Raw genomic sequence first — 57,671 nt, 5'->3', positions numbered from 1 at the left:
ATGGGCATTTCCCTGGCCGGCTATTCCATGCCGATCTTCTGGTGGGGCCTGATCCTCATCATGTTTTTCTCGGTGACCCTGGGCTGGACCCCGGTGTCCGGGCGGATCGATCTGCTGTATGACATTCCGCCAGTGACGGGTTTCATGCTGATCGACACGCTGCTCAGCGACGAGCAAGGCGCGTTCCTCGATGCCCTGCATCACCTGATTCTTCCGGCCATCGTGCTGGGCACCATCCCGCTGGCAGTGATCGCCCGGATGACCCGCTCGTCGATGCTTGAAGTGCTGCGTGAAGACTATGTACGTACGGCCCGTGCCAAAGGCCTGTCGCCTGCTCGCGTAGTGTTCGTTCACGGCCTGCGCAACGCGCTGATTCCAGTGCTGACCGTATTCGGTCTGCAGATCGGCACACTGCTGGCCGGTGCGGTTCTGACCGAAACGATCTTCTCCTGGCCCGGCATTGGCAAGTGGCTGATCGAAGCCATTGGCGCGCGGGACTACCCGGTCGTGCAAAACGGCATTCTGCTGATCGCCTGTCTGGTGATCCTGGTCAACTTCGTGGTGGACATCCTCTACGGCTTTGCCAACCCACGCATCCGTCATCAGCGCTGAGATCATCGATATGAGCACCCCTACTCCTGCGGTAGCAGTCGATCAAAGCCTGCTTTACCCGTCCCCATACAAAGAATTCTGGCAAGCGTTCTCGAAAAACAAAGGCGCCGTTGCCGGCCTGATGTTCATGATCCTGATCGTGTTCTGCGCCCTGTTCGCCCCATGGGTTGCACCCCATGACCCGAGCGAGCAATACCGCGACTTTCTGCTGACCCCTCCGGTGTGGCTCGAAGGCGGTCAATGGCAGTTCATCCTCGGCACCGACGAGCTGGGCCGCGATCTGCTGTCGCGCCTGATCCAGGGTTCGCGTCTGTCGCTGCTGATCGGTCTGGCGTCGGTCGTCATGTCGCTGATCCCCGGCATTCTGCTGGGCCTGCTGGCCGGCTTCTTCCCGCGCGTGCTCGGTCCTTCGGTCATGCGCCTGATGGACATCATGCTGGCCCTGCCCTCACTGCTGCTGGCGGTCGCCATTGTGGCAATCCTCGGCCCTGGCCTGATCAACACCGTGATCGCCATCGCCATCGTGTCGCTGCCCTCGTATGTCCGTCTGACCCGCGCTGCGGTGATGGGCGAACTGAACCGTGACTACGTGACCGCTGCACGTCTGGCCGGTGCAACCCTGCCGCGCCTGATGTTCATCACCGTGCTGCCAAACTGCATGGCGCCGCTGATCGTGCAGGCAACATTGAGCTTCTCTTCAGCGATTCTCGACGCAGCGGCACTGGGCTTCCTGGGTCTTGGCGTACAACCGCCGACGCCTGAGTGGGGCACAATGCTCGCCTCGGCCCGCGACTACATCGAACGTGCCTGGTGGGTCGTGAGCCTGCCCGGTCTGACCATTTTGCTCAGCGTGCTGGCAATCAACCTGATGGGCGACGGTCTGCGCGATGCGCTGGACCCGAAACTCAAAAACGCCGCCTGAGGAGATTCGCATGTCACTTCTTGAAATCAAGAATCTCAACGTCCGCTTCGGCGACGCCACGGCCGTACCTGTTGTGGACGGCCTGTCCCTGAGTGTCGACAAGGGCGAAGTACTGGCCATTGTGGGCGAGTCAGGCTCCGGCAAATCGGTGACCATGATGGCGCTGATGGGGCTGATCGACTCCCCTGGCATCATCACCGCCGACGCGCTCAATTTCGACGGCAAGGACCTGCTCAAGCTCAACTCCAGGCAGCGTCGTCGCATCATTGGCAAAGACCTGGCAATGGTTTTCCAGGACCCGATGACCGCCCTGAATCCGAGCTACACCGTAGGCTTCCAGATCGAAGAAGTACTGCGTCAGCACCTGAACATGTCGGGCAAGGCCGCACGCCAGCGTGCGCTGGAGCTGCTGGAAAAGGTCGAAATCCCTGGCGCCGCTGCGCGTCTGAATGCCTACCCGCACCAGTTGTCGGGCGGCATGAGCCAGCGTGTGGCGATTGCCATGGCCATCGCCGGCGAGCCAAAGCTGTTGATCGCCGACGAGCCGACCACTGCACTGGACGTGACCATTCAGGCGCAGATCATGGAACTGCTGCTGAGCCTGCAGAAAGAGCAGGACATGGCCCTGGTGCTGATCACTCATGACCTGGCCGTGGTGGCCGAAACTGCGCAGCGCGTCTGCGTGATGTACGCCGGTCAGGCGGTCGAAGTGGCTCAGGTGCCTGGTCTGTTCAACGTGCCTGCCCATCCGTACAGCGAGGCCCTGCTGGCCGCCATTCCCGAGCACAGCATGGGCGCCGAACGCCTCGCCACGCTGCCGGGCATGGTTCCGGGCCGCTATGACCGTCCGCAGGGCTGCCTGCTGTCGCCGCGCTGCCCATACGTGCGTGACAACTGCCGGACCCAGCGTCCGGATCTGGCCCCCAAGACGCATAGCCTGGCTCGTTGTTTCTATCCCTTGAATCAGGAGGTGGCGTAATGAGCGTCGTACTGACCGCCCGCGACCTTACCCGTCACTACGAAGTCTCTCGCGGCCTGTTCAAAGGCTCTGCGCTGGTGCGCGCGCTTAACGGCGTGTCCTTTGAACTGGAAGCCGGCAAGACCCTGGCCGTGGTCGGCGAGTCCGGCTGTGGCAAGTCGACTCTGGCCCGCGCCCTGACGCTGATCGAAGAGCCTTCATCGGGCTCGCTGAAAATCGCTGGCCAGGAAGTGACCGGGGCCAGCAAGTCCGAGCGCAAGCAATTGCGCAAAGACGTGCAGATGGTTTTCCAGAGCCCTTACGCCTCGCTCAACCCGCGCCAGAAGGTCGGTGACCAACTCGGCGAGCCACTGTTGATCAATACAAAACTGTCAGCCGCCGAACGCCGCGAAAAAGTGCAGGCCATGATGGCCCAGGTCGGTTTGCGCCCTGAGCACTATCAGCGCTACCCGCACATGTTTTCCGGCGGTCAGCGTCAGCGTATCGCGCTGGCACGGGCAATGATGCTGCAGCCCAAAGTGCTGGTAGCAGACGAGCCGACTTCAGCGCTGGACGTATCGATTCAGGCGCAGGTATTGAACCTGTTCATGGACCTGCAGAAGGAATTCAACACCGCCTATGTGTTCATTTCCCACAACCTGTCGGTGGTGCGTCATGTCGCCGATACGGTGTTGGTGATGTATCTGGGCCGCCCTGCGGAAATGGGCCCCAAGGAAGAGATCTACAACCGTCCGCTGCACCCGTACACCCAGGCACTGCTGTCGGCGACCCCGACCATCCACCCGGACCCGCTCAAGCCGAAGATCAAGATCATCGGGGAGCTGCCCAACCCGCTCAACCCGCCAAGTGGCTGCGCCTTCCACAAGCGCTGCCCCTATGCGACCGAGCGTTGTGCAGCCGAAGTGCCAGAGCTGCGCCTGGTGGATAACCGCCAGGTAGCTTGTCACTATGCGGAGCAGTTTGTAGCGGCGTAGGCGCAAGCTGCGAGCTAGAAGACTATCGTGCCCACGCTCCAGCGTGGGCACGCAGTTCTGGACGCTCCGCGTCCGATCTTCCCAGCGCCCCACACATTCCCAGACAACCCGGTCAATACACGTCCCGCCGATAACGCCCTTCCTCGATCAAGTCGCTGACTGCCTGCTCCCCCAGCATCTCGTTCAACACCTGATCCACGCCCGCCGCCATCCCCAGCAAGCTTCCACAGATATAAATCGCTGCACCGTCATCGAGCCATAGACGCAGCTCGTCCGCCGCGTCGCGCAAGCGATCCTGCACGTAGACTTTTTCTGCCTGATCACGGGAAAAGGCCAGGTCCAGACGCGTCAGATGGCCAGCCTGCAGCCAGCCCTGCAGTTCAGTGCCGCAATGAAAGTCATGCGCCCTGTTACGCTCGCCGAACAACAACCAGTTGCGCACCTGCCCTTGAGCGATACGCGCCTTGAGCAGGCTACGCAAACCGGCCAGCCCCGTACCATTGCCCAGCAGGATCAATGGCACCGGCGCGGCAGGCAGATGAAAGCTGCTGTTGCGGCGTAAACGCAGGCTGACGGCGCCGCCCAGGGCACAATGTTCGGTAAGCCACCCCGAGCCCAGCCCCAGGCTGCCGTCGACATGCACTTCCTGGCGCACGATGAGCTGCAGGCAGCCGTCCTGCGGAATGGAAGCAATCGAGTATTCGCGTATGGAGACCGGCACCAGCGCATCGATCAACGCTTGCGCATGCAGCCCCACCAGATGCGAACGGTTCTGCGGTAACTGGCGGCTTTCCAGCGCCTGCGCGAGCGGCTCCTGCAAGCCATCCACGCTGACCGATGCGCCCGGATCGACACCCAGCCCGGCGAGAAACGGCTCGATGACCTTCAGCGCGTGGCGCGGCATCACCTCGACCAGATCCCCCGCCTGCCAGTGCCCGGATGTCGGCGAGGTCAGGTCCAGCAGATAGACCTTCGAACCACTGCTGCCAGCGTTCAATAGCACGCGCCGGGCCAGCGTCCAGTTCTCGAAAACCGGTGCCTGCCAGTGCGCTGCCGGCACGCAACCGGTCAACTGCCCCAATTGCTGTTGCCAGTGTTGCAGGGCTGCGGGATCGGCGCTGTCCACTTCAACGGGCGGGAACACGCTGCGCCCGCCCTGCTCGGTCAGCCAGTCACGCAGGCGATAAGCGAAACCGCAAAAGTGCTGGTACTGCCGGTCGCCCAGCGCCAGAACGGCATAATCGAGCTGGCCCAGTGAAAGCGGGCGACCCAGCAGCTTGCGCTCGAAACGTCGGGCACTGTCTGGCGCCTCGCCTTCGCCAAAGGTACTGACGACGAACAAGGCATTGCGGCTTCGGCATAGCTCCTCTTCGCTCAGATCGCCGAGCCGCTTCACGCGCACCGACAATCCTGACGCCTGCAACTGGCCAGCGGTCTGCCAGGCCAATTGCTCGGCAAAACCACTTTGACTGGCGAAGCAGACAAGCCAGGACGCGCCATCGTTGCAGTCATCCCGCTGGACCTCGCCGCGTGCACGCTCGATATCACGCTTTTTGCGACGTCGATCCAGGTACAGCAACCAGCCAGTAACGAAGAACAGCGGCATCAGCACCGATGCACCAGTCATGATGATTCGACCGACCAGCCCGAAGTAGCTGCCGACGTGCAGCGCGTAATTGCTGGCCAGCAATTGCGCACCGAAACTGCGTTCGGCATAGCGTACGACCGAGCTGACCTGACCATTGGCCGGATCAAGGGTAATGGTGTTCAGCGCACGTGGGTGCGGAGAATCCTCGAGCAGATAAAACACGGTGGCAGGCTGACCGCCCGCAGCAGGCAGGCGCAGGTTATAAGCCCGCAAGTCCGGTCCTGCGGTCTTCTGGATACTGTCCCAAACCGCTACGTAATCGACCACCAGCGGCGATCGTTCAGCAGCCTTGGCTGGCGCAGCGATGCCTTCATCGAGCGGCGCGTCCCCGATGAGTTTATTCAGGCCGTTGCTCACCCAGTCATACGACCAAGTGAGCCCAGTGATGGCGAACAACAGGTAGAACAACAAGCACCAGGTGCCGAAGATCGAATGCAGGTCCCAGTTGAAACTGCGGCCTTTCTTCGCCCAGTCAACAGTCAACCACACTCGCCAGTTCCGCGCTGCGCGAGGCCAGCGAAGATAGAGCCCGGACAGGCAAAAGAACACCAGAATCAGCGTACAGGCCGCCGTCACCTGCTTGCCCGCCTCGCCCATGGCCAGATAACGGTGCAGCTTCAGGACAAAGTCGAAAAACCCTTCCCCCAGCGCATTGCCTTTCAGCTCACCGGTGTAGGGGTCGAAATTGCGTTTGGGGCCTCGCCGCTCACCCGCTTTGGGCGTAAAAAATACCTGGGCGACACGATTGCCGGTAGTTTCGACACGCAGAATAGCGACCGTCAGGCCAGTCGAGGCCTCCAGCCTGCGCACCAGTTCAACGGGAGGCAGCGCGGCGCCCCGCGACTCGACCAACAGCACATTCGGATTCAGCGCATCGAGAATTTCGTCCTCGAACGAATACAGCGCTCCGGTGATGCCCATCAGGGCCAGCACCAGACCTGCCGTGATTCCGAAGAACCAGTGCAGTTGAAACAAGACTTTCTTCAACACGCTCGCTACTCTCACTCATATTGCGCGGCGCAATTAATGCACTGACGGCCATATCGTGTCCATCTGTAACGTGTCTTTTGCCTTGACCGAAACCCCGCCTGTCATGACAGACGGGGCGCTGCCGGCGTATCAATTGCGCCAGTTGCTTCGCAGATCCACCAGATAGTTATTCAGTGCATCCGCGTGCAGTCTGAAATGCTCGACACGCTTTTCGATCACTTCGGTGGCAGGCAGGCGACTGTTGACCTCAACATGCTTCAAAGCCTCGAGCAATTTACCCATCTCGCGAACATAGTCTTTCTTGCAGACCTCAGCAGGGGCGAGGGCCGAGAGCTGGTCGCGCTTGCCCACTTCGACTTTCAGCGCTGTACGCGTCTCGTCAACCGTTGCTTGCAGGCCGGTCAACTGCGTTTGCTGCATTTCCCTCAGACCTATCAGTTGCTCATAGTCAACGGCAGCGTCTACCAGATTCAGAATGTTGGACACCCCCGTGATACCCGCCTTGATAGAACCGATCAACGGATTTTTGGGATCGACTTCTGCCAAAACCTGCAGCGATGCGACCAGAGGCTTCAGCTTGTCGAAAAGGCTGAGGCTCTCGATATCTTTAACCAACGCGTTGACCGTAGCGATCTGTTGTGAAAGCTCATTCAGGCGCTCCTGCTCAATCACAAGCCTGGCCTCCAGCGCCACGACGTTCTGGTCAAGGTCAGGTATCAGATGATCCGCAGTGTCGACCTTTATCGCATCCAGATTGATAAGCGCTTTACTCAGCATCTTGGCCTGATTGCTCAAAGAGGCCATTCGTGCGTCCAGCAGCGTGCTGATTTCTTCATTGAAGTCTGCGATGGCAGCGCTGCTTTTAGCATTGTCAGGCTGGCTCCTGAGGTTCTTGACGGCCTCAAGAAAAGGCAGCATTTCCTCGGTGCTTAACATATGCGGAACAAGCGTCAGGGTGTCGAGGACTTGCTTGTCGACATTACCGACTTCGCTGACCATGCTGCGCAGGGTTTCTTTGATGACGGGTAAATAAATATCACCTAATGTATCCGCCGTTTGCTTCAGTTTTTCACGACTGGTAGCAATGATGGCGATATCAGGTTTAGGCAGTTGAAAAGGGGTATCAAGTACATGAACATTCATAACGGCATTCTCTTTAAATATAAGTTAATCAACACTCAAGCAACCGGTTCATTCAGTGCTTCATTGAAAGCGGTCAGCAGATCAAAGGCCTGACTCTGAATCGATTTCCAGTTATCCATCAGTGTTTGAAAGCGCGAAACAAAACTGACCAGGTACACGGCATTATTGGTATTTTTAATGCGATCGTAAGACGAGTCGACCAACTCCTCCAACAGCACCCACAGGCTTTCTATATTACTGACGCCGCTGGCAGCGCCATCCACTCTGGCCTTCAGGTCCTGAAGACTGGTTTCGAACGCCAACAGGTCGCTCAACAGCCTATTGAATTGCTTTATCTTCTGCTCGATCTGACTCTTTTTTTCAATCAGGCTATCTTTTTCACTGAGCGCACTTGACGCTTTGGGCCCGTAAATAGAATAGGAAATCGCCCCACCGAGAGGTCCCCACCAGAAACCGATCCACTTGTAATCGGAATACTCTTCATACTCGGCCAGTTTCTGATTGATGCGCTCGTTAAGCTGGTCGACTTCAGCGGTAAGCCGCGTCACTTCTTCGTCACCGTCTTTCGAACTGGCCAGCCTTATTTTCAGCGCCACGTCAGGGGCGATGTCATCTTTGAGACGACGCTTGAACTCAGTCACCCCGACCCGGGTGCTTGTGGTACTGGCGCTGTGTTCCTTGATGTATACCTTGAGGTCATCGACCAGCGCCAATAGCCCGGGCAGCTTCTTGCTGTCTTGATCCATTATCGCGACCGGGGGCAATTGCTCAATCTGCGCAGGGGTCAAGTCCCCTACTTTCAGCGTCTGGTAAGAGTCGAGGCTCTTGATGAACTCCACAACATTAGTGGCGATGCTAATCAGATTGCCCGAGAACACATGCAGGTCACTGCCGACCTTCTGCATAGTGGTTTCAAGCGCCGACCAGCTTCTCGCATGGGCCTGGATGCCCACGTACAGATCGCAGATTGCCTCTGGCTCGAGGCCGGGAATACCGTTGTCCACGCCGCCCACTAAATGGGTAACTTCTTCCAGTTTTGTTGGCAGTGACAAGCCCGTGTTGACATAGCGCCTGATGCGGCGAACATCTTCATTGGTAATCAGCAAGCCGGGGGCACGCGCAACGTCCGCCGCCTGACTGGTAAGGGCATCCATTAAATCCTTACTGACACGACTGACGTCTTCGACCGTGTGTTCTTTGCCATCTGTTAATTGCGATTCAACAGCAGTAGACATGATTAATTTCCTTATTAATTTAGATCCTTTTTTTGCGGCAGTCATAAACTGACGCTTCAAGGCCACTAAAAATTAACAGAGGGCTTCAACTTTAAACAGCGAACAGAGCAGACCTTCCCTGTAGGAATAAGCAACAAAGCAGGCTGGAACTTATTAGGCTTCGACAATAAAAAATACTGCTGCACTTAGCGCACTTACCAGCCCCTGAAGACTTATATAATTATTTTTTTACGGACGAAAAAAAGCCCACTTCCGTGGGCTTTTTCCTGACGCGGAGAAGTTACAGGTAGAACGACTTCAGCGGCGGGAAGCCATTGAACTCCACTGCGCTGTAGCTGGTGGTGTAGGCACCGGTCGACAACCAGTACATGCGGTCGCCGATGGCCAGATTGAGCGGCAGGCCGTACTTGTAGTTCTCGTACATGATGTCGGCGCTGTCACAGGTTGGACCCGCGATGACTACTTCTTCCATCTCGCCCTTCTTCTCGGTCCAGATCGGAAACTTGATGGCTTCGTCCATGGTTTCGATCAGGCCGGAGAATTTGCCCACATCGGTGTACACCCAACGCTCGACCGCAGTACGCGACTTGCGCGCGACCAACACCACTTCACTGACCAGAATGCCGGCGTTGGAGATCAGCGAACGGCCTGGCTCCAGAATGATTTCCGGCAGGTCATCACCGAAGTCTTCTTTCAGGAAGCGGATGATCTCTTCAGCATAGGTTTCCAGGCTGTTGGTGCGGGTGATGTAGTTGGCCGGGAAGCCGCCACCCATGTTGATCAGCTTGAGAACAATGCCGTCTTCTTCTTTCAGGCGCTCGAAGATCACTTTGACCTTGGCGATGGCGGCATCCCAGACGCTGATGTCGCGCTGCTGCGAGCCGACGTGGAACGAGATGCCGTAAGGCACCAGACCCAGATCGCGAGCGAGAATCAGCAAGTCCATGGCCATGTCGGTCTGGCAGCCGAATTTGCGCGACAGAGGCCAGTCAGCCGTAGTCGAGCCTTCGGTCAGGATGCGCACGTAGACTTTGGAGCCTGGCGCTGCCTTGGCAATGTTGCGCAGGTCAGCTTCGGAGTCGGTGGCGAACAGACGCACGCCCTTCTCGTAGAAGTAACGAATGTCCTTGGATTTCTTGATGGTGTTGCCGTAGCTCATGCGCTCTGGACCGACACCACAGCTCAAGACCTTGTCCAGCTCGTAGATCGACGCGATGTCGAAGCTAGAACCCTTGTCCTTGAGCAGATTGATGACTTCAACGGCAGGGTTGGCTTTGACTGCGTAGTAAACCTTGGCGAAATCGAAGCCCGCACGCAGGTCGTCATAGGCCTTGCTGATGATGGCGGTATCAATGACCACGAACGGAGTTTCTTGCTTGTCAGCGAACGCCTTCATTTTCTTGAAGGTTTCGGCTGAGTAGTAGTCTTCGACATTGATCGGCATGCTGCTGGAACTCCTGATGGCAAACGGTATTGGTCAATGGGTGCAAATGAACGCCCTCCGTATCCCCACTTTGGTTCGCCTACTTCCCAAGGCATGTCGCCGAAAGCAAAAAGGCCCTGAAGGGCTGCCTTCCTGGCCTTGCTGTCTCGTCGTCAGTACTTGAGCCGGATGGATCGTTTCCAGCATGGACGTTCGGCGCGAACTTTAGGACCTGAAGGGCCGGATATCAACAAAAAATGTCGCGTTTTTGCACAAGGCACTTGAGTTGCCTTTCCAAGGACCTGTTTAACCGACCCGCATGACAGGCAGATGTTCCCTACCGCCGCCACCAACGCATTTCGCAGCGCTGACGAGCATCACGCAATCAGCGGTTGCGCAAAGCAAATCAGCCTGTCAGTTCTGTCAGTAGACGGATTCCAAGGTAGCGCGCTCAATAACTGTTCAGACCACCTTTCAGGTAACGATCATGGATGACCGACTCACTCAAGGAGCGAACTCCGTTGCGCCCAATGCCGTTCAAGCAGAAACCCGGTGGCAAGCCTACGGCTTCGGCTCTGCCGAAAGTCATCGCCAACGGCAGGCCCGGGCCAGAGGACACACCGACTACCAGCCTACTAACATTTATGTAACGAAAGGCGATCGGATGGAAATAACAGCAACCAGTCTGTACATGAATTTAGTGTCTGCAGTGATCGGGGTACCGGAACTCGATACGCCGACCTCGTACCCCCTGAAACGTGGACTGAACGTCCTTATTGCGACCAACACAGGCCTGCTGGGCTTTACCAATCTGGACCCGCTCGGTCACGTGACTCTGGACATAACAGGGCAGTACAGCCATGTGCCTTTTTTCAGACTGGATATGACCAACCTGGAATGGGAACAGCAAATGGCGCAATACAGCGATGCGCCTGTCGTGCTGCTCACTAGTCCCAGAGCCATCGTCGTCGTGCGCTATCAGAGCGCACGGCTCTACCTGACCGATCCTGTAAAGCTGATGGCCAATTTCGATGATGCCATCAGCGCGCAGGATGGTATTTCAGGCGTGATGAATTACGGCTCGATGGAGTGGGCGGTCGATCCCAATAAACTTTTCTACGTGGAAGCGGACCGGCTTTACATGTTTGCTGAAGACGGCCATCTGGGGTTTCACGGGGCGACTGCCCTGTCGCGATTGCTGTCAACTCGCCCTGAAGACGGTTGGGGCCCGTGGCACGAAAGCGGCCATCAACGACAACTCAGCCCCATGACATGGGGCACCGGCACCGGAATGACAGAGGTCACGGTCAATCTCTACTCGATGGCCGCCCAGGAGGTTTTCCTTGACCGTGCTACAGGCGCTGACTCCAGTTACGCCCCCATGAAAGAGTACCTGGCCAGTAGCCTGCGAGAGTACGACAACATCAAGGAGGCCGGGCACAAGCTTGTCATGCTCTGGCAATTGCGCCTTAGCTTTGGTACTTCGTTCTACCCGCAATTGCACCAGCGCTATCGGCTCATGCACAACCCGCCCACCGTCAGCGACGATAAAGCGCAGCGCTTCATCGTCGAAACCTCGCTGCTGAGCCACCTCAACCTGGCGGAATTCTTCGATCGCTGGGGGTTGTACTCAAACCCTGAAACCCTCAACCAGATCGCCGACCTGCCCGCATTGACAAAGGCCATTTGGGAAAATGACGCTGATACGACGATTGAAATCGATCTGCCGTTGCTCACTTATATCCCGGAGCTTGCCCATATCCTGTCCAGCGTACACGCGACCTTTCAAGACCGGATAAAGTTTACCGTTGCCGAGCAATGGTACACACCATACCGTTACGAAATAACGCTCAACGGAACGTTAGTGGCATCGGTCGACAATGGTGAATGCGTGGGTTGTGAAGCCCGTATCGAAGAAGGCATCGCCTACGTTGAAGCCAGCACACCCATCTCCGAAGGGGATGAGGCGTCGGTCAAGGTGTTTGTTGGAGGCAAGCTACACGCCGCGGCCAGTACGGCATCACGTCCCATCCTGCTGTTTAATATCAAGGCATTGTTTACCGATGACCGTTGCGCGGAACTAAGCCCTGCCACTACCCAGCCAAGGCTTGACGTTCTTTTCTTCAGTCTGGATGAAGAAAAGACCGATGAACTGCACGGCCGACTATTGAACCGTGCACAACGTTTACTCCTGCAAAAAACGATAAGAAGCATGATCGTCAGCGCAGGAGGTGTCCAGGTGACGTTCGAGGATGAGGACTTCAAGAGTCACGATTACACGATCATGTTTGGAGCCCCTCCTTATGCCACGCTTGAAAAGGGCAACCCCAGCGGATCCGAACTCATCGACAACACCTGGATATGCCCCGGCGGCGTCGGCAATCAAGAGGTGACCATAACGGCAGCCGGAGGCATCGGGAACACCTATACCTTGTTCTCCGGCAACGTCGAGCAGGCCCAAATCGCCCTGCCTATCCGCCAGCTCTTCACCGACTATACGATGACCCAACTGGTAGCAGGTGTCGATCAGGCAAGCGTTGATGCCCTTTATATGACCGTCAATGGCAACCCGCTTATCAGCGTGACAAACCGGGCGGCGTACCGTTCTTATCTGGCCATTGCCCAGAGCATGTTGTTGAAAACGACGGTCGCGAAGGTCGTTAGAACAGATGACGTGCTGGAAGTGTATTTCGAGGGAGACACGTTCAAAAATCATAACTACACGCTTTACGTCAACAACCTTTATGCCTCCGAGATCACCCAAGGCGAAGCCTACTATTCAACTCTGTCCGGCCGGATCTGGATCAGCCGCGAGAAGTTTGAGGGTAATGACCACTGTGTAGTGAACGTCGAGTATCAGGGGATCGTGACAACGTTGTATGAGAGCGATGCTGCAGACGCAATGTCTGCGTCTGCGTCTGCGTGGCAAGGAAACGACGTCACTCAATGTGACCTGGAAAAGTTCTAAATGTGAATATTGCCGCCAGTCATGATGCTGGCGGCAACGCAGCCTGTCAGGAAGACACTTGTTTTGCCAGTACGGCACGTATGCCCCATTGTATTAACCAACCTGCATGACAGCCTGATGTTCATTTTGGAAAGGATTTGCTGATGATCTGACGCTTTTTCGGTCCCCCTGTCAGCCTACGATCTGCGCTTTCCCCTGAAAAATGTTCCAGATCCTGAGCCCCTTTTCTCGTCGCAATAGTCCCCACGGCCGACCGTCGATGGATAGAAACAGTCGCTGCGCCCCCCAGGACAACCTGGCGAAACCTTGTGCAAGCGCCCGTCTAACCGTTTGCCCTAGTTAACAGCCGCTGTAGCACTCAAACGTTCTAACCCACTGTTAGTTCTGACAGTGGTCGCCCCCTCGCAGACTTATTACGCTCCTTGTGCACGACCAACACACTTACTGACTGCTGTTCTACAGGAACGAGGGCTGGAGCATGGATCGCTCAAAGACACTACTCATCACACTTTCATTATCGGCCTTATTGGCTGCGCCTTGCGTACAGGCAGGTGAAGGCACCGACGTTGCCTGGCTGATGAGCTACTACTACAACCGAACGCCGACCGATTGCGGAACCGGAAGACCGCTTGATCAGTGCTCTGGGCTAAGGCTGCGCGGCACGGACAGCGGGCAGGCTTTCGAACCCTGGGACCCAAGCCCGAACTCTGTCAAAAGCGGTGGCGTCTCGATGTCGTTCTTGCGCAAGGACGTAAAATATAAAGATCTGGGTCTGAAAAAGACCAACGGCTTCGTTTTGAAACCGAATGATTTCATTAGCCAGAACGAAAACAAAATAAGCACGTTGTGTTTCTTTCCCCTCGACGCCTGGACGGACTATCGAACCAATGCGGGGTGCAGCGAAAACAGTAACACGACGAACTATATTGAAAAGATCTGTCAGGACGCCGGAATTAAAACAGCAGAGCAGTGGCTGGCTGATTATCGAAAGGTCAACAACGATCATCAAAAACAATGCGGGTTCGAAATCAAAGACCGCGACGATGATGCCGAATCCTTTTGGCAAGGTGTCCGTGCCAGACAAATGATCCAGAACGACAGAGATGCCATGGAAACCCAAAGCGAAATACGGGTGCCTGCATGGGGGGCAGAAGAGGACGCGCAGTTACCGGTCCTGGCCTTCATCTACACGCCCAACCCCGGGTTGCCGTCCGGGCTGGAAAAAGCCCGGGGCGACCAGAAACGGTACTTTCAGAAGACCGGCAAATGGGTTCCGGTGATCCGGGTAGACATGCCAACAGCAAACAATGTCGACGCCCGCTTCACCTACAACGAGGGTGATCAACACCGAGACGCCCCAACCCCTAAAGTCGACAACGAATGCAAGAGCTATATTGCCAGCGCCACCTGGTTACAACGAGACGACCCGTTTCTCAAAGGCCAACCCTGGTCGCTGCAAGTGACGCCCACCGAATGCGGCCGGAATATGACCAAACAGCAGCAAGCGGCAGCGTATGCCGAGCTGTTCAGCAAATATGGCAAGGACAAGCAATGGAATCCCGATAACGGCAGCATGTACCAACAGTTCGTGTGCCATCTGGAATGGAGCGGCGACGATAACGGCAAAAAGGTCTACTCCCGCGACAAACGCGTCTGGAACCTCGAACCCGTTCGCCCGGCGTCCTCATGGGATGAGGTGTTCAAGCAGGGCTGCAATCCATACTAGGAGCTGTTCCCGGCGCGAACTTATTCGCAAAGAATCAGGTAGCTGCGTAGCGATGTTGTCTGCCTGAAGTGCCGCTGTCACGAATGACTGCGTGTCCCAAGGATCGGAAATTGGCCTTGAACCCTGCGCCTTGGCGGCGCAGGGTTCGCTCACCATCAGCTCGTGGCTTCTGCCGCAGCCGTTTCAGCTGGCGAAACAATACTGGTCTTCATGCCACGCGAACGACCCGAGCTCAGATAAGCCGCAATCGACTCTTGCGTCACCTCCCCCAGGAACACATTTTCGGCATCCAGTACCGGCAGCCAGGCGCGGTTGAACTCGTACATGCGCGACAGCAGGATGCGCAAGTGCTCATCGTACGCCGCAGTGGCATTGAACTCCTGCAGGAACTGCGCACACGTACCCTGCTGACGATGCAGATCACGACGACGCACATAGCCCATTGCCTTGTTCTCGCTGTCGGTGACAACGATGTAGCGACGGTCGTTTTCGTCCATCACTTCCAGCGCATCGGCCACCGGAGTTTCCGGGCTGACGGACGGCGCGTTGTCGGCGGCGTCTTCGGCCTTGACCAGTAGCAAGCGTTTGAGGGTGCTGTCCTGACCAACGAAACTGCTGACGAAGTCGTCAGCCGGATGCGCGAGCAAGGTGTCCGGGTGGTCGATCTGCAACAGTTTGCCGCCACGGAAGATTGCGATCTTGTCGCCCAGCTTGATGGCTTCGTCGATGTCGTGGCTGACCATGATCACGGTCTTGTTCAGCGCCCGTTGCATCTCGAAGAACTCGTTCTGGATCATCTCGCGGTTGATCGGGTCGACCGCACCGAACGGTTCGTCCATCAACAGCAAAGGCGCGTCGGCGGCGAGTGCACGAATCACACCGATCCGCTGTTGCTGACCACCGGACAGTTCACGCGGGTAGCGATGCAGGTACTGCTTGGGTTCCAGCTTGATCATGCTCATCAGTTCGCGGGCACGGTCATGGCAACGCTGCTTGTCCCAGCCGAGCAGCTTGGGCACCACCACAATGTTTTCTTCGATGGTCATGTTCGGGAACAGGCCGATCTGCTGAATCACATAGCCGATGTTGCGACGCAGGGTCACTTCATCCAGATCGGTAGTGTCTTCGCCGTTGATCAGCACTTTGCCGGAGGTCGGCATGATCAGGCGATTGATCATTTTCAGCGTGGTGCTTTTGCCGCAGCCCGACGGGCCGAGGAAAACGCAGATTTCGCCTTCATTGACGGTGAGGCTGACCGAATCGACAGCCTTCACTTCTTTGCCGTTGCTCTGGAAAGTCTTGGAGAGGTTCTGGAGTTCGATCATTTCAGTAATCCTTTTGGAGTCAGCGTGCGTTGCAGCCATTGCAGAAGCAGGTCGGCGATGATGGCCAGAATGCTGACCAGAACCGCGCCGACGATCAGCATCGACATATCGCTGCGGCTGATAGAAGCGAGAATAAGTACACCCAGACCACCGGCACCGATGGTCGCGGCGATGGTCATGACACCGATGTTCATCACCACCGCGGTGCGCACACCGGCGAGGATCACAGGGACGGCGATGGGCAGCTCGACCATGCGCAGGCGCTGGCCAAACGTCATGCCGATGCCTTTGGCGGCTTCGCGAATACCCGGCTCGACGCCGGTCAGCGCCAGGTAGGTGTTACGCATGATCGGCAGCAGCGAGTAGAGAAACACTGCGGTGATCGCAGGCATCGGGCCAAGGCCCTGACCGAACTTGGAATAGAACGGCAGCAGCAGGCCGAACAGGGCAATCGACGGTACCGTCAGCAGGACGGTGGCGCTGGCTTGCAGCGGACCGGCCAATGCCGGGAAACGTGTCATCAATACGCCCAGCGGCACACCGACGACGATAGCCAGGGTCACTGCGATGCCGACCAGCGTGATGTGCTGCCAGGTCAGGTGCAGAACCTGTGCCCAGTCCAGATGGGAGAAGGCGCTCAAGAAACTCATATCGTCTCCTTCCTTAGTTCAATGGATGCTGGCGCAGAAAATCTGCGGCAACAACGGATGGGCTCTCATGGCCGACGTCGACGCGGGCGTTGAGGTCGATCATGGTCTGGGTGTCCAGCAAATCAGCCAGCGGCTTGAGCAGCGTGGCGATGTCCGGATGCGCGTCCAGATACTGCTGACGAATCACCGGCGCAGCGGTGTAGTCCGGGAAGTAATGCTTGTCGTCTGCCAGCACTTTCAGTTTGAAAGCGTTGAGACGACCGTCGGTGGTGTACACCAGACCGGCGAATACCTGACCGTTTTGCAGCGCGGTGTAGACCAGCCCGGCGTCCATCTGCCGAGTGTTCTCACGACCCAGATTCATGCCGTAGTGCTTGACCATGCCGATCAGGCCGTCAGAACGGTTGGCGAACTCGGTGTCCAGCGCTACGACGTGACCCTCTTTGGCTTCGTCTTGCAGGACTTTGGTCAGGTCGGACATGGTGTTGACCTGCGGGTACTGGTCAGCAATTTTCTGCGGCAGTGCCAACGCATAGGTGTTGTTGAACTTCGATGGGGAAAGCCAGACCAGGCCTTTCTTGGCATCGACTTCCTTCACCCGCGCATAGGTCTGTGCGCTGTCGAGCTTTTCATCGATGTGGTTGTAGGCCACCAATGAAACGCCGGTGTATTCCCACAGCAGATCGAGCTGGCCGCTTTCCTGTGCGCTGCGCGCCAGATTGCTGCCCAGACCGCCCGTGATTTGCACATCGTAATTTTTGGTGCGCAGATATTGTGCGGTCAGCTCACTGAGCATGGTCTGTTCGGTGAACACACGAGCGCCGATGCGTAACAGCGGCTTTTCCGCTGCCTGGGCCAATGCCGGAAACAGCAAGGCAAAGCCTAAAAACAAGCATATTCTTTTCATGATAATTCCTTCGCTCAGCGAGCCAGACCGCGTTCCAGCCAGAGACGGCTGGCCAGTGTCACCAGCCCGTCAAGCAGCAGCGCCAGCAGAGCGGTACACGCCGCACCCAGCACCAGTTGCGGCTGGTTGTTCAAGGCGATGCCGGGGAAAATCAGGCTGCCGAGGCTGTTCGCACCGATGAGAAACGCCAGCGGCGCGGTCCCGACATTGATCGCCAGCGCGACCCGCACGCCACCGACAATGATCGGTACAGCGTTGGGCAATTCGACACGCCACAGCACCTGGCGCGGAGTCATGCCAATACCGACGGCAGCTTCCTTGAGTGAGCCCTGAACATTTTTCAGGCCTTCATAGGTGTTGCGCACGATGGGCAACAAGGAGGCGAGGAACAGCGCGAAGATGGCGGGGCCGCTGCCGATACCGAGAATCCCGAGGGCAATGGCCAGAACGGCGAGAGGCGGAACGGTGTTACCAATGTTGAATATCTGCATGAAGCGTTCGGCGCGGCCGACCATGCTTGGTCGACTGAGGGCGATGCCTGCCGGGATACCGACCACCAAGGCCGCCAACATTGAAACCAGAACCAGAATCAGGTGAGCCTGAAGGTAAAACAGCAGGTCATCCTGGTATTGCTTGATAGTACTGATGCCGATCCAGTGGATCAGCAGGGCCAGGAGTGCGATCACAACCGCACCTCCCAATAGCCCCTTGCCATAGCGATTTGCCACAGGCGGACTCCTTATTTCAGTCGGCGAACGCGTTGATCTGGACATCCGGAAAGGATGTCGACAATAACGTTCGCGAAGAGCAGCGGGTGGGTCGCCGGTAAGGGTTTAACCTCGGCGAAAACACAAGCCATAAGCGCAGCTTCGTCAAGCCAACATGCTGATGAATCAGCCCCTTGCGTTGGCTTCGTTGCGAGCCTTGACGGGGGAGTGGACGTCTCCACGACCTGAAAGGTTCCCACACGAGACATTATCTGGCCATCGTTTATTGTCTGAACGGTTCGGTTATTGCCGCAAGTTGAGCTATAATCTGCGCCCTTTTTCGATCCCATCCCAGGCGATTTCCCATGACCCAACAGGCCGCCGAAGTCGCGAAACGCCGCACTTTCGCCATTATTTCCCACCCGGATGCGGGTAAAACCACCATCACGGAAAAACTCCTGCTGATGGGCAAGGCCATTTCCATCGCCGGTACGGTCAAGTCGCGTAAATCCGACCGTCACGCCACGTCCGACTGGATGGAAATGGAGAAACAGCGCGGTATCTCCATCACCACGTCCGTGATGCAGTTCCCGTATCGCGATCACATGATCAACCTGCTCGACACTCCGGGTCACGAAGACTTCTCCGAAGACACCTATCGCACCCTGACAGCGGTCGACTCGGCATTGATGGTCCTCGACGGTGGTAAAGGCGTCGAGCCGCGCACCATCGCCTTGATGGATGTCTGCCGCCTGCGCGACACGCCCATCGTCAGCTTCATCAACAAGCTCGACCGCGACATTCGAGACCCGATCGAACTGCTCGACGAAATCGAAGCGGTGCTCAAGATCAAGGCAGCACCGATCACCTGGCCGATTGGCTGCTACCGTGATTTCAAGGGTGTCTATCACCTGGCTGACGACTACATCATTGTCTACACCGCCGGCCACGGTCACGAACGCACCGAGACCAGAATCATCGAGAAGCTCGATTCGGATGAAGCCCGCGACCACCTGGGTGACGAATACGACCGTTTTGTCGAGCAACTGGAACTGGTTCAGGGCGCCTGCCATGAATTCAATCAGCAGGAGTTCATCGACGGTCAACTGACCCCCGTGTTCTTCGGTACGGCACTGGGCAACTTCGGCGTCGATCACGTACTTGATGCGGTGGTGAACTGGGCTCCCAAGCCGCTGGCACGCGTCGCCAACGAGCGTACCGTCGAGCCGGTCGAAGAGAAATTCGCCGGTTTCGTGTTCAAGATCCAGGCGAACATGGACCCCAAGCACCGCGACCGGATTGCGTTCATGCGCATCTGCTCGGGCCGCTACGAAAAAGGCATGAAAATGCGCCACGTGCGCCTGGGCAAGGACGTGCGGATCGGCGACGCGTTGACATTTTTCTCCTCGGAACGTGAGCAACTGGAAGAAGCCTACGCAGGCGACATCATCGGCCTGCACAACCACGGCACCATCCAGATTGGCGACACCTTCACTGAAGGCGAAGCGCTGGGCTTCACCGGTATCCCGCACTTCGCCCCGGAACTGTTCCGTCGCGTACGCCTGAAAGACCCGCTCAAGTCCAAGCAGTTGCGTCAGGGTCTGCAACAGCTGGCCGAAGAAGGCGCCACACAGGTGTTCTTCCCGCAGCGCAGCAACGACATCATTCTTGGCGCCGTCGGTGTGCTGCAGTTCGATGTGGTCGCCAGCCGTTTGAAGGAAGAATACAAGGTCGAGTGCGCCTACGAGCCGATCACCGTCTGGTCAGCCCGCTGGATCGAATGCGCCGACAAGAAGAAGCTCGAAGAGTTTGAAAACAAGGCGGTGGAAAACCTGGCAGTGGACGGCGGCGGTCACCTGACCTACCTCGCCCCTACCCGCGTGAACCTGGCCCTGATGGAAGAACGCTGGCCTGACGTGAAATTCCGCGCCACCCGCGAGCATCACTGACGATTGCGCGGGCATGAAATCCAGGTCCGCGAACTTTTCGCGGAGTTCACGGAACAGCGTGAAGCTCGTTTTTTGAAGGAGCGGACTTGTCCGCGAAGAGGGTCGTACATTCTCAGAGAATTTATCGCCCTGCACATAGCCTTCGTGGACAAGCGAAGCTTCGCCCGGTCCGCTTCTACAAAAGCCTCACTGTGCCAGGCCCTTTCGCGAACAATGCGGATCGCTCCTGCCCGTTCGCGAAGGCTCTGTTTCCGGCCGATGCATCATCAGCAGACGTACCGCGCTCTTTCTCTGGAGCGAACTTGTTCGCGAAGGCTCTATTCCGGCTGATACATTTTCAGCGGATGTACCGGCCTTTTCGCGAACAAGTTCGCTTCTACAAAGGGCCGGGCGAACACCTCGACGCCTTATGCGCTGGTCAAAAAACGTACTAAAAAGCAAACATTTCAGGCCTGACGCACCTAGCCCGCGATCAGCAGATGCAGCCCCAGCAGCCCCATCCCGATAAAGAACATGCGCTTGAACAACACCGCGCTGATCCGCTGCCGTAGCCATTGGCCGAACAGCATGCCCAGCAGCGCCGGTGCCAGTGCCAGCATGGACGCACCCAATTCCGCACCGCCCAACGCGCCGCTCCATGACAACGCGACTGCCAGCGCGAGGGTAGAAACGGTGAACGACAATCCCAACGCCTGTATCAGCTGATTGCGCTCAAGCCCGAGCGCTTGCAGGTAAGGCACGGCCGGAATCACGAAAACCCCGGACGCCGAAGCAATGACCCCGGTGACCAGACCACACAACGGCCCCAGCCAGCGCTCGGCACTCGCCGCGACCTTGAACGTCGGCAGGAACAGTCCACTCAGCGCATAAAGCAACAGCGCCCCACCCAGTACCCGCGTCATCGAATGGCTGCCGCTCATGCCCAGCCAGAAAGAACCGGCCAGCGTGCCGATACCGATCATGCTCAGCATCGGCCACAGACGCTTCAGCAGCGGTCGCAAATTCCCGCCGGCCGCCAATTGCCAGACGTTGGTCAGGGTCGAGGGAATAATCAGCAGCGCCGCAGCCTGCGCCGGCAACATGGCCAGGCCCAGCAGCCCCATCGCGACCGTCGGCAGCCCAAGGCCAATGACGCCCTTGACCATGCCCGCCAGTAGAAAAGTGCCGATCACCAGCGCTGAAAGGCCCCACCCAAGGTGTTGGTAAAAATCGAAGACTGTGCTCATGGCATCCCTGTCCGCTTGCTAGAGGCCTCGCAGCTAACCGCGCGATGCACGCTCATTCAAATAACGCGACACTTCCATCTGATTGCCCGCGAACTCAATGCGGGCCGCTTTCTGTTCGCGTTGATAGCTGTACATCGGGTCGTAGTATTCGCCGAGCAAACCTTCGATCCAGCCCCGGTGAAGTTCCACATCACCACTGCGCTGTTGCGCCTCAAGCGCCGCCTGCATGACCAACAGCAAACGCTGATGACGCTCGCCGCCCAGGCGTTTGTGGATGTTGTTCAGGCTTTGCAGCAGGCGATCAGCGAACAGGCCAAAACCAAATTCTTCGCCCTTGACGCTGATGAACTCGGCGCAAAGGTTGACCACGTAATCAGTCAGAATGCGCTCGACGCGATGTTCGAAGCTGTCTTCCAGCCAGACCATCGGGCAGCTTTGCATGGCCTGGTGCAGCTCCAGAGGTACGTTGCAGCTACCCACCAGACGGCTTTCGTCTTCAATAACGAATTGCTGGATACCGGCGGCACGTTTTTTGAGCAGGTCGATGGCCAGACGGTTCTCGAAGTCGATCTGTGCCGGTTGCCCCGTTGCACGCTTGCCGAAGCTGGAGCCGCGATGATTGGCGATGCCTTCCAGGTCCACGCTATTGCGCAGTTGCGTCAATACTTCGGTCTTGCCCGTGCCGGTCATTCCACCGAGCACGACGATCTCACACTCGGTCACCGCCTCGTGCAGGGTATCCAGCAGGAACGTGCGCATCGCCTTGTAGCCGCCAAGAACGCGCGGGTAATCGACTCCAGCGTCCTTCAGCCAGCGCTGCACGGTCTGTGAACGCAGACCGCCGCGAAAACAATACAGGTAGCCATCCGGGTTGGCCCTGGCAAATTCGACCCAGGCCTCGACCCGTTCGTCCTTGACCTGACCGCAGACCAATTGATGCCCGAGCTGGATCGCAGCGTCCTGCCCCTGTTGCTTGTAGCAGGTGCCGACCTTCTGCCGCTCGATGTCGTTCATCAGTGGCAGATTGATCACGCCCGGAAACGCGCCCTTGGAAAACTCCACCGGGGCGCGGGCATCCATCATCGGCACATCGTTGAGAAAGAGTGCGCGGTAGTCGCTGCTGTTGTCGGCCATCAGAACACCTCGACGGCGTGGGTCTGTCGCTCAAGCAAGGTGCCAATAGGGTTAAGCAGCAGGCCCAGTTCGGCAGCGACGGTGAGAAACTCCGCTTCGCCTTCAGGGCTGACCGCGACCAGCAGGCCGCCGCTGGTCTGCGGGTCGCACAACAGGTCGCGCTGGGCATCGCTCAAAGCCGCGATCCTGTCGCCATAACTGTCGAAATTGCGCAATGTGCCGCCCGGCACGCAGCCCTCGGCGATGTAGTGCTCGACGCCGGCCAGGCGCGGCACAGCGGCGTAATCCAGACGAGCGGTAAGGCCTGCGCCGTCAGCCATTTCAACCAGATGCCCGAGCAGGCCGAAACCGGTGACATCGGTCATGGCTATCACACCGGCCAGCTTGCCGAAGCGGCTGCCCGGCTTGTTCAGGGTACACATCCAGTCGCGTGCCAGACCGACGTCCTCCTCGCGCAGCTTTGCCTTCTTTTCCGCAGTTGTGAGGATGCCGATGCCCAGAGGCTTGGTCAGGTACAGCGTACAGCCGGCCTGGGCGGTGTCATTGCGTTTCATGTGCTTTTTCTGCACCACACCGGTGACGGCCAGGCCGAAGATCGGCTCCGGCGCATCAATGGAATGGCCGCCGGCCAGCGGGATACCGGCAGCGTCGCACACGGCACGACCGCCGCGAATCACTTCGCGGGCCACTTCGGGCGGCAGCAGGTTGACCGGCCAGCCGAGAATGGCGATGGCCATCAGCGGGTCGCCGCCCATTGCATAGATATCGCTGATGGCATTGGTGGCAGCAATGCGACCGAAGTCGAACGGATCATCGACGATGGGCATGAAGAAGTCAGTGGTCGACACCACGCCGCGTTCGTCGTCCAGCGCGTAAACCGCTGCGTCGTCACGCGAGGCATTGCCGACCCAGAGTTTCGGATCGAGGTTCTGCGCGCCGCTGCCGGCGAGAATCACGTCCAGCACTTTGGGAGAAATCTTGCAGCCACACCCTGCGCCGTGACTGTATTGGGTCAGGCGGATTGGCTCATTCATCGCGACACTCTCGGTAAGCGGGAAACAGGCTGCGGAGTCTAGGGGCTGTTCGCGTATCAGCGCAAACCGCGTCGCCCGCCGGTTGTGCATCAAGGCGGAAAGCCTGATGAACTGGCCTTTCTCGCCGTGCCTCTTATAATCCCCGCACACCGACACCGAACCCTGTAAAACGCTGCTGCTCACCCATGCGGCCTTTTTCCTATTTTTCCGCTATTGAACCGGAGAACTTCCATGCTCAAGCGTACCCTGGCGCTCGCCGCCGGCCTTGCCCTGTCCTTCTCCGCGCTGACCAGTCACGCCGCAGATACCCTGCGCGTCTCGGCCATTCCCGACGAAGCGCCTACCGAACTGCTGCGCAAGTTCAAACCGCTGGGGGCTTATCTGGAACAACGACTGGGCATGAAAGTCGAGTTCGTCCCGGTAGCGGATTACCCGGCCGTGGTTGAAGCGCTGGCTACCGACCGGCTCGACATGGCCTGGCTGGGCGGCTTCACCTTTGTTCAGGTCAACCTCAAGACCGGCAACGCTGTGCCGCTGGTACAGCGCGAACAGGACGCCAAATTCACCAGCAAATTCATCACCTCCGATCCGAGCGTCAAGAGCCTCGCCGACCTCAAGGGCAAGACGTTTGCCTTCGGCTCGGTGTCATCGACGTCCGGCAGCCTGATGCCGCGCTATTTCATGCTCAAGGAAAACATCAAGCCGGAGACGTTCTTCAGCCGCGTTGCCTACTCCGGCGCACATGACGCGACCGCCGCCTGGGTTCAGGCCGGCAAGGTCGATGCGGGCGTACTGAATGCCAGTGTGTGGGACAAACTGGTCGCCAGCGGCAAGGTCGACACCAACAAGGTTCACGTCTTCGAGACCACGCCGACTTATTTCGACTACAACTGGACCGTGCGCGGCAGCCTCGACCCGGCGCTGGCGGCGAAGATCAAACAGGCATTTCTTGACCTCGACCCGGCCAACCCCGAGCAGAAGGCGATTCTCGATTTGCAGGCCGCCAGCCGCTTCATCGAGACCAAGCCGGAGAACTACAAGGGCATCGAAGAAGCCGCACGCGCTGCCGACCTGCTGAAATGACCCTGCGTCTGTCCGCCATCGACCTGCGCCACAGCAATGGCACGCTGGCGCTGCGCGGGCTGGACCTGAGCATTGAGCGCGGCGAGCGGGTGGCGATTATCGGGCCTTCCGGGGCGGGCAAGACCACCTTGCTCAACCTGCTGGCCAGCGCGCTGCCGCCCAGCGCCGGGCACCTGGAAGTGCTGGGGGAAAATCCCTGGCAACTTTCCAGCAGGCAACGCCAGCGGTTGCGCAGCCGCATCGCGCTGATCCATCAAGCACCGCCGTTACCGCCGCGCCAACGCGTGGTCACGGCGGTGTTGGCGGGCAAGCTGGGGCAATGGGGGCTGGGCAAAAGCCTGCTGAACCTGCTGCATCCACTGGACGTGCCCGGCGCACGCGCGGTGCTGGCGCGTCTGGACCTGGCCGACAAACTGTTCGAGCGCTGTCAGCAGTTATCCGGCGGGCAGTTGCAACGCGTCGGCATCGCTCGCGCCTTGTATCAGGCGCCTGAACTGTTATTGGCTGACGAGCCGGTGTCGGCGATGGACCCGCGTCTGGCCGATCACACGCTCTCGCTGCTGTGTCAGCACGCCATCGAGCACCACGTGACGCTGGTCGCCAGCCTGCACGCCGTAGAGCTGGCGCTGGCGCACTTTCCGCGCATCATCGGTGTGCGTGATGGACGCATCCACTTCGACCTCCCGGCCAGCGAGGTCGAACGGCAACACCTCGACACGCTGTATGCCAATGAACAACTGAGCCCTCAAAAGCCTTCCGACGTAGCAGCAACGGCATGGGCGCCACGATGCTGAGTAGGGACCAGCGCGACCCGGCGGCTGCACCCCGCCTGTTGCTGGCGCTGCTGGCCATCGCACTGCTCTGGCCGGGCATTCGTCTGGCCGAACTGAATCCGTTTGTACTGCTGCAAGCCGATAACGCCAAAACGATGGGCAATTTTCTCGCCGGGTTCTGGCCTCCTGCGCATTCCGCAGAATTCCTCGGCCTGCTGCTGGATGCCACCCTGCAAACCCTCGCCATCGCCACTGCCGGTATTGCTCTGGCGCTGCTGCTGGCTGTACCGGCAAGCCTGCTCGCCAGCAAGGCGCTTTCGCTCTCGGCGGTTTCGCGTGGCGGGCGTCCCGGCTGGCCGGGCCAATGTTTACGCTGGCCAGTGCGCGGTATCCTGATCTTCCTGCGCAGCGTGCCGGAAATCGTCTGGGCGCTGTTGTTCGTGCGCGCGGTCGGCCTCGGCCCCACCGCCGGCGTGCTGGCCATCGCCATTACGTATGCGGGCATGCTCGGCAAGGTGTACGCCGAGATTTTCGAATCAGTGGATCAGCGTCCGGCCCACGCTCTGCTCCAGTCGGGCAGCGGACGGCTCGCGGCGCTGGCCTATGGCATCCTGCCCAATGTCGCAGCCGAGTTGACCTCTTACACCGTGTATCGCTGGGAGTGCGCAGTGCGGGCCTCTGTGGTCATGGGCTTTGTCGGCGCAGGCGGACTGGGGCAGCAGATCGATCTGTCGATGCGTATGTTCGCAGGCGATGAGGTGGCGAGCATGCTGCTGACCTTCTTGCTGCTGGTGCTGCTCGCCGACCAGCTCAGTCGCTTGCTGCGCAGGCAGTTCACATGAGGCGCGCAGGCAACGTGCTGCTGTTGCTGGCGATGGTCGCAGCGGTGGCCGGATCGTTTCTGTACCTCGGCATGGACCTGTTCACGCTGGGCAGTCACGACAACCTGACGCAAATGGGCCGTTATGCGTTGCGCTTCATGAGCCCGGATCTCAGCGGCGATCATGTGCAGGCAATCGCCAAGGGCGCGCTGGAAACCCTGGCCATGTCGGCGCTGGGAACGTTGCTGGCAGCCATCGCCGGTCTGCTGCTGGCGTTGCCCGCGGCCGGGCGGCTGGGCTGGCCGCTGCGCAGCCTGAGTCGCTTGCTGCTCAATGCGCTGCGCGCCATCCCCGAACTGGTGTGGGCGGTGCTAATGGTGCTGGCTGCCGGGCTCGGACCCAATGCGGGCACGCTGGCACTGGCGCTGCATACCACAGGCGTACTCGGCCGACTGTTTGCCGAAGCGCTGGAAAATACCTCGCCGGAGCCCGCCGCTGCGATTCGTCTGCACGGTGGCAGCGCCTGGCAGGCATTCGTCTACGGCACCCTGCCCGATCTGTGGCCGCAGTTGCTGGCCTACACGCTGTACCGCTGGGAAAACAACATTCGCATGGCCAGCGTGCTGGGCTTTGTCGGCGCAGGCGGACTGGGGCAGATGCTCTATGTCAGCCTCAGCCTGTTTCAGGAAGCGCAGGCCAGCAGCGTGATCCTGGCGATGCTGATCCTGGTGTTCGCCGTCGATGCGTTGAGCAGCTGGAGCCGCCAGCGCTGGGTGCGCAACTGACCCGGCAGCAGAAACAAAAACGCCACGCCCCTGAAGCTCAGGGCCGTGGCGTGATCAGCAGAGCAACTCAGTAACCCAGTGACAACCCGGTGTTGCGACGCGGGTCGTTGGCACCGTAGAAGCGGTTGTTACCGACCGGTTTGCCACCCAGCGAAGGCGCACCGACCAGAATCGCCGCCACATGGTTGAGCGGTTGCGGACCGGCAAACTTATGGCCCCAGCTCTGGAGAATCTTCAGCGTGTCAGGGCTGACCGCGAAGGTGTCGATGTTGGTTTCTTCAGGCTGCCACTGCTGATGGAAACGCGGCGCGTCCACCGCTTCCTGAATGTTCATGCCGTAGTCGATGACGTTGAGCATGGTCAGCAGGGTTGCCGTGATGATGCGGCTGCCGCCCGGCGTACCGACGACCATGACCGTCTTGCCGTCTTTGGTGACGATGGTCGGGCTCATCGACGACAACGGCGTCTTGCCCGGCGCGATGGCGTTGGCTTCGCCCTGCACCAGTCCGTACATGTTGGGTACGCCGACCTTGACCGTGAAGTCATCCATTTCGTCGTTGAGAATCACACCGGTCTTACTGGCCATGACGCCCGCGCCAAACCAGTTGTTCAGGGTGTAGGTCACCGAGACCGCGTTGCCCCATTTGTCGACAATCGAGTAATGCGTGGTGTTGCTGCCTTCATGGGGCGCGACGCCTGGTTTGATCTTGTTCGAATCACCGGCTTTTTGCGGCTCGATGGCTGCGCGCAATTTGGCCGCGTAGTTGACGTCCAACAGATGCTCGACCGGATTCTTGACGAAGTCGGGGTCGCCCAGATAGCTGTTGCGGTCAACGTAGGCATGACGCATTGCCTCGATCTGATAATGCATCCCCTGCGCCGAGCGGAAGCCCAGCTCTTTCATCGGATAGCCTTCCAGAATATTCAGAATCTGGCAGATGACTACACCGCCGGAACTCGGTGGCGGCGCCGATACAACGTGGTAGCCGCGATAATCGCACTCGACCGGTGCCAGCTCGCGGGTCTTGTAATGATCAAGGTCCGCCTGGGTGATAATGCCCTTGCCGGCCTGACTCGAATCGACCAGCGCCTTGGCGACCCAGCCTTTGTAGAAACCGTCGCTGCCCTTCTCGGAAACTTCCTTGAGGGTCTTGGCGAGGTCTTTCTGCACCAGTTTCTGGCCAACCTGCATCGGTTGACCCTTGTCGAGGAAGATCGAACCGGAATCCGCCATGTCCGCCTTGAACACATCGGTGGCGCTGGACAGCATGTCGACATCGCCCTGCCCCAGCACGAAACCGTCCTCGGCCAGCTTGATCGCCGGCGCGATGACTTCCTCACGCTTGCGCGTGCCGTATTTGCTCAGCGCCATTTCCATGCCGGACACGGTACCCGGTACACCGACGGCCAGATGGCCCTTGGCGCTCAGGTCCGGGATGACCTTGCCGTCCTTGTCCAGGTACATGTTGGCGGTGGCGGCCAACGGGGCCTTTTCACGGAAGTCGAGAAAGGTCTTGCGCCCGTCTGCCAGTTGAATGGTCATGAAACCACCACCGCCCAGATTACCGGCTGCGGGATAAACCACTGCCAGCGCGTAGCCGACTGCAACAGCGGCATCGACCGCATTGCCGCCATTCTTGAGCACATCGACACCCACGTGGGTGGCCAGCTGTTGGGCGGTCACGACCATGCCGTTTTCGGCAGCAACAGGGGCTTGTGACGCGGCGAATGTGGGGGAATACGCGACAATCAATGCCGTCGCGATCAGCGACCTGGCGAGGGGTTCGAACTTCATGATCGATCTCTTCTTTTTCTGAGTCAGGGACGTTTGATAAGTGCAGCGCCAGCCTCTGGACGAAGGATGCGGTGCTTCTTATCGAGGCGTACCGGGCATCCCTGCGCGGATCTGACGAGGTCCAAAGTAGCCGTTTCTTTCGCGTTTACCTAGCGTAAAAATCCCGACACCCGCCATCTGTCGCCCCTGTCAAATAATGGCTTTTCGCCGTGCGGCGACTTACCCGTCACAAATGGGATAAAATCGCGCCACTCAATGAGAATCATCCCCAGTCGTAGCGCAGGAACATGAAGATGTGCGCCTCTCCCCAGCCTCGCCCTGCTCCGCGTGTACTCGTCGTGGACGACCACCGCAAGATTCGCGATCCGCTGGCCGTCTATTTGCGCCGCCACCTGTTCGATGTGCGCACGGCAGAGGATGCGGCGGGCATGTGGCAACTGCTCAAGCAACTGCCGTTCGATGTCGTGGTGCTGGACGTGATGTTGCCGGACGGCGACGGGTTCGAACTGTGCAGCCGTCTGCATCGACGCGAGAACCTCCCGGTGATTCTGCTCACCGCACGCGACACTTCCGCTGACCGGGTGCGCGGCCTGGACATCGGAGCGGACGACTACATCACCAAGCCGTTCGAACCGCGTGAACTGGTGGCCCGCATCAACAGCGTGTTGCGCAGACGCGGGCCGACCCGAACGGTAATGCAGGCTGCCTCCATCGACGCGCCGTCTGCGCCGACGCAACACTATGCATTCGCGGGCCTGAGTTTCATGACAGGCACCGGGACCCTGCTGCGCAGTAACGGCTCGGCGGTCAGGCTCAGCACGGTGGAGAGCCGCCTGCTCGGCGTATTACTCGCCCACCCCAATATCATTCTCAGTCGCCAGCGCCTGATTGACCTGACCGCGCGCCCGGGCTGCGAAGTCTACGACCGCGCCATCGACCGACAAATCAGCCGCCTGCGCCGCAAGCTCGATGACAACCCGCTTGAGCCCGAGCTGTTGCGCACTGTCTGGGGTGACGGCTACATGCTCGCGGCCACTGTCGAAGCGCTCGACGCATGAGCGTGCTGAGCCGACTTTGGCCCAGACGCATGACGCAGCAACTGGCCCTGTTGCTGTTGCTTGCCTTGCTGGCCTCGAATGCTATCGCGATGCTGTATCTGCAACGTACCGGCGCGCTGATTCATCCGCTGTCGCGCACTCTGGCCATCGAGCGGCTGATCACCGCCTACCACGCCACACAGGGCTTGTCGGCTGAAGATGCTTCACGCTTGCTGGCCGCCATGCAGACGCCGGACTCGGAGCTGTGGGTGTCTGCCAGGCCCATCGCCGACACGCTGAACATGCGCGCCGAAGAATATCGACTGGTCGCCGACCTGAGTCAGCGTCTGACGCTGCCGTCCGCAACCACCATCGGCATGCAGCTTGAGCGCATCAGTGGCGGCCCGGCACGCGAGCACGTATTCGTTGCTGCGGGCTGGGCGCCCTTGCGACTGCGCACCAGCATCGACCTGCTGAACGGCTCGTACCTGAACGCCATCCAGCACCCGGCGGGCGGCTATGAATGGGGCCGCATGCTGGCTTACACCCTCCCGGTAACCACCATTCCGGTGTTGCTGATCGTGGTGTTTTTCATGCGCCGTATCGTGCAACCGGTCAAGACGCTGGCCAAGGCAACCGAACGCGTCAGCCGCGGTGAATGGATACCGCCGCTGCCGCTGTCCGGCCCGCAGGAGGCCCGCGATCTGACCAGGGCGTTCAACATCATGCAGGCGCGCATTGCCCGCCATGTGGAAGGTCGCACACGCATGCTGGCCGCCATCAGTCATGACCTGAACACACCGATCACCGAATTGCGCCTGCAACTGGAGTTGCTCGAAGACGGCCCAGCGCGCGCCGACATGCTTGAAAGCCTTGATGAGCTGCGTGCAATGGTGCGCGAGACACTGAACTTCGTGCGCGGTGATGCTGTGCAGGAAGCCACGGTAGACCTGTCACTGACCGCCCTGCTCGATGATCTGGCCAAGCGTTACGCGACTATGGGAACGCCGATTGGCTGGCACGGTGCACGTGAAGTTGTGTGTCGCTGCCGGCCTCTGGCACTGAAGCGTGCGCTGACCAATCTGATCGATAACGCGCTGAAGCACGCCGGTGATGCGACGGTCGGCTTATTCAAGACACCTGACGGGGACATTCGCCTGGAGGTCCTCGACCACGGCCCGGGCATTGAACAGGCATGGCTGACTCAAGTGTTCGAACCTTTCGTGCAACTGAGCCAGACCGGCACAGACCGCCCTCAGGGCGACGGGCTCGGTCTTGGCCTGGCCATCGCCCGCGCCTGCGTGCAGGCCCACGGCGGCGAACTCACCCTGGAAAACCGCCCGCCAGCGGGGTTGTGTGCCGTGGTGCGGTTGCCGGCGGGCTGATGAACAGACTCTCATGCCAATGCTATGCGCTGGCATGAGTTCGGGACGCTCTGCGTCCGATCTTGAATGCATGGTGGCGCAGATCTGTGACGCAGAGCGTCACCCAAGGCATGCCCACGCTGGAGCGTAGGGAACGATAATTTCAACTATCGTGCGACGCTCCGCGTTGGCATGCCGTTCTGGACGCTCTGCGTCCGATCTTGAATGCAGAGCAAGAGGTGCGGCCTCAAAACCTTACAGTAGTGCTCGCCCAGAGTGTCCGGCCATAATTGACGGTGCCGTAGGTCTCGTCATCCAGCCGCTTGTCTGCCACGTTATACAGCGCGGCGTTGAGCGAGATGTCTTTGCTCAGTTCATAAGAGCCGCCGAAGTCGGCCGTGGTGTAGCCCGGCGCGGCCTCGTCGGTGAGTGTGTTGCCGTACTCCTTGCCATAATAATTGGTTGAGGCCCATAGCTGAGTACGGTCGTTGAGTGCCCACTCGACACGCACATTGGCTTTCTGCTCGGGCGTAAGTGCCAACGGGGCACCGGCGTTGGCGCCGCTTTTCTGCTCGGAATCGGTGTAGGTGTAATTGCCCTTGATCGCAACCGCAGGCGTGATCTCCCAGCGACCGTTCAGCTCGACGCCCTTGATGACGGCCTTGTCGACATTGACCCGGTCCATGACGATGAAACCGTTCCACACCTCGGTGGTGGTCACGGTGGAGAGCTTGTCCTGGAAGTCGTTGTAGAACACCGTCGCGCCCGCCGACAGGTCATTGCGATTGGACCACAGCGCCGACAGCTCGTAGTTGGTGCTGGTTTCCGGCTTGAGGTCCGGGTTGCCGAACATCACGAACCGGTTGCGACGCAGGTACGAATACCCCGGCACCACGGCCCGTACTTCGGGAGCCTTGAAACCTCGTGCCACACCACCCTTGATGGTCCAGTCATCGGTGGCGCGCCACACGCCATAAACCCTTGGGCTGAAATGCACGCCGTACTGTTCGTGGTGGTCCATGCGCAGGCCGGTGGTCAGCGCAAAGGTATCGGTCACCGACCATTCGTTTTCTGCGAACAGCGCCTTCTGCACCACCGAAAACTCGTAGTCCTTGCGGTCGCCCAGCCCCTGATTCCAGTCGGTCACGGTGGTGTCGTTCCACTGCAGGCCGGTGGTGGTGATATTGCGTTCGGTGGGCATCACCAGCTTGGCGTCGAGCACCCTGTTTTCAACTTCAGGCTTGCGCCCCAATACGTCCGTCTGAGACGCGCTGGCTTCGCCTTCGCGGCTGGATTTTTCATACGCCAGCGACACGTCCGAAGTCGCCCAGCCCCAGCGGCCCTGATGCGAAATCGACCAGTGATCGCGGTTGTTTTCCTGCTCACGGGTGGCCCAGTTGGCGCTCACGCCATCGCCGTTCTTGAGGCGCGTGGCCCCGGCCTCCAGAAGAATGTCGTGGTCGATGGTCGGCGTGAATGACAGACGTGCCGTCAAGTCGCGATGATCAGCCTTGCTGAAACCGTTGGTTGTTTCGACGTCGTCGTCGGCCTGACGATCCAGATAGCGTCCCCAGACCTGCAGCCCCAACACATCTTCCTTGATCGGGCCACTGAGGAAGAACTGGGTCTGACGCGCGTTGCCCTGATCGCTGTGCTGGCGCGCCGAGTAATCGTAAGTGACCGAGCCACCCCACTCTGACGTGACCTTGCGCGTGATGATGTTGATCACCCCGCCAATCGCATCCGAACCGTACAACGATGACATGGGCCCACGAACCACTTCGATACGTTCGATGGCCTCGGCGGGCGGAATGAAGCTCTGTTCATAACCACTGTTGCCGTTGACCCGCGATTCACGGGCGCTCTGACGTTTGCCGTCGACCAGAATCAGCGTGTAATCGGCGGGCATGCCACGAATGGAGATGTCGGTTTCGTTGGCCCCGCCATTGACGGTCACGCCCTCGACGTCACGCAACGCATCGGTCAGGTCGCGAAAGGATTTCTTGCGCAACTCGTCGCCGGTAATCACCGTCATCGAAGCGGGTGCATCCTCCAGGTTCTGCTCGAAACCGGAAGCCGTGACCACAACATCGTCAAGCGACAGCACATTGGCAGGCTCGATCGCGAGCTCGGCAGCATGAGCGTGGCCGGCTGCCAGGCAGGCCAGCGCGAGTTTGACCATCACAGCCGCAGGCCGCAAACGAAGAGGAGAATGCATGGAGCTTCCTTACGATTCACAAGTAAAAGAGAATCGTATGCATCTGCATTCAGGAAGGTTGGACAAAGTGTGACAACTTTCGGGACAGTTCTGTCGTCCCGAGGTCATTGCCATCAACGCGCTGTTTTTCGGTACCCCTCGATAATCGCCGAAAAGTCCTTGCCGCCATCGCCGCGCAGGCTCATCGCCTGATACAACTGCTGGGCCACTGCGCCAAGTATTACCGGTTGATGCGCCGAACGCGCCGCTTCGGTTGCCAGCCCCAGGTCCTTGAGCATCAGCTCGGCACCAAAGCCGCCACTGTAACCCCGCGATGCCGGCGCGGTTTCGACAATGCCGGGCCAGGGGTTGTACGCCTCGGAACTCCAGCAACGGCCCGTCGAGGTGTTGATGATGCTGGCCAGCACCTCGGTGTCGATACCCAGCGCATTACCCAGCGCCATTGATTCAGACACGCCGATCATGGAAATCGCCAGCAGCATGTTGTTGCAGATTTTGGCGATCTGCCCGGTGCCTACGTCGCCGCAATGCACGATGTTGCGGCCCATCTGCTCCAGCACCGGTTTGAGCACGGCAAAGTGCTGCGCCGAACCGCCGACCATGAACGTCAACGTCCCGGCCTGCGCACCACCGGTCCCGCCCGACACCGGCGCGTCGCCCAATACGACATGTTGTTGCGCGGCAATGGCGGCAATGTCGCGGATGGTCTGTGGATCGATGGTGCTGCAATCGACGGCCGGAACACCGGACGCGATGCCGTTCAACACACCGTCGTCATTCAGGTACACGCTGCGTACATGCGCGGCGGCGGGCAACATGGTGATGACCAGCTCACTGCCTTCGGCAGCTTGCCTGGGCGAATCGCTGGTCTGTGCGCCCAGCTCGGCAAATTCGCTCAGTACGTTCTTGTTCAGATCGAACAATTGCAAGTGATGCCCGGCTTTGATGAGGTTGCGGGCCATGGGCGCACCCATGTTGCCCAGACCGATAAATGCGATGTTCATTGTTGTTCTCCCTGGTATGGCCCTAGCCGTTATAAGCAAGCCCGACTGATTCACGCTAAGTGGAGCAGACACCTCTCGTTCCGCACGCTCCAGCGTGGGAGCGCCTTTCGTGACGCTCCGCGTCACACATCTGCACTGCGCCGCGCGCTCAGATCAGACGCAGAGTGTCCAAAAATGCATGTCAACGCAGAGCGGTGTCACGAGGGTCAGCTAGACGTGTTTAGAACGATCAACGCAGATTGATCGTGGTATTCACGCCGTCATTCACGCTGTCGTCGTCAAACCAGCGGCTGGTGACGGTCTTGGTCTGAGTGTAGAACTGCACGACCTGTTTGCCATACGGCCCCAGATCACCCAGCTTGGAACCCCGCGAGCCGGTGAAACTGAAAAACGGCACCGGCACAGGAATCGGAATATTGATGCCTACCTGACCGACATCGATCTCGTTTTGAAACTTGCGCGCCGCGGCACCGCTTTGTGTAAACAGGCCGGTGCCGTTGCCGAACGGGTTGGCATTGACCAGCGCAATGGCCTCGTCAAGGGTGTCGACCTCCAGCACAACCAGCACCGGGCCGAAGATTTCCTGGGTGTAGATCTGCATGTCGGTGGTGACACCCGAGAACAGGGTCGGCCCTACAAAATTGCCGCCTTCATAACCCGGCACCGACACTTCCCGACCATCCAGCTCAAGGGTCGCGCCTTCACGCACACCGCTTTCGATCAGATCGAGAATGCGCTGCTTCGCCCGCCGGGAAATCACCGGCCCGACATCGGTGCCTAGCTCGTGACCCGCATTGACCTTGAGATTCTGCGCCAGCGTTTTGAGGTCCGGCAGCCACTGTTTCGACGCGCCGACCAGCACCACCACCGAGGTCGCCATACAGCGCTGCCCCGCCGCACCAAAGCCCGCACCGACCAGCGCATTCAGCGTCTGCTCACGGTTGGCATCGGGCAGTACTACCGCATGATTCTTCGCGCCCATCATCGCCTGCACGCGCTTGCCATGCCGACCGGCCAGCTCATAAACATGCGTGCCCACAGCGGTCGAACCGACAAAGGAAACAGCTTTGATGTCCTTGTGCGTGCAGATCGCATCCACCACCTCTTTGCCGCCGTGCACCACATTGAGCACACCAGCAGGCACGCCCGCCTCGATCGCCAGCTCGACCAGTAGCAGGGTCGACAGCGGGTCCTGTTCGGAAGGCTTGAGGACGAACGTATTGCCGCAGGCAATCGCCATCGGAAACATCCACAGCGGAATCATCGCCGGGAAGTTGAACGGAGTGATTCCGGCACACACGCCGATGGGTTGGCGCAAGGTGTAGGTGTCGACGCCACTGGCCACGTTCTCGGCGAACTCGCCCATTTGCAGCGTGCCTATCGAGCAGGCGTGCTCGACCACCTCAAGGCCGCGAAAGATATCGCCCTCGGCATCGGCCAGGGTCTTGCCCTGCTCGGCGCTCAACACCGCCGCAATGCGTTTGGAGTGTTCGCGTATCAGCGCCTGCAACCTGAGCATGATGCGCATGCGGGCACCGATGGGCGTCTCACGCCAGGTGCGATAAGCCCGATGCGCAGCCGCAACGGCAGCGTCTACTTCAGCGGCCGTTGCGAAGGGCACCTGCGCCAGCACTTCCTGGGTCGCCGGGTTGACGATGTCTTGCCATTCGCTGCTTTGCGAGTCGATCCATTGACCATCGATCAGCAGTTTGACGCGGGCTACCGAGGTCGTGGTGATGTCCAGCGAGGCATTCATTTCAGCTGTTCTCCCTTCAGTAAACCACGCCATCCGCAGCGTTTCTCGGTGGATGCTCGTGGTCTCCCGACAGTATTGTTTTTGAGTTGGTCAGGACGCGTGCTTTGGAGTATAGATGTGCAAACTTCTAATAAGAACGCAGATAAAAGCAGGGTCAACATGCAAAAAAACATCACCTCCCTCAGCCTGTTGAACTGGGATGACCTGAAATTTTTCCTCGAAGTGGCACGCACCCGAAAAGTCAGCAGCGCCGCCAAACGCCTGGCCGTCGACTACACCACCGTGTCGCGCCGCATCAACTCGCTGGAAACATCGCTCGGCACATTGCTGTTTGAAAAGTCGCGCAATAACGGCTTCATCATGACCGCCGAAGGTCAGCATTTGCTGGGCTATGCCGAATCCATAGAAAGCACGCTGCACATGGCCTGCGAACAGGTTTCCGGTTCCAGCGTGGCGTTGTCCGGGCATATCCGCATGGGCTGCACCGAGGGTTTTGGCAGCTTCTTCATCACCCCGCAGTTGAGCCACTTCCTCGACAGTTACCCGAGCATCTCGGTGGATATCCTGCCGCTGCCGCACTTCATCAGCCTGTCCAAGCGCGAAGCCGACATCGTCATCGCCCTGGAACGCCCGGAACATGGCCCCTACGTGTGCTGCAAACTCTGCGACTACAGCCTGCGCCTGTACGCAACCCGGGAATATCTGGACAACCATCCACCGATCCAGCGTAAGGCCGACCTGACCGAACATGTCTTCATCAGCTACGTCGACGACCTGGCGTTCAGCTCCGAGCTGCTGTACCTGAGCAACCTGCTGCCCAACGCCCACGCGCAACTGCGCAGCACCAGCGTCATCGCCCAATACACCGCCGCCCTGCAAGGCCGCGCACTGGCGATCCTGCCGTGCTTCCTAGCCGCTCAGGACCCAAGGTTGCTGCCGGTGCTAGGGGATGACGTGAACATTACGCGTCAGTTCTGGATGTACTGCCGAGAGGACTTGAGGAAGTTGAAGCGGATCACGTTGTTGTGGGATTACATTCGGGAGGTGACGGAGTTGAATAAGGGTTTTTTGTTGGGGGAAGTGGCGGCGGCACGGTTCGTCGGGTGATGCGCAAAAGGTTGCCCAATCAAGTTCGCATTACAGCCCGCTTTCAGGCCTGAGGGCCCGGCTTACCGGCCTGTCGGGATACCGCGCAAGGTAGCGTTGAAGGCGCGCAATATCCTGCGCAGATTTTCCCTGTTTTTTGCTGATTTTTTGCCAGTCGATTCTTAAGCAACTGATCTGTATAGAAAAAATCCTGATGGCACCGTTCTTGTAATGAGTTCCGCAGTTTAACGGGCGCGATTGCCCATTACTGCGGAGATACCTGGATGTTCGCTTCTGCCAACCCGCCACGCTTCAGTTTGCGCATCGACAGCCCCGATGGCATTGATCATGGCTTCGAGGTCCTGGCCTTCACCGGCCACGAAGCCATCAGCCAGCCCTTCTGCTTCACACAGCAGCTGGTCTGCGAACGTGCATCGCTGGATCTGGAAAGCCTGCTCGGGCAACCGGCGTTCTTGCAATTTGCGCCTGATGGCGGCGGCATCCACGGGTTGATTGATCGCATCGCAGAAGGCGATTCCGGCACGCGACTGACGCATTACACGATCACGTTGCGACCGCATCTGGCCCGACTGGGCCATCGCACCAATCAACGCATTTTCCAGCACAAAACGGTGCCGCAGATCATCGCGCAGGTGCTGGAAGATCACCGTCTGACGGAAAACGCCTACCGCTTCCAACTCGGCGCACCTTACCCGGAGCGTGAGTACTGTGTGCAGTACGGCGAGTCGGATCTGCACTTCATCCAGCGACTGTGCGAAGAAGAAGGCCTGCATTACCACTTTGAACACAGCCCGACAGCGCATCAGCTAGTGTTTGGCGATGACCAGACGGTATTCCCGGAACTGAAGAAACCGGTGGTCTACAAGCAGGACACCGGGATGGCGGCCGACGATCCAGTGATCAGGCATTTCCAGTTGCGCCTGGAAACCCGCTCCAGTCGCGCTACCCGGCGTGATTACCATTTTGAAAAACCACGCCTGACAATGGAAGGCGCGGCACAGGATGAGGACTATCCAGACCTTGAGCACTACGATTATCCCGGCGGTTTCACCCACCGTGATCGGGGTGCCCATCTGGCCAAACGCGCGCTTGAACGGCACCGTCACGATTACCGGCTCGGAGAAGGGCTAAGTGATCAGCCGCTACTGGTCAGCGGTCATTTTCTACAGTTGAGCGAACACCCCAACCAAGGCTGGAACGACCTCTGGCTACTGACCGAAGTCCGCCATGAGGGCCGTCAGCCGCAGGTGCTGGAAGAGTCCGCGCCGCCCGGCAAGGGCGATGGCGACGTTCACCAGGGCTATCGCAATACGTTTCTGGTCACGCCAGGGAACGCGCCGTACCGCCCTTCCCTGCGTCACCCCAAACAGAGGATCTTCGGCAGCCAGACTGCCGTGGTCACCGGCCCGAAAGATCAGGAAATTCACTGCGACAAGCACGGCCGGGTCAAGGTGCAGTTTCACTGGGATCGCGAAGGCCAGGGCGATGACGGCAGCAGTTGCTGGCTGCGGGTTGCTTCCAGTTGGGCCGGCCATCGTTACGGTGGCATGGTCATCCCGCGAGTCGGCATGGAAGTGCTGGTGAGCTTTCTTGAGGGCGACCCCGATCGGCCGCTGATCAGCGGCTGCCTGTACCACACCGAACACGTGCCGCCCTACGATTTGCCTGCGCATCAGACGCGCAGTGTATTCAAGACCTTGAGCAGCCCCGGCGGCGAGGGCTCGAACGAACTGCGCATCGAGGACCGGGCCGGTCAGGAGCAGATCTACGTTCATGCCCAGCGCGACTGGGAGCAACACATCAGGCATGACCAGACAATCAACGTCGGCCATGAGCGCTATGACCGGGTTGCAGCCAATAGCTACAGCGAGTTCAAGGCAGAGGAGCATCGGACCGTTGATGGCGACCGGCTGACTGAAGTCAAAATGAACGATCACCTGACGGTCGGCGCAACGCAGCACATCAAAGCGGGCGATGGATTGCTGGCGGAGGCCGGGCAGGAAGTTCACCTCAAGGCTGGCGACACCGTGGTGCTCGAGGCGGGTCTGGAAATCACCTTCTCCGCAGGCGGCTCCTTCATCAAAATCGACGCCAGCGGCGTGACCGTGAACGGGCCGCAAATAAAGCTCAACTCAGGGGGCAAGCCGACCGTCGGGACACCCGTGATACCGCTGCTGCCTGGGCTCCTGAAGCTGCTCGACGACACCAGCCCGGGGCAATTGCTGATGCAACGGCTGAGCGGGCCTGGCCCCATCGTCGAACTCTGCCAAAAACCGAAGGGGGGTACGCCTGCGGACTGCCCGCTTGCCGATTGTGGCTGTCGAAAAGCATTGCAGCCGGGAGGCGAGCAATGAGCATCTATCTGTTGCTGGAACGCACTGACTCGCTACTGGAAAGGCTTTACCAGACGCTGCCAGACCCTGCGCCAACGCTGCTGTTCGACAAGACCGAACTGGCCGCTTACCGGGAGAAAAGCCCCATATTGCTGGATGCGTCCGGCCAGAATTCACTACTGGACATCGTTCGTGAAACGCCCGAAGGCTGGCCCGGCCTGATCGTCGAAAGTGCTTCACCGGCCGAGGTCGTGCTCGCTCATCTCAGGCACATTTTGGTTGTCCGGTTCGAGGGGATACGCCGAGGCGTTTTACGCTATTCACACCCAGTGACTGCCAGCTATTTCTTTACCGCTGAAACACCGCAATCCAGCGCCCAGTGGCTGGGGCCCATTTCTCGACTTTGTTGGCATGGCGGAACCTGGGCGGACCTCGCTCAAGGCAACCAGCGCTGGATCAGCATCGATAATCCGCACGCCTCTCGCTGGGCACCGCCGCAGCCTTCGATGGCTTTGGCTTTGAGCCCGCGTCAAGAACAAGCACTGCGTCGCCAGAACAAGGAATTTCCACAATGACCGCCAGCCGCTTGAGCGCAGGACCGTCCTGCGAAACGGGGAAGCTGATCGCCCAGATCGTGGGCAAGGATCATCCGGACCAGCAACAGCTTCTGTTGGTCAGCGCCAAAGGTGATCAGGTTTATCCGTCACAACCGGAAAAGCTGGACCACACGCTTTACAGCAGCGTCCTGGAGGTCTGGGATCACATCGACGGCGCGCACCTGCATCTGCAGATCGCGACTATCGAAGGCGAGCCGATTCGCCTGCCCCTGCTCAGCAATCCGCAAGTAACGCCGCGTCAGGCCGATGCGCAGTTCAACCAGATCGTGCCGGTACTGCCATTCGTGCCACTGCCTGGTTCAAAGACCGTGTACGACCTGGGCACGCCCGTTTTGGCTCGCGCGGGTTACGTGTACGTGTTTTATCAAGAGAGGCTGTGGCGTGAACTGGAGATTCAAGTCAGCGAAACCGGCAGCACTTACCACGACATAGACGTCGCCCGTTATCGTCAGCAAGACGGTTTCCTGGCCGGCGAGCGCAAAGCAACCGGCGCAGCACTCGAAGACATCTGGCTGCCGGCAATCTGCAACAACCGACGTGTGCAGGATCTGCAACTGTGCTTCTCGGAAATACAGCTCAGCGCGCCGCGTCTTGAGCGCCTGGAGAACGATGCGGCTCTGAGAGCACAGCGCTGCAAAAGCCCTGACCTGAGCTGCTCGAAAGAGCGCTTCACAGACCTCTACAAAGGCAGGCCCGATGGCGCGGCGATGCTTAAGGCGTTTTCCGAATTTGATGCACAGGATTATACGGCCCAGGCTGTCCTCGCTCAGGTCAAAGCCACTCGCCTGAATCTGGAGCAAGGCGCCTTCCCGGTCAGCCTGGCGGCCCCGCAGCGCGCTCGACAGCCCGGTTACGAACGGTTGCTGGATCATCCGGCGCGCTATCTGTGTGATCTGTCGGGGCAGTTTCCAGTCGAGTCTTTCAGAGAAGCCAAAGCCTTTCTGGCACAGGCTGCGAGAGGCACGACCGTTCAGGGCATCAAGCATCTGGAACCGACGGCAATGGCCGATGCGCTGCTGGCCAGCTTACCGGTTGAAACAGATGGTGAAACCAACGATACGTATACGCTCTGGGAAGCCCAGACAAATTCAGTAGATGTACTGAGCAACGCGCGGCAGCGTCAGGTCTGCGGCGTGCTGCTGGACGATGCGTGTTTTAGGCTGCGTCATTTGCGACAACGCGTCGACACTTGCCAGCAACTGTTCGGCCTGTGCGCCCGACAGGCCATTCGTCAACCTCATCACGCCAGCGCGCTGCTGGTACAACAATTGGTCGTGCCGCGCAGTATTCGCGGCCAGGAAAACCCGCTGCACGCAACAATGGCGAAGCTGCATGAGCCCGGCAGGCAAGCCATCAATCAATGCACCGCCACCATTGAACGCGCCATGGTCTGGCGGCACATGATCGGCGCTCAAGACGCGCTGGTCGACAGCCTGAAGCAAGCCGGCACCGTGCAAATGCTGGCCGACCACCTGAGTCTGAACGGCTTTGAATACGTGGCGGCACTGTACGAGTTGAGCCGGACACTGGCGAGCGTCGCGCTGGTGCCCTCCAATCTCGATCCGCTGGCACCCGGTGGCGACATTGTGGATGCGGTCACCGGTGTTGGTCTTTGGGATCAGGCTGTGAGTCCGGGACAAAAGTTTCTGAACGGTATCGCCAGCGACGAAGCCTCGCCTCTGCACACGATGCTGTGGCCCGAGTGCGACCTGCAAATCGCATGCGCGCCATATGTGACGCCAGTCAAGGGCGATAAAAACCTGGGCGATGGCCGCTTCCGGGCCACCGAACTCGCGGGCTTCGAGAACAGGCCAACGCCCGATCCCGTCGCTCAAGTCACGCTGGACGCCGCCACGCTGGCCAACCTGCTGGAAGGCGACAGCCTGCAGAGCTTCTTTCTCATCAACAACGGCAAAGCCACAACGGCCGCGCTGGTCGGGATCTTCGAAAATCTGCAGAGCGCCGCAGACGGCGCAGCACATGCAGTCGACAAGGCCAGCCAGGCGCTCGCATCAGCCAAAGGCAATGTGCAAAGCGCGAATACCAAAGCCAGGTCCGCCACTGACCGGCTGGCCCACATGCAAGAGCGACTCGGTGCCAACGCACACCAGATCAACATCAACCGCCAGGGCCGCGGCGTGCAACAGCTGCGCAGCATGATGCCCGAGCATTTCGGCGCTGCCTTTCTGATCCCCCGCAATCAGGTTACGCCTCAGCATTACGTATTCGGCCTGGAAGACCTCCCCGGCCGGGAATCATTGCCAAAGACACGGTATGGCGAATACCTGCGCGCCGACGGCAGCCCCTTCGGCGACATCGCCCCGCCGCCCCCGACCCGCCTGCCCACGGGCGACAATTGGGTACTGGTGATACCTCGCGGGCACAAGACTGCGCAGGTGGTCGGTGACATGAACCGAACGCTGAAAAACGCTCGGGAAACGGCAGGTAAGGTGAGTGATGCGGAAGTGGCTCATATCCGGGCGAAAAGCGGGCTGAGTGAAGCAATAGAAGGGCTGGACTCGCAGAAGAACAAGGCGGTTTATAGGGTGCTGGCGTCGACGCCGTTTTGCCTGGCGGTGTTGATGTTGGAGGTTTGGAATGTGAGTTCGGAAATATCTGCGTGGGAGCAGGCGGTTAGGGAGAAAGGCGCAGTTAGAACGGATTTAGGCATATTCGGTGCTGGTCTGGATTTTGCGATAGCGTTGGAAGCCTTGGCAGTCAAGTTAGCAGGTCAACAATCTTCGATTTCCGCAGCTAGAAAAACCTTGTTCAATATTTCGTCGGAAAAGGCAGCGACCTTTTTGGGAAAAACCTTAGCTCAAAAGCTTACCGAAAAGGTTACTGGCCGGCTTGTAGGTCTTTTCTTTTCTGGCTGGTTTTTATCCGCAGCAAATGCCGTTGATGCATGGTATGCCTGGCAATGGAACGATCAAGCGCTGTACGGATATTTATTGATTTCTTTTGGCGGGTTAGCAGGCTCACTAGGAACTTTATTTGGAGCGGCTGCTCCCCTTCTGAAACTTACTATGCTTGGCTGGGCTGCGCTATTGCTGATCGGCGTAGGCGTTGGTTTGGTCTTAATACTTAGCTCAACTCCGCTGGAGTCCTGGCTGGAAAACGGTCCATTCGGCGAAAGCAATTCTATCGATCGATATTTGCAAGACCCATCAGAGGCGTTCTATCGACTGACCAGCCTGCTAGCCGGCATAAGCATCTCCATTGAAAAAAATCCGTATTATCAGCCACATGCCAAATTTGATTCCCATGCTGAGTTACCGCACGCCATACGCAGCGCAGACACAGTAATTCGTCTGCAGAGTCGTTTGCCGGGACTCATAGACAATCTTGAGAACTTCAGTATTCAAGCTGAATGCAGGCAGTGTCGTGTCACTGAAAGAATCAACAATCAGGGTGTTCCCTATCGCGCACATATTGATATCGCTGATAGACCTGAAACACCCAAGGCACAGCGCCTGTACGCTGACGCACTTGAACTATTCTTTATTACGCCTATTAATAATTTTTCACCGACTGGCAGCAGTAGACACTATTACCAATGGGCTGTGAGAGCTCAATTCATCATAACCGACGGTGAAGAAAAATATTACTTCCCCGCTCCGCCGCTTAGGGATCCGACCCAGTACGGACAAGATTGGTCGCGCCCTAACTTCACCAAAATCAATCAGCCTTTCTGGGCCGATGAAGTGACCTATAAGGCCCCCGCCAATGACTAAATCAGAGGCACACCACTATTTTGGACCCGATAGTTTCATACTGGGCCGTACGCCACTCCAGTCAACCCCGCCTGCGCAGTCTTTCCAAGGCAAACGCTTGCCTTGGGGACATACCAAGGCAATAGCACCTGACAGTATTTTTAATGAGCCAACTCCAACTGAAATGCGCCTTGAGGAAAAGCTCAACGAGAGGAAGCGGGAGAAGATAGATGACGACGCGTCTCCTCCCTCGCCGTTTGAAGGAGTAGACCTTCATCAAAAATACGATCACGAGCGTCTGCGCTTTGCACAGCTCCCTATGAATTCGCAAATCTGGATTTACGCGTATCTTGGTGGAAAATGGTCATTTCTAATATTTACGCCATTCCATGTACTTATAGTACTTATGATGTATATCGCCTCGAGAAACTCCTACACAAAAGTTGATTTTTTCGACACACTTATTGGAGGCGGCTACTTTATTTCTCTCCCTCCTCTACTTTGCTGGGTCATAGGCCACATCGTTGTAAATCACTTCCCCAAAATCTGGTTCCGTCCTCCAAAAGGCCCACTCTGGGAGCTCAACCGCAGAACCGGCCTGGTCACGATCTTCGACTACAAACGCCACCGAAAAGAAGGAGTAATCGACGAGTTCATCGCCCCGTTCTACGAGTTCGATGCCTACATGGTTACCACGCGTGATCGCCATGGATCGTACTATGGCCTGCTACTCCAGCATCGCTACGAAGATCAGCGCATCAACTTTCACGCATTGCTCGGTCCCGACGACTTCCAGCAACGCCCCTGCGCGCTCTGGGACTTTCTGCAAAACTACATGGACGTCAGCGGTCCGATTCCGGACATTCCGCTGTTCGAACCGTACCGGCATTTAGACCCGGTTACCGCCAGCTACGACCAGCAAAACGGCCGCAACCCGCGCTACTGGATCGACATGGACAACGGCACGTTCAAAGCCGAGGTCGGCGCGATGTGGCAGCGGGTGTATGCCATCGACACATTTAGCCGCCCCAATCTGATGGCGCGGTATGTGGATTATGGCGTGTGAGGTGTTGTGTAAAGTCTGTAGCGAAGCGTTGCTCGAGGTCGGGTAAAGGCAAAACTCCAACCTCAGTTACGCCTGATATAGCGCAAGGCTGGATATCTGTGACACGGAGCGTCAAGGGACGCGTGCCAACGCGCATTGGCACGATAGTCATCGGTGATCTCGGTTGCGTCGGATGTACCGCATGCACCGGCTTTACTGCCGGTTCCCGGCAGATCGCGAACAAGTTCGCTGCTACGCCCCCGGGAAGAAGCCAGCTTTTCGGGGCCTTCACGATGCAGCCCGATTGGGCACGGGCGTTGGCAGGTTCAAAGCCCCAACATCAACCCACTCAGGCGTTTGACCTTGCGGCGCAGGGCTTCTTCGAAGATGCCCTGGCGGGGTTCGATCAGGCTGAACCAGTGTTTGGCGCGGGTGATGCCGGTGTAGATCAGTTCTTTGGTCAGCACCGGGTTGAGCGCTTCGGGCAGGATGAGGGCGGTGTGGGCGAATTCCGAGCCTTGGGATTTGTGCACGGTCATGGCGTACACGGTTTCCACTTCGTTGAGGCGGCTGGGCAGGACGAAGCGTACTCCGCCAGTGCCGTCGTTACGCGGGAAGGCGACGCGCAGGACTTGTTTGCCGTCGCCGTCACGCTCGGGCAATCGCAGGGTGATGCCGATGTCACCGTTCATCAGGCCGAGGCCGTAATCGTTGTGGGTCATCAGCACCGGGCGGCCTTCGTACCACTGCTGTTCGTTTTCGATCAGGCCAGCGTTGAACAGTGCGTGGGTGATGCGCTGGTTCAGGCCTTGCACGCCCCACGGACCTTTGCGCACAGCGCACAGCAACTGAAATGCGTCGAAAGCGTTCAGCACCGAGCGCGCCCAGAGCGTCCAGCACGCGTCGTCGAGTGCCGAGCCTTGCGCAGGACGTTCGGCGGCCAGCACGTTGAGATAATGCCGATAACCCTGCGGGCCTTGCTCGCCTTTGCCAAGGCCGTCCAGCACCAGTCGTTCGAACTTGAAGTCCTGCTCGCCCTTGAGCGCCAAGGCGAACAGGTCGGCGTGACTGCCAGCCGACAGCAACGCACGTGCCTGCTTGTCCTGCTGCTGATTGACCAGCCGGGCCAGTTGGCCGATGCCGCTGCCTTGGCCGAAGCGGCGTGAGTGACGCAGCATGACCACTTGCTGGGCCAAGGGATGCTGTTGCGCATCACCCGGTTGCAGCGATCCTTTGCTCAGGTCTTCGCCACTGACGGCTTCAAGCCAGGCCTGGGTGTCGGGGCTGTAGAACCCCTCTTCGGCGTCGCGACACAAATCGCCCAGCACTGCGCCCGCTTCAACCGAGGCCAACTGGTCCTTGTCACCCAGTAGAACCATGCGTGCATGGGGCGGCAGCGCGTCGAGCAGATTGGCCATCATTTCCAGGTCGATCATGGATGCTTCGTCGACGACCAGCACGTCCAGTGGCAGCAGATTCCCGGCGTGGTGACGGAAGTGCCGAGTACCGGGACGACTGCCCAGCAGGCGATGCACGGTGGTCACTTCGCTGGGGATTTTCTGTCGCACCTCGGCGCTGACATCCAGGCTCTGTACTTGCTGACTGATGGACTCGGTGAGACGTGCCGCTGCCTTGCCGGTCGGGGCGGCCAGCCTGATGCGTAGCGGCTGGCCGCGCTGCACGGCAGGTGCCTGAAGCAACGCCAGCAAGCGCACAACAGTGGTGGTCTTGCCGGTGCCAGGGCCTCCGGTAATGATGCTGAATGCTCGACGAGTTGCCAGCGCGCAGGCCAGTTTCTGCCAGTCAATGACGGCGTCCGGCGCAGAATCAGCAGGCCCGAACAACGCGTCCAGGCGCTGCGGCAGGTCTTCTGGCGCAGCGTCGGCGTGTGCCAGTCGTTGACGCAGGGCCGTAGCGATACGGCGTTCGTAGGTCCAGTAGCGGCGCAGGTACAGACGCCGCTCCGCCAGCACCAACGGTTTTTGCAGCGCCTCGGCACTGGAATCGCCCACCTCGGCCACCAGCGTGCTGCGGGCCAGGGCCTCGCACCAGGTCGCACCGTCCAGTGCCGCCAGTAATTGCGATGGCAACAGCATGGGTGTGCTTTGCAGATCGCCTTCGGGCGGCAACGACAAGGCGAAGTCCGGTTCTTTCAACGTCTCGTAGAGGTCAAGGCAGACATGACCGTGGCCAAGCTGATGACTGGTAAACGCCGCAGCCACCAGCACCAACGGATCGGACTGCGGATCGAGTTCGCCAAGGAACGCGACGAACGCCCGGTCCAGTGCGCGCAACCAGCCGCGCTCGACCCAGCGTTCGAGGAGCATCAACAGGTCGTCGACCCTGGTCAGCGGACTCAGCTCGGCAAGGCCGGCATCGTCCAGCGCAGAGGGCGACAGGTCGTCAAACGTGCGGCTCATGCCAATGCTCCCGACAGGTCATGCGGTAACGGCTTGCCCTGAAACAGCAAGTCCAGGCTTTCGATCAGTTCGCGAGGCGGGCGCGTGAAATAAGCACCTTGAGAGGCAGAGCGACTGCCACGCAGGAACAGGTAAAGCGCGCCACCCATGTGCTGGTCGTAATCATAATCGGCGAGCCGCGCCTTGAGCTGCCGATGCAACGCCAGCAGGTACAGGACATATTGCAGGTCGTAGCGGTTGTCGAGTATCGAGGCCTCCATCGCCAGCCCGGTGTAAGCATCGTCGTCGGCGCCCAGCCAGTTGGACTTGTAGTCGGCGACGTAGTAACGACCTTCATGCTCGAAGGTCAGGTCGATGAAGCCTTTGAACATGCCGTTGAGCGAGACGGTTTCGGTTGCGGCACGCGGCGCATTGTCGTGAGTGAAGCGACGTACCAAGGCGTCCATTTGCGCCACATTGACGTGGTTGCTGGCGAACCAGAACTCCATCTCTACGCGGTACTGATTAGGTTGACTCAGATCGCCCAGTGCCACCGGTGTGGTCTCTGGCGAAAGGTGCAACGGCATGTTCAGCAGATGATGCAGCCAATCGCGCAGGGTTTCGATCCAGCCAGCCCAGCCGCGTCGGGTGCAGCGACGGGCAACGGCATCCCTGATCAGCTCCGGGTTATGCGCCGTGCGCGCAAAACCGTCGTTGCCCGCCCACTCCAGCAAGCCATGCAGAAAGGTGCCGGGGTTCGGGCCGCGTGGAAAACGGTGGATATCACCGCCGCTGGCCAGCATATCGCGAGACGCTTCAGGGTCGAGACGTTCATCGTCGAACAGCTTCTGGGCCTGCGGGCTGTCCGGCGATTCGTCGGCACCGGCGGTCACCGTGTCGCCGATCCGCAAAGCGCTGTAGGACGCGATCCACCAGTTCTCGGCAGCACGGCGTTTGGGCAACAGTAACTCGACCAGCGAAGCCTCGTTGCGGGGCGCGATAAAGCTGTCAGCGGTGGTCTCCGGGATTGGCTGCAAGGCAATCGCTGCGCAGCCCTCGGCCAGTTCACGTAGCCAGATTTTCAAGGCCGCCGACTCTGGCAACGCTACGCCGCCGCCCAACAAGTAACCCAGCGCCGAGCGGTGCAGCATCGAGCTGTTGGCATTGCCGCGCTTGAGATCGGCGACGCCCAGCCAGCAGGCATGTTCCGAGCGGGTCAGTGCGACGTATAACAGACGCAGGTCCTCGGCCAGACGCTCGTTATCCGACTGCTGGATCAGTTCTTCGGTGGGCTGCAAACTGATCTGCGCCCGGCCCTCGGCATCGTGAAACTGCAGCGGCAGACGACTGCCATCGACCGGTTTGGACGAGCAAATGAACGGCAGGAACACCAGCGGATATTGCAGCCCCTTGGATTTGTGAATGGTCACCACTTTGACCAGTTGCTCATCGCTTTCCAGACGCAGGATCTGCTCCTCTCCCGCCTGACCGGACAGCGCCAGGTGATCGCTCAGGTGGCGAATCAACGCTTGTTCGCCATCCAGTTCCGCAGCGGCCTGTTGCAGCAACTCGGACAAGTGCAGCAGGTTGGTCAGCACGCGCTCGCCGTCGGTACGCGAGATCAGTGTCTGCGGCAGGGCAAAGTCGTGCAGCAGACGACGCAGCATCGGCAGCACGCCCTGAATGCGCCAGATGTCGCGGTACAGGCGGAACTGCATGACGCGCCGCTCCCATGCCAGTTCGTCCTGATTCAGACGCTCAAGTTCGGCCAATGGCAGGTCCAGCGTGATACAGGCCAGCGCTGCCCGTAGCGTGCGCTCGGAGTCCGGTTCGGCGCAGGCCTTGAGCCATGACAACAGGTCGTGGGCTTCCTGAGCAGCGAACACCGAATCCTTGTCCGACAGGTACACGCTGCGCACGCCCCGTGCCGACAGTTGACTGCGCACAGCCTGCGCCTCTTTGCCGTCGCGGACCAGAATCGCGATGTCAGCCGGGCGCAGCCCGCGCAGTGGCTTGTCAGGCGCGACAAAGCCAGCACGGTTTTCCTGGCCAGCGTTGAGCAGGCGCACGATCTCGCTGGCGCAACTGGCGGCCAGTTGCTGTCGATAGGCGACGCCAGACACCGGCTGCTCGCTTTCCAGGTGCCAGACCGTCAACGCCGTCAGTGGGCTGCCATCGAGCTCCAGCGCCTCTTTACGGCCCTGGGCCAGCGCACTGGAGAACGGCACCGGATTGTCGCCGCCTTCGCGGAACAGGAATGCGCCACGCCCTTCCGGGCGCTGCTCTGCGCGCAGGAAGACATGATTGACCGACTCAACCATCGCGTGGCTGGAACGGAAGTTGGTGTCGAGTGTGTGCCATCGACCCTGGGTAGCATGACGGGCGCGCAGGTAGGTGTAGATGTCGGCCCCGCGAAACGCGTAGATCGCCTGCTTTGGGTCGCCGATCAGGAACAGGCCGGTTTGCTCGTCGTTGTCTTCAAGACGATAGATGCTCTCGAAGATGCGGTATTGAACCGGGTCGGTGTCCTGGAATTCATCGATCAGCGCCACCGGAAACTGCTCGCGGATCAGGGTCGCCAGACGCTCGCCGCCAGCACTACGCAAGGCAGCGTCGAGCCTGAGCAGCATGTCGTCGAACCCCATTTCGGCGCGTCGGCGTTTCTCTTCCTCAAAGCGCGTGCTGACCCACTGCGCGGCATGCTGCAATACCGCAGCATCCGGTTTCGGCAGCGCGTCGAGCGCAGCCTTGAGCCCGGCCATCGCCTCGAACGCCGGGTGCGAAGGCGGATCGCTTTTCCAGGCTTCAGCGATACCTTCTGGCGTCAGGCGCGTGAAGCCGGTGCCCAGATCCAGCGTTTCTTCATGCGCGTCGGCGGCCCATGCGGAGAGTTTTTCGAACCACGGTTTGAAGTAACGCTCCTGCATCTTGCGACCATCGACCACCTTGCGTGCGACGGCGTCCTGGCAGATTGCGTACAGCTCGTCTGCCCAAGCAGCCCACGGCGCTTTCAGGGCGACCAATGCAGCTCGACGCTCCTGCAATGATGCTTCAATCAGTTCGGCGGGTTCTCGATTGTCCGTATTGCGTTCGCGGCCAAACAGGCCTCGCACGCGCGGCAACAGCGCCGCCGGACCGCTCCAGTTTTCCCGCACCCAGGTCAACGCGTCGCCACTCATGGGGTAGCAGAATCGCCGCCAGTAATCGCGCAGCACTTCGCCGAGCAAATCGCTGTGATCGGTTTCCAGCGTCTGGGTGAACAGACTGCCACTGTCGAATGCGTGTTCACGCAGCATGCGCTGGCACCAGCTGTGAATCGTCGAAACAGCAGCTTCGTCCATCCACTGCGCGGCGATGTCCAGTCGGCTGGCGCAGGCAGGCCACTGTTCGGCATCGAACTGCTCGCGCAAGTCGGCGATCAGACCATCTGGCGCTGAAATCTCATCACGAAAGAACCGAGCGGCCTCAGCCAGCCGGGTGCGAATCCGGTCGCGCAGTTCCTTGGTTGCGGCATCCGTGAAGGTCACGACCAGGATTTGCGGGGGCAGCAGTTCACGACCAAAACCTGACGGTTCGGCGCCATGGCCAAGCACCAGGCGCAGGTATAGCGCGGAAATGGTGAATGTCTTGCCAGTCCCGGCGCTGGCCTCGATCAACTGGCTGCCGCGTAATGGAAAGCGCAGTGCCAGAGGGAGTGATTGATTACTCATGCACCACCCTCCCCGCCGGACAATGATTGCCAGGGCGCGTCGTAAATCGGTTTGTAGAGCGTCTCGCACCAGCCAGCGAACTCTTCGCTGTCCGTCAGCGCATCGAAATCCGGGAACTGCCGGGCCAGTGCCGTGCTTTCGCGGCGCTCGCCGTCAGTGGTCTGGCCATCGCCTTCGTACGCTTTGCGCGCAGCAGCTTCAGCTTTATCGGCGGGCTGTCCCAGCCAGGCGAACGCGGTTTTGACGGCCACCGGCAGCGGTTGCTGCATGCCGTGCAGCCAGGCCATCAGCAGGTGATTCAAGGTGGTCATGGCAGCGTCTTTTTCCAGCGGCTCCAGCATCAGGCTTTCATCACTGGCGACCAACGCAGTACTCAATGGCAGCCCACAGGCGCAGGCCACCAGATGATTCACCCACGGACGAATCAGCCGGTGCCATTTGCGGGTCTTTTTCGAGCCGATGCTGTTGGGTATCGCCGTCACCAGCAACAGGTCGCCATTGGCATTGCGGTGCAATCCTCCCAGCCAGCCATCAATGCTGACTGCGCCATGGACGAAGCTGATCGGCAAGGCGCTGCTCAGCGTCTCGGGCCAGAGCGCCAACACATCGTGGTAACGCTTCAGCACATCCGGCAGCGGTTCGATCAGCTCGTCCTGCAGGCAAGTGCCAAAACCGGCGAGCGGCAATAAACCGCTGGCCTGCAGTTTCAGCGCTTGCGCGTGGAGGGCGGCGTCAATGTCGTCAGGTGCAGCCATGGCGGCGCTGAGCAGGCTTTCACTGAGCCCGTAACGCTCAAGGGCATCGAGTACGAACGGCTCCTCATCGGCCAGAGGCGCTTCGGCCACTTCGAAATAGATCTTCAGGCGCTGACTGAAAAAGTGCTTCACCGGATTTCTCAGGAAGTCCTGCAATTGCGCGACGGTCAGCGGCTCTTCCTGTACGTGGGGTGGCAGTTCACTCGGGGCAGGCAACGAAGCCTCTGTTTCATGCAGCAAACGCCACTCCCGGGCGAAGCTGAAATAGCCTGTACCTGCATGGAAGTAACTGGCGCTGAACGGTTGTAGCGGATGATGCACAGTCAGGGCTTTGAGCAGGCGCTCGCCTTTGTCCTGCGGGCTGGCAGCATCGGTTTCGCCTGTCAGTTTCCAGCCGCTGGCGAGGTGGTCACGCAACTGGCCGATCAACACCGACGCAGGACGCTCGCTGTTGTCACGAATGCTCCGGCCCACCCAACTGACGTACAGTTGATCCCTGGCTGACAGCAGCGCTTCGAGCAGCAGATAGCGATCATCCTCACGCCGCGAACGATCGCCAGGACGGTAATCGCTGCCCATCAGGTCGAAGTCCAGCGGGGGTTGAGCGCGAGGGTAGTCACCGTCGTTCATGCCCAGCAGGCAGACGACCTTGAACGGGATGGCGCGCATCGGCATCAACGTACAGAAATTCACCGAGCCGGCCAGGAAGCGCTGGGACAATCGCCCCTGATCAAGACCGGCCAGCCAGGCTTCACGAACTACCGTCAGCGGCAGTTCGTCGATCAGTCCGACGGTCGCGCAGGTTTCCAGCCAGTTCTCGCGCAGTGTTTCCAACTGAGCCAGCAAGTAGTCGTCATGCTCGCTTTCGGCCTGAAAGAACAGTTGCAGCAGCGCTTGCAGACGTGCGCCCCACTCTTGCGGCGTGGTGGGTGTAGACAATTGCGAGTGGGCAATCTGAAGGGCGTCGATCAAGGCTATCAGAGGACCGATCAAGGCCGCATCCAGCCCGCCGATTTCGTCGTAGGGTTCAATACCGTCATAGGCCATACCGGCACCCACTGCGTAGCCCAGCAACATGCGGCGCAGGCCGAAATGCCAGCTGTTCTGCTCCAGCGCATCGGGCAATCCCAGACCAGCACGCTGTTGAGCATTGAGCCCCCAACGAATGCCCGCGCCTTCGATCCAGCGGTGCAGCGTCGGCAGGTCGCGCTCCTGAATGCGGAAGCGCGCACGCAATGCCGGAACGTCCAGCAAGTCGAGGATTTCGCTGACCGGAAAACGACTGTCGGGGAGCTTGAGTAAATGCTCGACCGCGATCAGCAGAGGCTCACGGCCGCGTTGCCCCTGGTCAGCCAGGGTGAAAGGAATGAAGCGCCGGTCATCACGGTCGATCTGCCCGAACACTGCGCGAATATGCGGCGCGTAACTGTCGATATCCGGGACCATGACAATCACGTCACGCGGCCGCAGGTCGGGGTCCTTGCTGAACCTGGCCAGGAGCTGGTCGTGCAGCACTTCCACTTCACGCTGGGCACTGTGGGCAATGTGAAAACGCACCGAGCGATCTTCGAGAGGATCGACTGCTGACCATTTTTCCCGCGTTTCATCCAGTGGACGCAATTCGAGGATGTCGTCCTGCAACTGGTTCAGCAGGTTGGCGGGCTCGACTTCACTGAACAGGTCAATGCGCTCGTCCTTGAATGACGAACGATAGCTGCGCGGATCATCATGGCTGTCCAACAGGTTGATGTAGTCACGCCCCTGCTTGCCCCAGGCGGCAAGCAGCGGGTGAGCGTGCTGGTGCAGGGCTTGTGGATCGAGCACCATCGGCATTCCGGTCTTGCGCGCCTGACGCTTGTACTGATGGCGCAACAGGTCTTTGTCGGCGACGATGTCCGCCCAGTGGTGACGGCAGGGGTTATGCACGCAGAGCAGTACCTGGCTGAACTTCGCCAGGCCCGCCAACGCTTCAAGTGCTTGCGCGGGCAGTGATGAAATACCGAATACGATAACGCGTGCCGGCAAGCCCGGAGGGGCTTCGGTCATGTTGCCGATGCGTTCGATAAAGCGCTGATGCACACCCGCCCGGCTCTGCGCCATGCCTTCGGCACCGACATCGTCAAGCAACGCACGCCACAGTTCGGCCTGCCAGCAATTGGCGGCAGTCAGAGGTCTGGCCTGGTTTCGGGCGTCGCGTAATTGATGGCGTCCTTCGGCCCAGTCTTCCAGCCAGTCGGCGCGGTAGACCTGATACTGGTCGAAGAGATCGGACAGGCGCTCGGACAGTTGATAGCGCTTGCGCAGGTCGGTGTCGTCGGTCAGAAAACGCTGCAGTGGTTCGAAGTGCGGCTGGTTGATGAGCGCAGGGAGTAGGCGCATTAGACGCCAGGTCAGAGGACCTTTGTCGAGCAGCGAGGTCTCGGGGATTTCATCACGGCCAAGAACGGTTCGGTACAGCGTCCACATGAAACTGCCGGGCAATTGAACGTCTATGGCTGCGGCGATACCACAGCCACCGGTGTCTTCATCCTGAGCATCTTCGGCAAGTGCCAGCTTGAGCCATTGCGCGATGCCATTGCTCTGCACCAGAGCGATCTCGTTCTCCAGTGGCGACAAGGGGTATCGCCGCATCCAGGATACAACCAGACTGCGCAGTTCATCCGGGCGGTTGCCTTGAACCACCATGAAACCTGCGCTTAGAGAGGTTGTAACGGGCATGCTTGCTTCCTTGACCAGTGCGATTGAAACCTGAGGCCGAACCATAAGGGCAAGCGCGCAGGATTGCCATATGCATGTTGATCCGGATGACTGTCGGGGGGCGGGTGATATGGGCCAGGGCATCCCGTCTTGCTTAGCCAGGCCGATTACCGGCGATGCGGCAACCAGTCGCCCGGCTTAGTAAAGAATGCTCAACCTTTAGAAAAAACAGTCACCACCTGCCAGCGAACGTCTAGCCTTCAGGCGCCATGTCCTCACAGAGATGGATTCCCAAATCGTGACGTCCGGGTGCAAGATGTGGCTTAAGTGTCAACGTTGGAATTTCATAGTCCCCGGCATTCTGGCGACGAAACTGCACAGGCTTGTCATCGAACAGGTTGTCCAGCCGAGCGCCGTATGCCTTGCATAGCTCTTCGAACCGAGCAGCGTCCAATTTGCCGGTTTTATAGATTGGGAAGGGGGGCATAACGGTGAACCCAGGATAGAACAGCACCCCATGCTGGATAGGGAATAGCAGATCATCCAGCGCACCGTTCACCCCTCGACCACTGTAATGGGACTCCCACCCGCCCATGCTGACCACCAACATCGCCCGCTTTCCTGCCATGCTGCCTTCGCCGTAGCGATCGCCCCAGTGGCTTTCGCTGTGTTCGCCGACACCGTAGGCAAATCCGTAGGCGTAGACGCGTTCGACCCAGCCCTTGAGGATCGCAGGCATCGAGAACCACCACAGGGGGAATTGAAAGATCACGGCGTCTGCCCATAACAGTTTGGCTTGCTCCTCCTCGATGTCTGCCGGTTGGGTGCCGGCGGCGAATACACGCTGCGATTCTATTGCTGGGTTGAACGGTTTTTCGTTGTCATAGCCTGGGGCGTCGTTCGCATCAATGGGAGCTTTCCAACCCATATCGTATAAGTCTGAGACCTTGACCTCGTGACCTGCGGTTTTCAGATGAGCGATCGCGAAATCCCTGAGTGAGCCATTGAGCGAACGGGGTTCTGGGTGGGCGTAGATCAGCAGTAGCTTCATGAGGAGGCTCCGAGTGGATGTATTCCTCACCGTAACGACTAACCCGGTATGATAGAAATGAATTTCAGAAACATATGGTATTTACATGCACAATACCTTACGTCGTTTAGACCTTAATTTGTTGGTCACGCTGGATGCGCTGTTGTCTGAGCAAAACGTGACACGGGCGGCGCGATTGCTCAATCTCGCTCAACCGACCGTCAGCCTGCAACTGGGTAGGCTGCGAGAAGTTCTGGACGATCCATTGCTGCTCCCCGGGCCCCGAGGGATGTCACCTACCGAGCGGGCCCGTGAATTACGCGGGCCACTGCGTGAAGCGCTGGTAGCTTTGGAAGGCGCACTGAGCCCTGGTGCCACTTTTGAGCCTGCACTTTCCAATCAGACGTGGAGGGTTGCTGCCAGTGATTACGCAGCGACTGCTTTAGTCTGGCCCTCGCTAGCGCCGCTTAGGCGCCTGGCCCCAAATACCCGCTTGGCACTGTTGAACAAACATCCCCTTAGCCTTGCCAATGATCTGGAAAACGGTCAGCTCGATCTGGCTCTGCACACTCGCGATGAAGCGCCGCCAAAACTGCGTCAGCGGTCTTTGGTTCACGAGCGCTATGTGCTGGCAGGACGGCGCGGTCATCCCGCGTTGGCAACCAGGCTATCGCTCAAGGCGTTCTGCGCTGTTGAACATGCCGTCATGTCACCGAATGGCGCTGGATTCATTGGGAGTACTGACCAGGCACTGGCTGCTAAAGGTCTGGAACGAAGAGTCGTGTTATCAGTGTCTAATTTCAACTCGCTCGTCTCAGCGTTGACACACAGCGATTTGGTTGCGGTATTGCCAGAAAGGCTAGTGCGAGATCAGCCAGCACTTCGCGTCCAAGCGCCTCCACTCGTCATTCCGGGTTTTGAAATGCTCATGTTATGGCCCGAACGATTGCACCGAGATCCCGCCCATATTTGGCTACGCAACCTCATTGCCTCGACGTTGCAAACAGCCTCCGACTCAGAGCCCATTTAAATTCAAGTGCACACCATGTTCGGGCTTCGCGGGGCTGGGTAGCTGAGTTGGCCGGACGGTTACGGGGGTGTATGAGGGGCGAGATAATGCTTTTCAAACGCCATAAAAACAAAAACCCTCAACGCGTAAGCGATGAGGGTTTTTGGAATTTAATCTTGACGATGACCTACTCTCACATGGGGAAACCCCACACTACCATCGGCGATACATCGTTTCACTGCTGAGTTCGGGATGGGATCAGGTGGTTCCAATGTTCTATGGTCGTCAAGAAATTCGGGTACCGAGTCGTGCCTTGCGGCGCGCTTCAGCAAATCGGGTATGTGACAGTCAGTCGTTCAGGTGTTGTTCGTGACGCAAACCTTCGGTTCGTGTCATCTCCACAGTCACCGCAATCTGGCCTTTCGATCAAATTGCTTGGGTGTTATATGGTCAAGCCTCACGGGCAATTAGTATTGGTTAGCTCAACGCCTCACAGCGCTTACACACCCAACCTATCAACGTCGTAGTCTTCGACGGCCCTTCAGGGAACTCAAGGTTCCAGTGAGATCTCATCTTGAGGCAAGTTTCCCGCTTAGATGCTTTCAGCGGTTATCTTTTCCGAACATAGCTACCCGGCAATGCCACTGGCGTGACAACCGGAACACCAGAGGTTCGTCCACTCCGGTCCTCTCGTACTAGGAGCAGCCCCTCTCAAATCTCAAACGTCCACGGCAGATAGGGACCGAACTGTCTCACGACGTTCTAAACCCAGCTCGCGTACCACTTTAAATGGCGAACAGCCATACCCTTGGGACCGGCTTCAGCCCCAGGATGTGATGAGCCGACATCGAGGTGCCAAACACCGCCGTCGATATGAACTCTTGGGCGGTATCAGCCTGTTATCCCCGGAGTACCTTTTATCCGTTGAGCGATGGCCCTTCCATACAGAACCACCGGATCACTAAGACCTACTTTCGTACCTGCTCGACGTGTCTGTCTCGCAGTCAAGCGCGCTTTTGCCTTTATACTCTACGACCGATTTCCGACCGGTCTGAGCGCACCTTCGTA

Annotated in this window: 38 protein-coding genes and 2 rRNA genes (2 of these 40 only partly in view); 19 read left to right on the top strand and 21 right to left on the bottom strand. The window is 59.1% G+C overall.

Annotated features, from left to right (window positions below):
* The 4 genes in view from I9H07_RS03580 to I9H07_RS03565 are tightly spaced (at most 10 nt apart) and all read left to right on the top strand, a layout consistent with a single transcriptional unit that may run on beyond the window.
* A protein-coding gene (locus I9H07_RS03580; RefSeq protein ID WP_024675763.1) for an ABC transporter permease subunit crosses the window boundary here: on the top strand, positions 1-612 show its 3' portion. Its footprint begins 399 nt before the window's first position; only the last 612 of its 1,011 coding nucleotides appear in the window; its start codon lies off the left edge, out of view; its stop codon occupies positions 610-612.
* Between the two features lie 10 nt (positions 613-622).
* Positions 623-1,534: an ABC transporter permease subunit gene (locus I9H07_RS03575; protein WP_005887019.1), complete on the top strand. Its 912-nt coding sequence runs from the start codon at positions 623-625 to the stop codon at positions 1,532-1,534.
* Between the two features lie 10 nt (positions 1,535-1,544).
* On the top strand, positions 1,545-2,513 hold the full coding sequence (locus I9H07_RS03570) for an ABC transporter ATP-binding protein (RefSeq protein ID WP_024675764.1): 969 nt from the start codon (positions 1,545-1,547) through the stop codon (positions 2,511-2,513).
* Positions 2,513-3,487, top strand: a complete 975-nt coding sequence (locus I9H07_RS03565; protein WP_024675765.1) for a peptide ABC transporter ATP-binding protein — start codon at positions 2,513-2,515, stop codon at positions 3,485-3,487. The genes I9H07_RS03570 and I9H07_RS03565 overlap by 1 nt, the downstream gene beginning before the upstream one ends.
* 112 nt (positions 3,488-3,599) lie before the next feature.
* Here I9H07_RS03565 and I9H07_RS03560 read toward each other — a convergent pair whose 3' ends face one another.
* From I9H07_RS03560 to I9H07_RS03545, 4 genes are all read right to left on the bottom strand, one after another.
* Positions 3,600-6,122, bottom strand: coding sequence for a PepSY domain-containing protein (locus I9H07_RS03560; RefSeq protein ID WP_236424395.1), 2,523 nt, complete (start codon positions 6,120-6,122; stop codon positions 3,600-3,602).
* A gap of 132 nt (positions 6,123-6,254) precedes the next feature.
* The gene (locus tag I9H07_RS03555; protein ID WP_024675945.1) at positions 6,255-7,268 is read right to left on the bottom strand and encodes an alpha-xenorhabdolysin family binary toxin subunit B; all 1,014 of its coding nucleotides are present in this window, start codon (positions 7,266-7,268) and stop codon (positions 6,255-6,257) included.
* A 35-nt stretch (positions 7,269-7,303) separates the two neighbouring features.
* Positions 7,304-8,503 carry an alpha-xenorhabdolysin family binary toxin subunit A gene (locus tag I9H07_RS03550; protein ID WP_236424384.1) on the bottom strand — a complete coding sequence of 400 codons (1,200 nt, stop codon included), beginning with the start codon at positions 8,501-8,503 and terminating at the stop codon, positions 7,304-7,306.
* Between the two features lie 280 nt (positions 8,504-8,783).
* Positions 8,784-9,947 carry a type III PLP-dependent enzyme gene (locus I9H07_RS03545; RefSeq protein WP_024675943.1) on the bottom strand — a complete coding sequence of 388 codons (1,164 nt, stop codon included), beginning with the start codon at positions 9,945-9,947 and terminating at the stop codon, positions 8,784-8,786.
* Between the two features lie 466 nt (positions 9,948-10,413).
* On the opposite strand from I9H07_RS03545, the gene I9H07_RS03540 reads away from it, so the two are divergent.
* A complete protein-coding gene (locus I9H07_RS03540) occupies positions 10,414-12,894 on the top strand; it encodes a M60 family metallopeptidase (RefSeq protein ID WP_236424382.1) in 2,481 nt (826 codons plus the stop codon).
* A 478-nt stretch (positions 12,895-13,372) separates the two neighbouring features.
* On the top strand, positions 13,373-14,620 hold the full coding sequence (locus I9H07_RS03535; RefSeq protein ID WP_236424380.1) for a DUF2599 domain-containing protein: 1,248 nt from the start codon (positions 13,373-13,375) through the stop codon (positions 14,618-14,620).
* 155 nt (positions 14,621-14,775) lie between these two features.
* Here I9H07_RS03535 and I9H07_RS03530 read toward each other — a convergent pair whose 3' ends face one another.
* Genes I9H07_RS03530 through I9H07_RS03515 form a run of 4 tightly spaced genes read right to left on the bottom strand, consistent with a single transcriptional unit; the run spans position 14,776 to position 18,275 of the window.
* Positions 14,776-15,945, bottom strand: coding sequence for an osmoprotectant ABC transporter ATP-binding protein OsmV (locus I9H07_RS03530; protein ID WP_058391900.1), 1,170 nt, complete (start codon positions 15,943-15,945; stop codon positions 14,776-14,778).
* Positions 15,942-16,595: an ABC transporter permease gene (locus I9H07_RS03525; protein WP_010436767.1), complete on the bottom strand. Its 654-nt coding sequence runs from the start codon at positions 16,593-16,595 to the stop codon at positions 15,942-15,944. Before I9H07_RS03525 ends, I9H07_RS03530 begins: the two co-directional genes overlap by 4 nt.
* Positions 16,596-16,608: 13 nt before the next feature.
* Complete coding sequence (locus I9H07_RS03520; protein WP_058391901.1) at positions 16,609-17,502, bottom strand: glycine betaine ABC transporter substrate-binding protein; 894 nt, start codon at positions 17,500-17,502, stop codon at positions 16,609-16,611.
* A 14-nt stretch (positions 17,503-17,516) separates the two neighbouring features.
* Positions 17,517-18,275 (bottom strand): ABC transporter permease, encoded by a 759-nt coding sequence (locus I9H07_RS03515; protein ID WP_268946415.1) that lies wholly within the window; start codon positions 18,273-18,275, stop codon positions 17,517-17,519.
* A gap of 299 nt (positions 18,276-18,574) precedes the next feature.
* On the opposite strand from I9H07_RS03515, the gene I9H07_RS03510 reads away from it, so the two are divergent.
* Entirely contained in the window at positions 18,575-20,158 is a 1,584-nt protein-coding gene (locus tag I9H07_RS03510) for a peptide chain release factor 3 (protein WP_024645583.1), read from the top strand.
* 461 nt (positions 20,159-20,619) lie between these two features.
* Here the strand turns inward: I9H07_RS03510 and I9H07_RS03505 are convergent, their stop codons facing one another.
* From I9H07_RS03505 to selD, 3 genes are read right to left on the bottom strand one after another with little or no spacing between them, the layout of a single operon-like run.
* Positions 20,620-21,384, bottom strand: a complete 765-nt coding sequence (locus tag I9H07_RS03505; RefSeq protein ID WP_024672309.1) for a sulfite exporter TauE/SafE family protein — start codon at positions 21,382-21,384, stop codon at positions 20,620-20,622.
* Between the two features lie 33 nt (positions 21,385-21,417).
* A complete protein-coding gene (gene mnmH, locus I9H07_RS03500) occupies positions 21,418-22,518 on the bottom strand; it encodes a tRNA 2-selenouridine(34) synthase MnmH (RefSeq protein WP_236424378.1) in 1,101 nt (366 codons plus the stop codon).
* The gene (gene selD / locus I9H07_RS03495) at positions 22,518-23,552 is read right to left on the bottom strand and encodes a selenide, water dikinase SelD (protein ID WP_236424376.1); all 1,035 of its coding nucleotides are present in this window, start codon (positions 23,550-23,552) and stop codon (positions 22,518-22,520) included. Before selD ends, mnmH begins: the two co-directional genes overlap by 1 nt.
* 231 nt (positions 23,553-23,783) lie before the next feature.
* On the opposite strand from selD, the gene I9H07_RS03490 reads away from it, so the two are divergent.
* From I9H07_RS03490 to phnE, 4 genes are read left to right on the top strand one after another with little or no spacing between them, the layout of a single operon-like run.
* Positions 23,784-24,635 (top strand): putative selenate ABC transporter substrate-binding protein, encoded by an 852-nt coding sequence (locus tag I9H07_RS03490; RefSeq protein WP_058824286.1) that lies wholly within the window; start codon positions 23,784-23,786, stop codon positions 24,633-24,635.
* Positions 24,632-25,429, top strand: a complete 798-nt coding sequence (locus tag I9H07_RS03485; protein ID WP_236424374.1) for a phosphonate ABC transporter ATP-binding protein — start codon at positions 24,632-24,634, stop codon at positions 25,427-25,429. The genes I9H07_RS03490 and I9H07_RS03485 overlap by 4 nt, the downstream gene beginning before the upstream one ends.
* Complete coding sequence (locus tag I9H07_RS03480) at positions 25,423-26,250, top strand: PhnE/PtxC family ABC transporter permease (RefSeq protein ID WP_236424373.1); 828 nt, start codon at positions 25,423-25,425, stop codon at positions 26,248-26,250. Before I9H07_RS03485 ends, I9H07_RS03480 begins: the two co-directional genes overlap by 7 nt.
* Positions 26,247-27,014 carry a phosphonate ABC transporter, permease protein PhnE gene (phnE, locus tag I9H07_RS03475; protein ID WP_024672315.1) on the top strand — a complete coding sequence of 256 codons (768 nt, stop codon included), beginning with the start codon at positions 26,247-26,249 and terminating at the stop codon, positions 27,012-27,014. Before I9H07_RS03480 ends, phnE begins: the two co-directional genes overlap by 4 nt.
* A gap of 67 nt (positions 27,015-27,081) precedes the next feature.
* Here the strand turns inward: phnE and ggt are convergent, their stop codons facing one another.
* A complete protein-coding gene (gene ggt / locus I9H07_RS03470) occupies positions 27,082-28,809 on the bottom strand; it encodes a gamma-glutamyltransferase (protein WP_024672316.1) in 1,728 nt (575 codons plus the stop codon).
* Between the two features lie 293 nt (positions 28,810-29,102).
* Here ggt and I9H07_RS03465 point away from each other — a divergent pair, with 293 nt between their 5' ends.
* Together I9H07_RS03465 and I9H07_RS03460 are read left to right on the top strand one after the other, a co-directional pair.
* A complete protein-coding gene (locus tag I9H07_RS03465) occupies positions 29,103-29,867 on the top strand; it encodes a response regulator (protein WP_236424371.1) in 765 nt (254 codons plus the stop codon).
* Between the two features lie 29 nt (positions 29,868-29,896).
* Entirely contained in the window at positions 29,897-31,231 is a 1,335-nt protein-coding gene (locus I9H07_RS03460; RefSeq protein ID WP_236424393.1) for a sensor histidine kinase, read from the top strand.
* 226 nt (positions 31,232-31,457) lie between these two features.
* On the opposite strand, the gene I9H07_RS03455 is transcribed toward I9H07_RS03460, so the two are convergent.
* The 3 genes from I9H07_RS03455 to I9H07_RS03445 form a co-directional block, all read right to left on the bottom strand.
* Positions 31,458-33,428, bottom strand: coding sequence for a TonB-dependent receptor domain-containing protein (locus I9H07_RS03455; RefSeq protein WP_236424369.1), 1,971 nt, complete (start codon positions 33,426-33,428; stop codon positions 31,458-31,460).
* 113 nt (positions 33,429-33,541) lie between these two features.
* Positions 33,542-34,432 (bottom strand): 3-hydroxyisobutyrate dehydrogenase, encoded by an 891-nt coding sequence (mmsB, locus tag I9H07_RS03450; protein WP_024672022.1) that lies wholly within the window; start codon positions 34,430-34,432, stop codon positions 33,542-33,544.
* A gap of 229 nt (positions 34,433-34,661) precedes the next feature.
* Positions 34,662-36,188, bottom strand: a complete 1,527-nt coding sequence (locus tag I9H07_RS03445; RefSeq protein ID WP_236424367.1) for a CoA-acylating methylmalonate-semialdehyde dehydrogenase — start codon at positions 36,186-36,188, stop codon at positions 34,662-34,664.
* A 159-nt stretch (positions 36,189-36,347) separates the two neighbouring features.
* Between I9H07_RS03445 and I9H07_RS03440 the strand changes: the two genes are divergently transcribed.
* The 5 genes from I9H07_RS03440 to I9H07_RS03420 all read left to right on the top strand — a co-directional run bounded on the left by I9H07_RS03440 (position 36,348) and on the right by I9H07_RS03420 (position 45,024).
* Complete coding sequence (locus I9H07_RS03440; RefSeq protein WP_236424365.1) at positions 36,348-37,295, top strand: LysR family transcriptional regulator; 948 nt, start codon at positions 36,348-36,350, stop codon at positions 37,293-37,295.
* A 263-nt stretch (positions 37,296-37,558) separates the two neighbouring features.
* Positions 37,559-39,649 (top strand): type VI secretion system tip protein TssI/VgrG, encoded by a 2,091-nt coding sequence (gene tssI, locus I9H07_RS03435; protein ID WP_248957192.1) that lies wholly within the window; start codon positions 37,559-37,561, stop codon positions 39,647-39,649.
* Positions 39,646-40,203, top strand: a complete 558-nt coding sequence (locus I9H07_RS03430) for a DUF4123 domain-containing protein (RefSeq protein WP_236425504.1) — start codon at positions 39,646-39,648, stop codon at positions 40,201-40,203. Before tssI ends, I9H07_RS03430 begins: the two co-directional genes overlap by 4 nt.
* Complete coding sequence (locus I9H07_RS03425; RefSeq protein ID WP_236425503.1) at positions 40,200-43,979, top strand: toxin VasX; 3,780 nt, start codon at positions 40,200-40,202, stop codon at positions 43,977-43,979. The genes I9H07_RS03430 and I9H07_RS03425 overlap by 4 nt, the downstream gene beginning before the upstream one ends.
* Before the next feature lie 163 nt (positions 43,980-44,142).
* The gene (locus tag I9H07_RS03420; protein WP_236425505.1) at positions 44,143-45,024 is read left to right on the top strand and encodes a hypothetical protein; all 882 of its coding nucleotides are present in this window, start codon (positions 44,143-44,145) and stop codon (positions 45,022-45,024) included.
* A 305-nt stretch (positions 45,025-45,329) separates the two neighbouring features.
* On the opposite strand, the gene recD is transcribed toward I9H07_RS03420, so the two are convergent.
* From recD to I9H07_RS03400, 4 genes are all read right to left on the bottom strand, one after another.
* Positions 45,330-47,423 carry an exodeoxyribonuclease V subunit alpha gene (gene recD, locus I9H07_RS03415; protein WP_236425502.1) on the bottom strand — a complete coding sequence of 698 codons (2,094 nt, stop codon included), beginning with the start codon at positions 47,421-47,423 and terminating at the stop codon, positions 45,330-45,332.
* Positions 47,420-51,112 carry an exodeoxyribonuclease V subunit beta gene (recB, locus tag I9H07_RS03410; protein ID WP_236425501.1) on the bottom strand — a complete coding sequence of 1,231 codons (3,693 nt, stop codon included), beginning with the start codon at positions 51,110-51,112 and terminating at the stop codon, positions 47,420-47,422. Before recB ends, recD begins: the two co-directional genes overlap by 4 nt.
* A complete protein-coding gene (gene recC, locus I9H07_RS03405) occupies positions 51,109-54,585 on the bottom strand; it encodes an exodeoxyribonuclease V subunit gamma (protein ID WP_236425500.1) in 3,477 nt (1,158 codons plus the stop codon). Before recC ends, recB begins: the two co-directional genes overlap by 4 nt.
* A 232-nt stretch (positions 54,586-54,817) precedes the next feature.
* Positions 54,818-55,615: an NAD(P)H-dependent oxidoreductase gene (locus I9H07_RS03400; RefSeq protein WP_058825137.1), complete on the bottom strand. Its 798-nt coding sequence runs from the start codon at positions 55,613-55,615 to the stop codon at positions 54,818-54,820.
* Between the two features lie 85 nt (positions 55,616-55,700).
* Here I9H07_RS03400 and I9H07_RS03395 point away from each other — a divergent pair, with 85 nt between their 5' ends.
* Positions 55,701-56,624 (top strand): LysR family transcriptional regulator, encoded by a 924-nt coding sequence (locus I9H07_RS03395; RefSeq protein WP_236425499.1) that lies wholly within the window; start codon positions 55,701-55,703, stop codon positions 56,622-56,624.
* Between the two features lie 153 nt (positions 56,625-56,777).
* Here I9H07_RS03395 and rrf read toward each other — a convergent pair.
* A 5S ribosomal RNA gene (gene rrf, locus I9H07_RS03390) occupies positions 56,778-56,893 on the bottom strand.
* A 156-nt stretch (positions 56,894-57,049) separates the two neighbouring features.
* A 23S ribosomal RNA gene (locus I9H07_RS03385) occupies positions 57,050-57,671 on the bottom strand (it continues 2,272 nt past the right edge of the window).

Origin of the sequence: Pseudomonas syringae (assembly GCF_023278085.1) — a bacterium.
In the GTDB taxonomy this organism is placed as follows: domain Bacteria; phylum Pseudomonadota; class Gammaproteobacteria; order Pseudomonadales; family Pseudomonadaceae; genus Aquipseudomonas; species Aquipseudomonas syringae_Q.
Note: the sequence above shows the minus strand (reverse complement) of the source record. Positions and strands in the feature narration are given on the sequence as shown.

Excerpts from the sequence above, each read along its gene's own strand:
- I9H07_RS03575 (WP_005887019.1), top strand. The coding sequence starts at position 623 with ATGAGCACCCCTACTCCTGCGGTAGCAGTCGATCAAAGCCTGCTTTAC.
- I9H07_RS03570 (WP_024675764.1), top strand. The coding sequence starts at position 1,545 with ATGTCACTTCTTGAAATCAAGAATCTCAACGTCCGCTTCGGCGACGCC.
- I9H07_RS03565 (WP_024675765.1), top strand. The coding sequence starts at position 2,513 with ATGAGCGTCGTACTGACCGCCCGCGACCTTACCCGTCACTACGAAGTC.
- I9H07_RS03555 (WP_024675945.1), bottom strand. The coding sequence starts at position 7,268 with ATGAATGTTCATGTACTTGATACCCCTTTTCAACTGCCTAAACCTGAT.
- I9H07_RS03550 (WP_236424384.1), bottom strand. The coding sequence starts at position 8,503 with ATGTCTACTGCTGTTGAATCGCAATTAACAGATGGCAAAGAACACACG.
- I9H07_RS03545 (WP_024675943.1), bottom strand. The coding sequence starts at position 9,947 with ATGCCGATCAATGTCGAAGACTACTACTCAGCCGAAACCTTCAAGAAA.
- I9H07_RS03540 (WP_236424382.1), top strand. The coding sequence starts at position 10,414 with ATGGATGACCGACTCACTCAAGGAGCGAACTCCGTTGCGCCCAATGCC.
- I9H07_RS03535 (WP_236424380.1), top strand. The coding sequence starts at position 13,373 with ATGGATCGCTCAAAGACACTACTCATCACACTTTCATTATCGGCCTTA.
- I9H07_RS03530 (WP_058391900.1), bottom strand. The coding sequence starts at position 15,945 with ATGATCGAACTCCAGAACCTCTCCAAGACTTTCCAGAGCAACGGCAAA.
- I9H07_RS03525 (WP_010436767.1), bottom strand. The coding sequence starts at position 16,595 with ATGAGTTTCTTGAGCGCCTTCTCCCATCTGGACTGGGCACAGGTTCTG.
- I9H07_RS03520 (WP_058391901.1), bottom strand. The coding sequence starts at position 17,502 with ATGAAAAGAATATGCTTGTTTTTAGGCTTTGCCTTGCTGTTTCCGGCA.
- I9H07_RS03515 (WP_268946415.1), bottom strand. The coding sequence starts at position 18,275 with ATGTCCAGATCAACGCGTTCGCCGACTGAAATAAGGAGTCCGCCTGTG.
- I9H07_RS03510 (WP_024645583.1), top strand. The coding sequence starts at position 18,575 with ATGACCCAACAGGCCGCCGAAGTCGCGAAACGCCGCACTTTCGCCATT.
- I9H07_RS03505 (WP_024672309.1), bottom strand. The coding sequence starts at position 21,384 with ATGAGCACAGTCTTCGATTTTTACCAACACCTTGGGTGGGGCCTTTCA.
- mnmH (WP_236424378.1), bottom strand. The coding sequence starts at position 22,518 with ATGGCCGACAACAGCAGCGACTACCGCGCACTCTTTCTCAACGATGTG.
- selD (WP_236424376.1), bottom strand. The coding sequence starts at position 23,552 with ATGAATGAGCCAATCCGCCTGACCCAATACAGTCACGGCGCAGGGTGT.
- I9H07_RS03490 (WP_058824286.1), top strand. The coding sequence starts at position 23,784 with ATGCTCAAGCGTACCCTGGCGCTCGCCGCCGGCCTTGCCCTGTCCTTC.
- I9H07_RS03485 (WP_236424374.1), top strand. The coding sequence starts at position 24,632 with ATGACCCTGCGTCTGTCCGCCATCGACCTGCGCCACAGCAATGGCACG.
- I9H07_RS03480 (WP_236424373.1), top strand. The coding sequence starts at position 25,423 with ATGCTGAGTAGGGACCAGCGCGACCCGGCGGCTGCACCCCGCCTGTTG.
- phnE (WP_024672315.1), top strand. The coding sequence starts at position 26,247 with ATGAGGCGCGCAGGCAACGTGCTGCTGTTGCTGGCGATGGTCGCAGCG.
- ggt (WP_024672316.1), bottom strand. The coding sequence starts at position 28,809 with ATGAAGTTCGAACCCCTCGCCAGGTCGCTGATCGCGACGGCATTGATT.
- I9H07_RS03465 (WP_236424371.1), top strand. The coding sequence starts at position 29,103 with ATGTGCGCCTCTCCCCAGCCTCGCCCTGCTCCGCGTGTACTCGTCGTG.
- I9H07_RS03460 (WP_236424393.1), top strand. The coding sequence starts at position 29,897 with ATGACGCAGCAACTGGCCCTGTTGCTGTTGCTTGCCTTGCTGGCCTCG.
- I9H07_RS03455 (WP_236424369.1), bottom strand. The coding sequence starts at position 33,428 with ATGCATTCTCCTCTTCGTTTGCGGCCTGCGGCTGTGATGGTCAAACTC.
- mmsB (WP_024672022.1), bottom strand. The coding sequence starts at position 34,432 with ATGAACATCGCATTTATCGGTCTGGGCAACATGGGTGCGCCCATGGCC.
- I9H07_RS03445 (WP_236424367.1), bottom strand. The coding sequence starts at position 36,188 with ATGAATGCCTCGCTGGACATCACCACGACCTCGGTAGCCCGCGTCAAA.
- I9H07_RS03440 (WP_236424365.1), top strand. The coding sequence starts at position 36,348 with ATGCAAAAAAACATCACCTCCCTCAGCCTGTTGAACTGGGATGACCTG.
- tssI (WP_248957192.1), top strand. The coding sequence starts at position 37,559 with ATGTTCGCTTCTGCCAACCCGCCACGCTTCAGTTTGCGCATCGACAGC.
- I9H07_RS03430 (WP_236425504.1), top strand. The coding sequence starts at position 39,646 with ATGAGCATCTATCTGTTGCTGGAACGCACTGACTCGCTACTGGAAAGG.
- I9H07_RS03425 (WP_236425503.1), top strand. The coding sequence starts at position 40,200 with ATGACCGCCAGCCGCTTGAGCGCAGGACCGTCCTGCGAAACGGGGAAG.
- I9H07_RS03420 (WP_236425505.1), top strand. The coding sequence starts at position 44,143 with ATGCGCCTTGAGGAAAAGCTCAACGAGAGGAAGCGGGAGAAGATAGAT.
- recD (WP_236425502.1), bottom strand. The coding sequence starts at position 47,423 with ATGAGCCGCACGTTTGACGACCTGTCGCCCTCTGCGCTGGACGATGCC.
- recB (WP_236425501.1), bottom strand. The coding sequence starts at position 51,112 with ATGAGTAATCAATCACTCCCTCTGGCACTGCGCTTTCCATTACGCGGC.
- recC (WP_236425500.1), bottom strand. The coding sequence starts at position 54,585 with ATGCCCGTTACAACCTCTCTAAGCGCAGGTTTCATGGTGGTTCAAGGC.
- I9H07_RS03400 (WP_058825137.1), bottom strand. The coding sequence starts at position 55,615 with ATGAAGCTACTGCTGATCTACGCCCACCCAGAACCCCGTTCGCTCAAT.
- I9H07_RS03395 (WP_236425499.1), top strand. The coding sequence starts at position 55,701 with ATGCACAATACCTTACGTCGTTTAGACCTTAATTTGTTGGTCACGCTG.